Genomic DNA, 57,399 nt, shown 5'->3' on the forward strand with positions numbered 1-57,399 from the left:
GGACAAAACCGCAGCCAAAAGAAAAAGCAGGTCCGCCTCCTACACCACGGCGGCCTGCCCCGGATCACCCTTGGCGTAAGGGCTTCCGAATACCAAACACCGGAAGTAATTATACGCCAGACCGCACGAAAACGGAAGTACTGGGTTAAAAAGGAGTATTTATCAACCCTTCAACCTTAACATTGACTTTCGATGGCCGCGGTCAAGGACGCCTAACAGGCGAGCGTAGCTTTTATCCTTGACCGCGGCCAGAAGAAAGTCTAAAATCCAGACCTGGGTTGATTACAAAATACAACAAGTGTGACATTTTCATAGACCAATTTAGGTGACATTTTCACAGACTCTTGACACGGTTTTCTTATCCTTCCTGCGGCCATACTCATATCATCATCCGAGATGCCTATCCACCTTAAAGTACTCTCATCTACACGTATTCTTCATAAAAAACTGCGCTGTTTGGATCCGATACGGCTTAAGTGCTGGTAGTTCTCTCCGTAAAAGGTATAACGGCAAAGTGTTTTACAGCAAATAAGTCAATAAACCAAACAAGTCAAGCCTGACCCCCTGCCCTGCCTATATTGCCACCTCTATAGGAGTAGCGGCAATTGCCGATGGCTGGCGCGTCCGGTTTATCCCAGTAATAACGTTTCCGCGACGGAGCTTCTTCAGCCTATTAACTCAATAGCTTGCCGGACAAAAAACAAGGCCTCAACCCCTGCATTACGCAAAGGTTGAGGCCATTTTTCGCCCTTACCAGTGATACGGTTCGCCCCGGCTAATCTTAAACGCCCGATAAAGCTGCTCGACTAAAAGCAGCCGGATCATCTGATGGGTAAACGTCATCCGGGAAAAGCTCAGCCGTTCATTCGCCGCCGCCAAAACAGCCGGCGACAAACCGAACGCGCCGCCGATGACAAAGGTAACATCGCTCTGGCCCGTCAGGGCCAGAGCGTCGATTTTTTCCGCCAGTTCTTCCGAGGAAAGGGCCTTACCCCGGACGTCGAGGACGATTAAGTAGCTGCCGCCACGGACGTGCTTAAGCAGCCGTTCACCCTCACGGGCCAACACCTTTTCCTTCGCCGCGGCCGAAGGGTCGGCCGGCATGCGTTCCTCGTCCACTTCGATGATTTCCAGGCGGCAGTAAGGGCCAAGCCGTTTGGTATATTCGGCGATGCCGGCGGTAAGGTATTTCTCTTTAATCTTGCCTACGGCAACAATCGTGATTTTCATAGTTATTAACTATCAGCCGGCATTTCCTCGAGCAGTACGCTAATGGTGCGGGTCTGGTCGCCGCGGAGGATAACCACATCGACGCGGGAGCCGACTGCCTGGTTATCCAGTACGGCGCGCAAGTCTGCCACACTGTTAACTTCGGCGCCGGCAACTTTCAGAATGACATCACCTTCACGGATACCGGCCTTGCCTGCTGGGCCGGAGCGTTCAACCCGGGCTACATAGACGCCTTTGTCGATGGTAAGTTCATAGCCATAACGGGCCGCCGAGTTTTTGTCCAGTACCCCTACGCCAAGGTAAGCACGGATAACGCGGCCCTTGTCAATGATCGACTGGAGAATGGGGCGGGCGGTGTTGATGGGAATGGCAAAACCGATGCCTTCGACCCCGGGGACGGAAATCTTGGCGCTGTTGATGCCGATGACCATGCCGTCGGCATTGACCAGCGCCCCGCCGGAATTGCCGGGATTGATGGCTGCATCGGTCTGAATAAGCTTAAATTTGCGTTCCCCGATTTCAATGGAGCGATTAAGCGCGCTGATGACGCCGGCCGTCACGCTGCCCTTGAATTCCAGCCCCAGCGGATTACCGATGGCAATGGCCGGTTCGCCTACCATGAGGGCATCAGAGTCGCCGAGTACGGCCGCCGGTAGGCCGGTCGCGTCCACCTTGACCACGGCCAGGTCGGTAGCCGGATCAACGCCCAGCACCCGGCCGCTAAAGGTGCGACCATCGGCCAGCGAAACGACGATTTCCTGAGCATTCTGCACTACATGGTAGTTGGTGGCAATATAGCCGTTACTATCAAAGATAACCCCCGAACCGGTCCCCTGCTCGATCAAGACCCGGCGGTTGAAAAAGTCGCGGGCATAAGCTTTGTTGGTAATGCCGACAACCGCCGGACCAACGGCCTGGGCGGCGCGAACGATAGGCGTGTTGCGCGCGTCGGAAAGCTGCGCCTGGGCAGCAGGCGGCTGCAGACTGGGCAAGGGCACCTGGGGCGTGGGTTTGGCCAAAAATTTACCGCCGTAGCTTAATACCAGACCGCCGCCAATCAGAATACCAATCAGCGCGACGATAAGAAATGGCACGAGTCGTTTCGTCATAACCATTCCTCCCTTACAGTTCTTCGACCAGACTAGCCGCGCGGTCAGGATAGGTCAGCCGCAGGGTGATTTCACTGTCAAGGCAGCAGCCCTGGTCGGCCAAAATAGTGCTGACCGTCGTCTTGGCCAGGTCTGGGCGGTTGTTTTCCTGGCTTAGGTGCGCCAGGAAAACTTCCGTCTTGTTTTTCCTGGGCAGGCGGGCTAGCGCCCAGCCTGCGTCGGTATTGGAAAGATGGCCCCGGTTGCTCATAATCCGCCGCTTGAGCGGCCAAGGATAAGAGCCATTTTTCAGCATGTCCACGTCATGGTTGGACTCCAGGACAAGCACGTCTGAGCAAGCAATGGCTTTTTTAACACTGTCAGTGACAAAGCCCAGGTCGGTGGCGACACTATACTTGCGGTTGCGATAAAAGAAATTGAACCCTACCGGGTCGGCGGCATCGTGGGAAATGCTGAAAGCCTCAATTTTGACGCTGCCGATCTCGAGACTGTCCCCGAGATCGTAGCGACACGCGCTTGGAATTAGTTCCCGGCAGTACATGTTTTCCCATGTCCCCGGGCGGGTATATACCGGCAAACCATAGCGCCGCGTCAGTGTCGGCAGGCCGCTCACATGGTCGCGATGTTCATGGGTCACCAGGACGGCATCCACTTTCTCAAGCGACGTACCAATCGCGCGGAGGGCCTGCTGGATGCGCCGGGCGCTGATGCCGGCATCGACAAGAATTTTGGTAGTATCGAAATCAAAGAACAAAGCGTTGCCAGTGCTCCCGCTGGCCAGAACGTGGACTTGCATGAACAGGCTCCTTTGGTAAAATTAACGGATAATACTTCGACCTGGAGCCTGTAAATCCCTTTCTATATTTCTGCCATTTTGTCCCTGACCGCGGCGCGTAAATAGTCCGGGAGCGCGTCAAGCAGCAGGGTGATAATTTCCCGCAGCCTCTCCGGGGTTTTGGCCTCAAACCGCAGGGTAAAGAGCGGTTCGGTAACCGAGGCGCGAATCATGCCCCAGCCGTCGGAAAACTCGATGCGCACGCCGTCAATAAGATTAGGCCGGTATGCGGCAAGACGCGCGGCAACACCGGCGAGGATTGCTTCTTTGTCCTGTCCGGGATAGGGTACGCGGATGTCAGGGGTCAGTATGTAATTGGGAATTGTGTTGACGAGTGTCCCGAGCGGACCAGACTCGGCAACTATTTCACACATCTTTAACCCGGCATACATGCCGTCGTCATAGCCAAGTTCCCGGAAAAAGAAGTGGCCACTGATCTCACCGGCAAACAGCGCTTTTTCGCGGAGGAAGGCGGCCTTACTGAAGGTGTGGCCCGCCCGCGCCATAACGGCCCGACCGCCGGCTTTGGCAATTTCCTCTGGCACGACCATTGAGCATTTGGCATCGTAGATGACGGTGCCTTTTTCCCGGCGGAGATAATGGCGGGCCAGCAGGACGAGAATGTCGTCATTGTCGACGGCCTGCCCGGTTTCATCGACAAAGCCTACCCGGTCACCGTCGCCGTCGAAAGCAATGCCCAGGTCGGCGCCCGTCTCCCTTACCCGTGCCCCTAAAGCCGCCAGGTTTTCCGCCAGCGCCGGATTAGGGGGGCGGTGCGGAAAGGCGCCGTCGGGCCGGCAATACATTTCAATGACGTCATAACCAAGAGCGCGGAACAAGCGGGGGGCAATGGGCGCCGTGGCGCCATTGCCGGCGTCGATAACGACGCGCAAATGGCCCGGCTTAGCCAGGCCGGCGGTATACTGCACATATTCGTCCACCACCGGCCGGGCAACAATGGCGCCATCACCGGCAGTACGCTCATCAGCGGCGACCATTGCCGCGATTTCCGCAATATCCGCCTCAGTCACCGGCGCATGTCCGAATACCAGTTTAAAGCCATTGTAGGGAGCAGGGTTATGGGAAGCGGTAATCATCACCCCGCCGGCAGCGCCGGTAACTTTTAGCGCGTAATAGAAGACCGGCGTCGCGACAGTGCCAATATCAAGAACACGGCACCCCGATTCGGCCAGTGCATCCAGTACGATGCGCTGCAATGCCGGCGTCGACAGGCGGATATCGCCGCCAACCACCACCGTTTGGCCGGTTAGTTTTACTCCCACCGCCAGGGCAATGCGGCGGGCCATATAATCGGTCAGGTCTTTTCCGACAATGCCGCGAATGTCGCAGGCGTGAAAAATCGACATACCTTTCTCCTTTCGCAATAGCTACATTAGGGATATTGTAGCACGACCGCAGGAAATCATTCAATTGCGTACCGGCACTTTCCATAAATGAACGCAATGCTTCCATCGTATTGGCTCCTAAAACCAAAAGCCGTCTACACCTGCTCGCGTGTAAACGGCTTTTTATTTTTCGTCATAATTTTTCATATTGGTGACAGCCCACCGCTGCCAGGCTTGCTCAAACGCCTGGTAATCCATGCCCAGGGCGCCGGTGATGGCGGCCTCGGTACTGCGCCCCTTTTGCAGGTCGGCAATAATCGCCATCAGTTTGTCCTCGCCATGCACTTCGGCAATATAACGGACCGCGGCCAGCGCTTCGCGGTAAGCGAGCGATTGTTCGGGCAGGTTGTCGAAGTTCTCGTCCAGTTCGGCCATCGTATAAAGCTTACCGGTCAGCTTGTTGCGCGGTGTAAGCCACTCATAACCGTTTGCGCGATATTCCATATACTGGGCTAGCCCTTCGGTAAACCAGCGGGTATAGTTACCGCTCGTCATATGGTCAAAGACCAAGTGCGTGAATTCATGGACCATCGGCCCCTTATGGATGAACTCCTTAGTGGACTCGCCGGCTTTCAGCCATACATGGGGCGATAAAATCCGGATAACGCCTCCCCAATATACTCCCATGGCGCTTTGGTCGCCGGACCAGCCAAACGCCTGGTTAAGCTGCTGGCGGTCAGGATAAACCAGCAGCAGGGTTTTTTCGGCCGGCTCATACCTGAGGGCCTGGGTGACAGGTCCGTAAGCGGCTTCGGCGGCGGTAGCAAGCATCGCTACCGTATCGGCGTCAGCCGCAGTATATTTGATAATAAAGTGCGGCGTCTCATAAACGGCCATGTCGCGCGTCTGGTAAGCGATTTTGGCCGCAGCTAACTGGCGCGCCAGCGGATATAGCCACATGCGGGGGAGCTGCGCCGGAACGAGGGCCAGCAGCGCTACCACCAGGCCGAGAGCGATGAGGGCTGTCACCTTATCGTGAAATAAAATGGTACGCATGGGTACCCCTCCTCTCCCGGTCCTCATGGAGTCCCATTATACCATAACCACAGGCCCCTCGCCTATTGGTATTTTATGTAAACTACTTGACTAAGTTAACGCCGGCGCTGGTGCCGATGCGGGTTGCACCGGCCGCAATCAACGGGAGCGCCTGCTCGCGCGTCCGGATGCCGCCCGCGGCCTTGATGCCAAGCTTACCGCCTGCTACCCTGGCCAGCAACCGGACATCCGCTTCGGTCGCCCCGCCTGGTCCAAAACCGGTGGACGTCTTGACAAATTGCGCGCCCGCTTCCAGGATGGCCAGACAGGCTCGCTCCTTCTCCTCATCGGTGAGTAGAGCCGCCTCAATAATGACCTTCACAACCCGTCCTTCGGCGGCACGGACGACCGTCCGGATATCGTCGGCCACCGCCGTCCATTGACCGGCTTTAGCCGCGCCAATATTCATAACCATGTCAATTTCATCGGCTTTATGCTCCACCGCCGCCTGGGTTTCAACAGCTTTGACCGCCGTAAGCGTCGCCCCGAGCGGAAAGCCGACCACAGTCGCCACTTTTACGCCGCTACCGGCCAAGCGGTGCGCCGCCAGGCTCACATAACAAGGGTTGACGCAGACCGCCGCAAAATTATGCTCGGCCGCTTCAGCACACAGGCGGAGGATGTCGTCTACCGTCGCTTCCGGCTTGAGCAGGGTGTGATCAATGTAGGACGCTAAGTTAATGCAAGACCCTCCTTTCGGCAAGCCTGGCGGGTCAGGCTTGACTTGTTTTAAAAATTGACTTATTTCAGTGAACAGCCGAAAACCATATGGTTTCAATTACCGTCCCCGGAAATTGAATTCGCCAAGGCCGGGCAAAAATCCTGGTGAAACCGGCAAAAAACGAAAACCCCGGCCTGCACGCTCGCAAACCGGGGCTATGTATTATTCCTGTTTTTCAAACTTGTCTTTCGGAGCGCCGCACTCGGGACATTTGCCGGGACGGCAACGGCCTTCCTTGGTAGCACCGCACACCGTGCATTTCCAGACTGCCATTAAAGTCCACCTCCTATTCTTTAGCCGCGCACTCAGGGCACACGCCATAAAAATAAAACTGTTGGCCTGTAATCCGGTAGGGCGTGGTCTTTACTACCTTCTCAACAAATTCAGTGCTGTCGACGCCGTGCAGGTCATCCACCCGGCCGCACCGCCGGCAGCAGATGTGCGGATGGTTGGAAGTGTCGGCATCGTAGCGGAAGCTGTCTTCACCGGCGTTTAACACCTGGATTAGCCCAAGCTCCTTGAGGATTTCAATGGTCTTATACACTGTCGCCAAACTCATTGTTGGATAAATAGGCTGCAACTGGTGGAAAATCATCTCGGCACTAGGATGCGCCTTGCTTGCGGCCAAAACATTGTAAATCGCCAGCCGCTGCGGCGTCACTTTAAAGCCCTTTTCCCGCAGCAAAGTTGTTACACAAACGCCCATAAACACACCCATTTCAAAAAAAATAATCAAACTAAAATAACAATGATTATCCTATAATGTTATTTTTATTTTACCTTGTTCTGTGAAAAATTGTCAAGGTAAAGTTGTGCAAATTAAAGTCTCGTGGAACTGCCACGAGACTTTAGGCGGTTACATCATTTGCTGATTTTGGCCGGAAAACTTGTTTTTAGCTTGTGCAATGTCCTGAGGACTGGCGTTTTTGACATTATAGAATCCTTTTTGTTGCATGTAATTAAACAGTTGCTGCTCCTGGCTGTACAATTCGCCGAGAATCGTCATGTAATCGCGGCGCAGTTGCTCGTTTACTGCTTCGGAAATATACGTGTTGGTCGACGACGCCAGATGCTTCGTCTCGTTCAGGCAGACCTGCAGCAGGTCTTTGTCGGAGATTTGCATGCCCTGGCCGGACATGGCGCCTTGACCTTGTCCCATTTGTGCCACTGTTATCACCTCTTACTGTAATGTTTGGCCCGCGTTCAGGTGTTTGCTGAGCATTTGCACATGCTGCTGGTGTTTTTGCGCCATTTGCTGGAGCATTTGCCTGGCTTGGCTGTCCTGTAGCTCATTGGCGAAATGATTAAGCGTCTTAACACAGGTTTGATGCATGGCAAGCGAGTCTTCGAGCTGCAACAGTTCTTTTTGCGTCAACATCAAGATCCCCCCTTTCCTGCCAAAAATAGCATGTACGGCAATACCGGGTAATATGCCGGGCCGGAGCAACGCTTTTCCTGCCAATTATAGGAAAACCGCCTGGAGCAAACCAGGCGGCTTTCAACTTATTTGCCGACACTTTCGGTCGCGGAAACAGCCGCGCGCTCGCCGGCGGCAATGCGCAGCCAAGTGCGCACTGCATCACCAATGACAAAGATAACCAGTATAATCATAACGGCGCTAGCGCCGGCCAGAAGGTAGTTGTTCTTCGGCAGATAGTTGGTCGTAATGTTGAGGTAACCGGCAGCCACGGTGGTTGCGCCCAGGAACGACATGGGAATAATCGTTGTCCAAGCGTAGCGGCCCTTACCCATCCTAAACAGTACCGTAGTACCGATAGCCAGGGACATTGTGGCGAGCAGCTGGTTTGCCACACCAAATAGCGGCCAAATGGTGGAGATGGAACCGCCGTACAAGAGATAACCCCAAGCGAACGAGATAGCGGCGCTGCTAAAAATAATACCGGGAACCCAGTTGACGTTTTTCAGCGGCTTATAGACCATGCCGCCAAGTTCCTGGATGAGATAGCGGCCGACGCGTGTGCCGGCGTCAATGGTCGTCAGAATGAAGAGCGCTTCAAACATAATGGCAAAATGGTACCAGAAGGATAGGAGGCTGTTCATGCCGGGAATTTGCGCAAAAATGTGCGCCATGCCCACTGCCAGGGATACGGCGCCGCCCGGACGGCCGGCGACATTTTCGCCTACCAGTTCGGACAACATCGGCAGTTCGTTCACCTGCATGCCCAGTTTGGCAAACACGGCCGGGGCGGTATTAATGGCGAAGTAGTCGGCGGGATAGAGGCTGGTAGCCGCAATCAGCGCCATGAGCGCGACAAAGGATTCGACCAGCATGCCGCCAAAACCGACGGCGCGGATTTCCGCTTCATTGGCCAGCATTTTCGGGGTGGTGCCGGTGCTGATCAGCGAGTGGAAGCCCGAGATGGCGCCGCAGGCAATGGTGATAAACATAAAGGGCCATACGGGGCCGGGGATAATCGGTCCGCCGCCGTTAATGAACGGAGTCAGGGCCGGCATATGAATTTCGGGACGGACAATGATAATGCCAACGGCTAACGCCAGGATGGTGCCAATTTTCATATAGGTGCTGAGGTAGTCGCGCGGCGCCAGCAGCAGCCATACCGGCAAAGCGGCGGCGACAAAACCGTAAACCGCCATCATGACCGACAGCTGGCCGCGGCTGAAGGTAAAGTACGACGCCAGCGCCGATTGCTGGACCCACGGTCCGACAAACACGGCAATGAGGACCAGCGTAACGCCAATCAGCGGGCCTTCGCCAATATGGCCGGGGCGGATGTAGCGGAGGTAGAGGCCGACAAAAATGGCGATGGGAATGGTGGCGGCCACCGTGAAGGTGCCCCAGGAGCTGTCGTAAAGGGCGTTCACCACGGCGATGCCCAGGCCGGCCATAGTTATAATCAAAATAAACAGTACGGCAATACTGGTGGCCAGGCCGGAGGCCTTACTGATTTCCTTCTTGGCGATCTCGGCCACCGACAATCCGTCGTGGCGGATGGAAGCAAAGAGAATGACCATATCGTGGACCGCGCCGGCGACAACGGCGCCGATCAGCAGCCACAGCGTACCCGGCAGATAGCCGAACTGGGCGGCCAGCACCGGGCCGACCAGGGGACCGGCCCCGGCAATTGCCGCAAAGTGATGGCCAAACGTTACCCATTTGTTGGTCGGCACATAATCGCGGCCGTCGTTATGACGAACAGCCGGCGTAGCTCGACCTGGGTCAAGGGCCAGCACTTTAGCCGCCATGAAGGCGCCATAAAAGCGGTACGCCAAAGTTAGAATGAGAGCGGCAATAATGACAAGCGCAATACCGTTCATGTTTCTCCTCCTTTGTATGGTGTAACAAATTTCGACAATTAGCATAATACCAAAAGTTACGGCCACTACGACAGCTAAATCACGTGAACGGAAGAAATTCGGGTTTGACCGGAAATATCTTTCGCCAAACAGAAACGCGGCCAGGATGACGCATAAAAAAACCGGGGCTATTTCAGCCCCAGTATTTCCTTAATCTCTTTTATTTGGCCTTTGCTGACAGGAATTTCCGCGCCGTCCGGACCACCCACCCGCAGCCAGTAGGTGCCTTTAAACCAGGGAATAACCTCCACTACCTTGTCCAGGTTAACAATATAACTCTTGTGCACCCGCACCAAACTGGTCGCTTGCAGCCGTTCCTGCAAGTCCGAAAGCGTCCCTGGGTAGACGGCCTTTCCTTCGCCGGTGACCACCGTGACTGCCCCCGCCTGCATGAAGGCATACAAAATATCGCGGTAATCGATCATAACGATTTTGCCGTTTCGCTCCACCGCCAGCTTTTGGATGTGGGCACGTATAGCCGCCAGTGCTTGGTCAACCCGCTGCGTCGCTGCCGCCCACTCATCAGCACGGTATTTCTGCAGGCGTTCTACCGCGGCCGCTACCCGTTCCTCTTCAAACGGCTTGAGGAGGTAGTCGACGGCGCCAATCTCAAAGGCCTTTACCGCATAATCGTCATAGGCGGTGGCAAAAACGATCAGCGCGTCCGGCACTACCGCCCGCAGCGTGAGCGCCGTTTCCACGCCGCTCATGCCGCGCATTTCTACATCGAGAAAGACCACATCGGGCTGGTGCTCGGCGGCCAGCACCAGGGCGGCCGGCCCGCTGTCGGCTTCGGCAGTAACAACAATCCCCGCCTGGCGGGAGAGTAAAAACTTAAGTTCATCGCGGGCCGGCAATTCATCGTCCACAATTAGCGCTTCAAGCACAGTCATTCACCTCCTCGAGCCCCCTGGGCACCCGCATGGTGACAACGGTGCCGCCCCCCGGCCTGCTTTCCAGGGTCAGGCCGTAAGACGGACCAAACTGTCCCCGCAGCCGTTCGTGAACGTTGATCAGCCCAATGGCTTCATTACCCGGCTGCCGCAGCGGATGGCGACAGGTTAGGTCCATCCCGACACCGTCGTCGGCAATAACGATTTCTAACGCCGCCTCGGGTCCCTCCCGCACGGTAAGCCAGACGCAGCCGCCTTCCGCCTTCGGCCCCAGGCCGTGTTTAATGGCGTTTTCAACCAAAGGCTGAATGGTAAGGGAAGGAATGAGGCAGTTTACCAGATGGGGCGCAATGTCCTCCACGACCTTAAGTTTATGCCCGTGGCGGGCCTGCTCAATGGCCAGGTACGCCCGAACTTGGGTTAATTCCTCGGCGATTGTGATATTGCGTCCTGTTTTGTGGAGGGTATGGCGGAAAATGGTACTCAGCTTCAGCAGTAGTTCCCGGGCAAGGTCAGGATTGGTGCGGATCAAAGAGGTAATAGTGTTGAGGGTATTAAACAGAAAATGGGGATTTATCTGCGCATGCAGCGCTTTTAGTTTGGCTCTGGCCGCCAGCTTGGCCTGTTGGTCGATTTCGGCCAGTTCCAGCTGCGTCGAAAAGAGATGGGCTATTCCCTCGGCGAAAACAATATCGGCGTCCCCGACCGCATTGGCCCGGGTATAATAGAGCTTTAGCGTTCCCACGACCAAGCCGGCCCGCACCAGCGGCACCACGACGGCACTGGCCAGCCGGCAGTCGCCGCAGCGGCAGCCAATTTCCTGGCGGTTGCGGGCAACCCAAATGCGGCCGGTGGCCAATACATGGCGGGTGGCCCGTGTCAGTCCCGCTCCGGGCACAGCATGATGGGCAGCCTCGACGCCCACGAAAGCCAGTACCCGTTCGGTATCGGTGATTGCCACCGCATCATAGCCGGCGGCGGCAAAAATAATCCGGGCCGTTGCCTCAGCCGAATCGGCAGTAAGCCCGCGCCGCAAAAACGGCAAGGTTTTCGTCGCAATTTCCAGCGCTTTGTGCGACTGCTCGGCTCCCACCTTCCGCTGGGCGTCCCTCGCCATTTTCATTATCTGCATGAAGATAGCCAACCCAATGGAGTTTACGACAATCATCGGCAGGGCAATTTCCTGCACCAGCGCCAGCGCGGCGGAAAAGGGCCGGGCCACGAGCAAAATAATCATCATTTGCAGCGTTTCCCCGACCATGCCGGCTGCCAGCGCCAACCACCAGGGAACAGGCCGGGTTAGCCAGCGCCGGTGAATATAGCCGGCAAGGATCCCTTCGCAGATATTAGCCAAGGCACAGGCGCCGGCCGTAAACCCGCCGAGCAAATAGCGATGACCGCCGGCGATCAGGCCGACAGCTACTCCCATCTTCGGCCCGCCAATGAGGCCGGCGGCCATGACGCCGACCACTCGGGAATTGGCCAGCGCATCATTGACCGGAATGCCGGCGTAAGTACCGAGAATACCAATTAACCCAAAGAACAGGGTCAATAATAGCCGGTCCCGACCGGTTACCCGCCGCTGCACCAGACGACGAAAAGTCGCGGTCTGGGCCAAAATGAGGGCCATTGTCACGGCAACGCCCATGCGTTCTATCATTTCCACCAAAAGGATCTCTGTCATGCTTGCACCTCCCCTTCAGAGCATACACCGTATCGGTTACCCGCGGCAAGCATCAAGCTCTGGAAAATCGGAAGTAAATCCCTAACCCGGCAGGATGAGTCCGCCACCAAACCGAATTAAGCACGTAAAATTCGTCCCTCGCAGCTATGCTACTCATGGGGCTTGTCCACTCCGCCCTGGCCCTCGGCCTCTATTTTACCGGCCTGAAAAGCGTCAAAGTACAACATGCCAGCATTCTGTCTTACATTGACCCAGTCAGTGCTTTGTTATACGCCTTGCTGATTTTCGGCGAAAGACCTACAATCACCACCATGCCGGGCGCACATCACAAAGCACCTCCTGCCGGAGGTGCTTTGTTTCAGGAGAAATGCTCGCGCCGCGCCGCGTCGTAGACCAGTTTTTTTGCCGCCACCAGCACGCCCACCAGCAGCCAGAACGACCAGTACATCAGAATAAGCGAATAGCTTAAGGCAAACGGAGCGCCGTAAAGGGCAAAGAGCGGTTTCAGCACTAAAAACCAGGCCGTCATGCCGGAGCCAAGGGCAAAGGTGAAAATGCAGAACGCGGCCAGACAGGGGCTGCTGCGTCTGAGAGCCGATTTACTACCCCGGTCGCCGATGCCCACCAACAAGGCGATGAGGACAACCGCCGCCAAAAACGGTTTGGCAACCAAAAATACGCCGGTAACCTTGGCCAACAATGCTTCCACTCGCGTCACCCCCGCAAAAATATACTACTGTTATATATTGCTAACGCCGCCAATATATGCACAGAAAATTGCATTTATTGCCATTTCGTGCTGGTAAACCGCCGCCACAGGATAAGGCTGCGCACTAAAAAGTCGAGGGCTGTTATCACCCAGGCAGCGGTCACATCATACTGCCATAAGACGATGAACAGATAAATCAGCGGCAGGCGTACCAACCACACGCCGGTAGTTGTCACATACATCGGCCAGCGGGTATCGCCGGCGCCGCGCATCGCCCCGCCCAGGGTATAGGTGATGGCGATGGTGGGCTGCTCAAAGGCGGCGATCATCACACACTGTGCGCCCCAATAAATTACCTCCGGGTCGTTCACAAAGAGGGCCGTAAGCGGCCGGGCAAAAAAGAAAAACATTACGCCCATCATGGTCATACTCAGCGCCGCGATGCGGTTGGTCAGCGCGGCATACTGGACCGCCCGGTGCGGCAAACCGCGTCCGAGGTGCTGGCCCACCAAGGCCATGGCAGCAACCGAAAAGCCAAACCCTGGCATAAACGAAATGGACTCCACCTGTAGGGCGATCTGGTGGGCGGCAAATTGGGTTGCTCCCACGCCGGCAAGCATAAACGTAAAGGCAATCCGGCCGCCCTGCATGGCCAGCTGCTCCAGTCCGGCCGGCAGGCTGATGGCCACGATCCGGGCTATATAGTCGCGCCTGATGATGAACACATGGCGCCACCGCAGGCCGATTTGCCGCACGGCCGCGAGCGCCCCTATCGCCAAAAGGCCGCCTGACGCCTGGGTGAGGCAGGCTGTCCACGCCGCGCCATACGCGCCCAACGGCTGGCCGGCTACACCGAAAATCAGTCCATAGCCGAGGAGGATTGCCAGCACATTATTTATCGCCGTCAGATAAAAAGTCAGCCGCGTCAGGCCAATGGCCCGCAAGACGTTATTGGCCACGGCCATGGCCAAAAACAGCGGCGTGGTAACAAAGGTGATGCGCAATAGTTCCCCGGCCAAGTGCGCAACAGACGCGTCGGCGCTCGTCACCAGAAAAAGATACGGCGCCGCTACAAAACCGATAACTCCCAGAGCCGTACCCAAGACCAGGCCGAGGAGTACCCCCTGGCCGGCCACGCTCCGTACCGCTTCCCAGTTGCCGGCCCCTGCCTCACGGGCGACGATGGCCGCTGCGCCAGTACCGGCTGCGGCGAAAATGATGGACGAAGCCGCCTGAACCATCGTCGACAACCCCACGGCAGACAGGCTAACGGCGCCGAACTGTCCGACCATGGCCGTTGTGACGACACCGACCAGCATGACGCCAAACCCTTCCATGACCACCGGCCAAACAAGCTTTAGGATCCTCTGGCGCATATAATCCGCTGATAATGACATTGCCAATCCCCCGCTTTCACCCCCGTGAAACACCCCGCCCCGAAAAGCGGCAACCGTAAAGATTTTCATGTCAATAAATTAACGCCACGAACAATGGAAATCAACATTATTCCATAACTTTCCACTTACCTCATACCTCATACCTCATACCTCATACTTCATACCGCATACCACTATCCGGAATAGTCCAATTTACTGGCATTAATATCTTTGTGGTATAATAGGGGCGTGTAAAAAACAAAAAAGTTGGTGAAACAATGCAACTTGCCGAAATTCCCGCTTTCATCGCCCGTGAACTGGGCGTGAGACCGCAGCAAGTAGAAGCCGCCATAAAATTATTAGACGATGGCAATACCGTTCCCTTTATCGCCCGCTACCGCAAAGAAGCAACCGGCGAACTTAACGAAGAACAAATTCGGACGGTTATGGACCGGATGCAGTACCTGCGCAACCTGGTAAAGCGTCAGGAAGAGGTGATGGCCAGCATTGCCGAGCAGGGCAAACTGACCCCTGAGCTGGCCGCTGCCATCACCGCCGCCACCAAGCTGCAGGAAGTGGAAGACCTGTACCTCCCCTTCCGCCCGAAAAAACGCACCCGCGCCCAGATTGCGCGCGAGCGCGGCCTCGAACCGCTCGCGGAAATTATGTTGGCCCAGGAAATGACGGACGGTGATCCGCTCGCCGTAGCCGCTAATTATGTCGACCCGGCCAAGGACGTACCGGACGCCGACGCCGCGCTGGCCGGCGCCATGGACATCATCGCCGAATGGATAAGCGAACGGGCCGACTTCCGGGCCTTCTTGCGCAAAGAGCTATGGGACAAGGCGGAAATCGTCACCTCCCTGGCGGTTGATGAAGCAGCCGGTAAGGAGTTCCTGAACTATAAGGAATACCGCGAACCGGTCAAACGCATGCCGTCCCACCGTATTTTAGCCGTAAACCGCGGCGAAGCAAAGGATATTTTGAAAGTCGACCTGGTTGCCCCCCATGAGGCAAACATCGCGCGCATTACCAATGAAGTGGTCACCAGGCCGTCGCTCTTCGCCGACCACCTCCGCGCCGCCATTACCGACGGTTACAAGCGACTCTTGTTTCCCGCCCTGGAACGGGAAATCCGCGCGCTGCTAACCGAAAACGCCGAAAAACAGGCCATTCGCGTCTTTGCCCTCAACCTCCGCCAACTCCTGCTACAACCGCCCCTGGCCGGCCACACCGTCATGGGGCTTGACCCGGGCTACCGCACCGGTTGCAAAATGGCGGTGGTCAGCCCCACCGGCACGGTGCTCGCCACCGGCACCTTATATCTAACGCACAGCGACGCTCAGCGGGAACGGGCAGCGAAAGAGGCGCTGGCTACAATCGCCAACTACGGCGTCACCCTCATTGCCATCGGCAACGGTACCGCGTCCTATGAAACCGAGGAATTCGTCGCCCGTCTCATCAACGACCACCAATTGAATCTTCATTACCTCATTGTCAACGAAGCCGGCGCCTCGGTGTATTCGGCGTCAAAACTGGCCAAGGACGAATTGCCTGATCTTGATGTTTCATTGCGCGGCGCCGTATCTATCGCCCGCCGCGTGCAAGATCCGCTGGCCGAACTGGTCAAGATCGATCCCAAATCAATCGGCGTCGGCCAGTACCAGCATGATGTCAACCAAAAAGAACTGGCCAGCGCCCTCACCGCCGTTGTCGAGTCTTGTGTCAACCATGTGGGCGTCGAGCTTAACACTGCTTCGCCCGCCCTGCTGCAGTATGTTGCCGGCATCAATGCGAGCGTGGCCAAAAACATTGTTGCTTTTCGCGACGCCAACGGACCCTTCCGCAGCCGGGATCAGCTCCGGAAAGTCCCCCGTCTCGGACCGGCGGCCTTCACCCAATGCGCCGGCTTTTTGCGAATCAAGGGCGGCGTCAACCCCTTGGACAATACGCCGGTACATCCCGAGTCTTATCCTATCGCCGAAGCGGTCTTGGCGAAATTGGGCTTTTCTGTGGCCGACCTGACCGACCGCCAGCGGCTGCGCGCCTTGCAGAGCCAGCTGGCCAAAGCCGATGCCGGCCGGTTAGCCGCCGACCTTGGCGCCGGCGAACCAACCGTGCGGGACATCCTTGCCGCCCTGGCCAAGCCGGGCCGCGACCCGCGCGAGGAACTGCCACCGCCGCTGACGCGCAAAAATATTGTCAAACTCTCGGACATTGCCCCCGGTACCCTGGTTAAAGGTACGGTACATAATGTCACCGACTTCGGTGTTTTTGTCGACATCGGCCTCAAGACCAACGGTCTCATTCACCGCTCCGAACTTAGTCATAAGCCCTTTCGCCATCCCCTTGACATCGTCGCCGTCGGCGACATCGTCGAATGCATAGTCCTCAGCGTCGATGAGGCGCGCGGCCGCATTGCCCTCAGCCTCAAGCAAGCCCCAAAATAGCCAGGCGTACCAAAGCCGGGACATAGGCCCCGGCTTTTCGTTATATTCCCGGATGGTAACGCAGCCACCGATCCGTCAGTTTGGCCGCATCGTACCGCGTCTCCATGTCCACCGGCAGCTCGCCCCATACGGCGTCCCGCTCTTCTAATAGCTGTTGCAGGGCAGTCAGCAGTTCGTCCGGCTGGGTGAAGTCGATGTCCTGCGCCAACAGGGCCGTCAAAAACTCACTTACACCGTCCATCCCGAAGGACGGCACTTCCATGGCGACGACCGTCCAGTAATCTTCGTCTTCGTCCAGCACAAAGACAATATCAGGATAACTGCGGTTGGTCGGGTCGGGTAGAATGAGTTCGCCGTCGTCGCAGTCGGCCTCGAAGGACGGCACACTGCGCAGGTACACCTCGACTACCGGCACATCGCCATCGTATTCGACGCGGTAACAGCCGTTCAAGCCGACATATTTGTGAAAACCGGGATACCGTTTGGCCATTCTTCACAACTCCTTTCATACCGCTTCAAGTTTAGTGTCTGCCAAACGGCAGATTATCATGCCCTACAAAAATTAACACCGGCTGCCCTTTCCGCAACCGGTGTTAATTTTATTTTTCCTCAATATTCATTCCATCCGCATAACGGCAAAGGGGTCCGCACCGTACACTTCGTCCGCAACCGCGTTATACAGCTCGTCCGCCGCGGTGCGCAAAATATGAATTTGGCCTTTTAGGGCCGCGACTACCGTGTGGTCCCGCAAGGCCGGTAAATTAATGGCCGTATTTAGGAGCGCAGCCATCACTGCGTTATAACTTAAGAGCACGCCAATCATAAGGTCGCTGACCACATGGGCGTTGATTTTCCCCAGCAGTGCCCTGCCAATTTCCAGGCTTTCCAGTGCAGCCCGGGCCACTTCCACAGGCACCTCCGCCGCCTGCCGCATCGCTTGCTGGATTTGGGCCGCCCGCGCCTCTTTCTCCTCCGCTGTCGCCTTCGGCAGCCCATAGGCCGCCATTACCGCCGAAAAAGCGTCAGCGTCACGGTCAATGAGCTCTTCCAGTTTTTTATGTAATCCTGCCAAGACTTTTTGCCGATCGGCAAGCATGTCGGCGTACGCCGCTAAATCCGGACGCCCCAGCGAAAGATTCACCGCCATTTCGAGCAAGCTTACGCCTAAGAGGCCGGACACCGCGGCAGCGCTGCCACCGCCCGGCGCCGGCTGACGCGACGCCAGCCGCGCGGCAAATTCATGGATTGATAGTTCTGCAAGCAATTACATCCCCTCTTTCAAGATTTAGCTACATCTCTTCCTCTCGTTAAAAGTCCATAGGGACCGCCTATTCAATTATTTTATCAGACTTTGCCAAACAAATATACCGCCAGCGTGTCAAGACTTCAATATATGGACGCTTTCGGGCCTTATCAGGAGAGCCGCCCGGTCGCCGGCCTGAAAGACGGCCTTTTGGACCGGATCATAATCTATGACGGTCAGGCTTTGGCCGCCGGCAGTAATTTTATAATCCTGATAAGCCCCCATGAACACCGAGGCCGTAACTTGCACGGCAAGCGGCCCTTCCGCGGCCAGCCGGAGCGTTTCCGGCCGCAGGACCACGCTCACCGGTTCGCCTGGACTGAGCACGAGGTCGGTCGCGACCGCGAAAGCCTGGCCGAGGAAGCGGACGGTGGCCGTCCCGTCGCCGACGGCGACGACCTCGCCGGCCAGGATGTTGGCCATGCCGATGAAATCGGCGACAAACTTGGTCCGCGGCCGTGTGTAAATTTCAAAGGGCGAGCCGATCTGTTCGATATTCCCTTGGTTCATAATGACAATCCGGTCAGACATGCTCATGGCCTCAGACTGGTCATGGGTCACATAAATACTGGTAATGCCGATATCGCGTTGAATCCGCCGGATTTCACCACGCATGTGCACCCTGAGCTTGGCGTCCAGGTTAGACAGCGGTTCATCGAACAGCAGGACGGACGGTTCCATCACCAGCGACCGGGCCAAGGCCACCCGCTGCTGTTGGCCGCCGGAAAGCTGGTTGGGATAGCGCCCTTCCAGGCCGGTAAGGCCTACTAATTCAAGAATGTGGCTGACTTTGGCGCGGATGTCGCTGTCTTTCATTTTTTTGATGCGCAGACCGTAGGCGATATTTTCAAAGATGGTGAGATGAGGAAACAGCGCGTAGCTCTGGAACACCATCGCCGTGTCGCGTTTATCCGGGGTAAGGCGGGTTACTTCCTCGCCGCCAATGTAAATATTGCCGCTCGTCGGTGTTTCGAAGCCGGCGATCATGCGCAGAATAGTCGTTTTGCCGCAGCCGGACGGCCCCAGCAGGGTAACAAACTCACCCGCCGCGACGTCAAGCGTTACATCGTTAACGGCCAGGACGCCGCGCCCGGCAGCGCCGTTATACCGTTTCACCAGATTTTGCAGGCGAACGCTTTTCGAATTTTTCAATTTGGTTTCCCCCTCAAAACTTTACACACCCTCGACATTTATTCCCATGCGATTGAACACGAACTTAAGCATGCCCGTTACTGCCAGGACAATGACAATGAGAACGGTGGAATAGGCCGCCGCTACCCCCAACCGCCCGACATCGACCTGGGACATGATGGCTACCGTCAGCAGGTTGTAGCTGGCCGAAACCAGGAAAATAACGGCGCTGACTGCCGTCATGCTGCGGACGAAACTGTAAACCAAGCCGCTGAAAAAGGCCGACTTAATCAGGGGAATAGTAATCGAAGTAAACACTTTGAACGAGTTGGCGCCAAGGTCTTGGGCCGCTTCCTCGATGGACGGGTCAATCTGCTGCAGGGATGCTACGCCGGCGCGGATACCGACCGGCATGTTACGGAAAATAAAGGCAATAAGAATGATGGTTGCCGTACCGGTAAGAACCAGTGGCGGTTCGTTATAGGCCAGCACGTAGCCCATGCCAATGACGGTGCCGGGGACGGCCATCGACAGCATCGAAATAAACTCGATTGCCTTACGGCCGAAAAAGCGCTTGCGCACGATGAGAAAGGCGATAATCATGCTCAGGATGCCGGTCATGGGCATGGACAACAGCGAAAGATACGTGGTGTCAAGAATGGGTTTTAACCCCAAAGAAAAGATATATTCATAATGCTTCAGTGTCGGCGTATAGTCGATACCCCACAGGTTGGTAAACGAACCGTAAGGAATAAGAATGTAGAGCACCAGGACGAACAGGCTGACCAAAAAGCAGGGCAGACCAATCAGCCAGTTCAGGGTACGGTCGGCGACCAGTTCGCGCTGGCGGGACGGCTTGCCGGTAACGGTAACATATGACCTTTCCCCAACCCAGTATTTCTGAACAATAAACATGAGGACCGAAAGGCTGAGCAGCACCGTCGCCAGCGCCGTACCGCCCTTGATATCGTAGTTTCCCATGGCCTGGAGATAAATCTTCGCGGCCAGGGTGGTGAAATTGCCGCCAATAACCATGGCATTGCCAAAATCGGCCACCGTTTGAATAAACACCAGTAAAAAGGCATTGGCGATACCGGGCGTAAGCAGCGGCAGGATAATGGTCCGAAAAATATGCCAGCGGGAAGCGCCCATGTTGCGGGCCGCCTCCTCATAAGACGGGTCGATTTGTCGCATCAAGCCGGCCAGCACGAGATAGGCAATAGGAAAAAAAGTGAGAACCTGCACAACCACCAGGCCGGTAAAGCCGTACACGTTGGCATCCTTGATGCCCAGCAGGCTGTAAGTAATAAAGCCCCGCTGACCGAACAACATGATGAAGGACATAGCCAGGGCAAAGGGCGGCGAAATGATGGGCAGAAAGGCCAAAATGTTGAACAGGCGTTTAAAAGGAATATTAAGAAACGCATCGGCGTAAGCGAACAAAAAGCCCACCACCGTGGCGAAAAAGCCGACGACCACTCCTGCCGTCACGGTGTTAACAAGTACGCGGACGTTTTCGTCCTGCCGGAAAACATCACGGTAATATTGAAGCGTCAGGCCGCCTTCCGCCGTCACAATCCCCTCTTTGAGCACCGCGTACAGCGGCCAGACGATAAACAAGACCAATGAACAGCTAACGAGAATAATGGTTGCCAATAAAACAGGGTCGTGAATGATTTTGCGCATTGCTCCACCTCACAAGAAGCGGGCGCCTTACCGGGGCGCCCGCTTGGCTGAAAAGACGCGCTAAGTATCCTGCTATTTAAAATTATTTAATGGCATTATTCCATTTTTCGACAAGCTTGCTGCGGTTGGCGCCCGCCCAGTTCAAATCGTAGTTGATCAATTTGGTGTCCTTGATTGCTGCCGCCTGGGACGGTGCTATCGCTTCCGGATTGGTCAGAAACTGATATGACCCGGCTTTTTGGCCGATTTCCTGAGCCTCTTTGGTCAGGCACCAGTCGATGAATTTCTTGGCCGCTGCCTGATCGGGACCGCCTTTGATGATGGCGACGGCGCCAATCTCATAGCCCGTGCCTTCCACCGGCGCAGAAATAACAATATCTTTCATGCCTTCTTCCTTGTATTTGATGGCATCATGCAGGAAGGTCACGCCGACGGTGGCTTCACCCTGGCCGACCATCCGCCCCGGGGCCGTACCGGATTTGGGATAGGTCTTAATCTGGCCATTCAGCTCTTTCATGTATTTCAGGCCTTTTTCCTCGCCCATGAGCTGGACAATGGTGGCCAGCATGGTGTAAGCCGTCCCGGATGAGCCCGGGTTAGCAATGACTACCTGGCCCTTCAGCGCCGGATTAAGCAGATCCTGCCAGCTCTGCGGCACCGGCAAGCCCTTTTCGGCCAGCAGCTTCTGGTTCGAGACAAACCCTAGATAGCCTACGTAGATACCCGTCCAGTATCCCTCGGGATCTTTGTATTTGGCCGGGATCTTGGCGGCATTGGGCGAAACGTATTTTTCCAAAAGCCCGTCTTCTTTAGCCTGAATAAAGCCGTCAGCCGGTCCACCGAACCAGATGCTGGCCTTGGGATTGTTTTTTTCCGCCTTGATGCGGCCCAGGATCTCGCCCGAACTCATGCGCACCGCTTCCACTTTAATGCCGGTCTCTTTCTCAAACTGTTGGACAGCCTTTACCATGTGGTCTTCCATGAGCCCGCAGTAAATGGTCAGTTTCTGCGGCTGAGCGCTTTGCGGCTTGCTGCCGCACCCCGCGGCCAGCGCCACCATCAGGACAATAACCAGTATTGCCGTCACTTTTTTCCACGTCTTGGACACGTCGTGCTCCTCCTTACTGCTTTTCCCTGCCGCGGAAAAGCTAATTATTTCCAGTATTTTTCTAATTCTTTGGCTTTTGGGAAAATCCTGCCGCCCTGCCAAAATAGCAAGACCCGCATTAAGCAAATATCAATCAAAAAAAAATAGCCGGGATTACCCGGCAGTTTGCTCGCAATACTCTTCCTTGACAATCTCGGTGTCCGCGCCATGGACGCCGCACTCGGGGCATACCCAGGTCTGCACCCGCAGCAGCACCTCCCGGCCGTCAAAATTATATTTTTGCAGAGTGTACTTGGACGCCTTGTCAAGATGCTCACACCAAAACTGTTGTTTCACCACTGACTCCTCCCTGCTATATATTAGCGAATCCAAGACCTGATAATATTACCTGCTACTAATATAGTTTTATTATAAATTATTTTATCTAAATTTTCAATATTATCGGCTGGTAATATTATCTATTAATAACTATGCCCCCATTTCCACTATATGCCGTACTCCTCTCCTTCATACCCCGCCGGTGAAAAAGGAAAAGAATGGCGGAAACGAGAAGTAAATTAGTAAATTGCATATAACAGGAGTTATGCGTTATGGATAAGAAGCTGCTCTTCGCCTTGGACATCGGTACGCGCAGTGTCGTCGGCCTGCTTGGGGAACAGGGTGATAATAAAATTAATCTCCTGGCAGTCGAACGCCAGGAGCACTATACCCGCGCCATGCTGGACGGGCAAATCCATGATGTCACCGAGGTGGCTGGCGTTTTGGCCGAAGTAAAAAGCCGTCTGGAGCGGATCGTCAGCCCCTTGCCCAAAGTGGCCGTAGCCGCCGCTGGCCGGGCTCTCAGCACCCTCCGCGTTACCGCCGACCTGGACGTGAGCGGGCGCGGGGCGCTGACGGCAAGTGACGAGCGGGCACTGGAGCTTGCCGGCCTGCAGACGGCACAGCGCAGTTTAGCCACCGCCGACGCTGCGTTCGATCCCACTGCCTACTACTGTGTCGGTTACAGCGTGGTTACCTTTAGCCTGGACGGCAATCCCCTTAAAAGTCTGGTTGGTCAACGGGGAAAACGGGCGGAAATTGAACTCATTGCCACTTTCCTCCCCCGCCAGGTCATCGATTCGTTGCAGTCGGCCGTCCAGGCGGTCGGCCTGGAAATTGCCACCCTTACCTTGGAGCCAATCGCCGCGATCAATGTACTTATCCCGCCCACCATGCGGCACCTCAATCTGGCCCTGGTCGATGTGGGAGCCGGCACTTCTGACGTGGCTATCACCCGGGACGGATCAGTCATCGGTTACGGCATGGTGCCCTGTGCCGGCGACGAGATCACGGAAGCCTTGTCGCAGCAATATCTGCTGGATTTCAATGTTGCCGAACAGGTCAAACGCCAACTTGGTGCTAAAAATAAAAAAGTGACTTTCACCGATGTCCTGGGAATAGAACATAAGGTACCGGCCAAAGAACTGACGGCCAGCCTTGCCCCGGCGGTAGCCGACCTCGCCCAGCTCATCGCCCGCCAGATCCTGGACCTTAACGGCCAGCCGCCGCAGGCCGTGCTCCTCGTTGGCGGCGGGGCCCTCACACCGCTCTTGCCGGCGGCGCTGGCCCAAGCGCTCGATATCCCGGCCGCCCGCGTCGGCATCCGCCGGCCGGACGCCCTTGACGGCTTTACCGCTATTCCGCCGACGCTACAGGCGCCCGACGGTGTGACCCCGCTCGGTATCCTTAAGCTGGCCGGCAGCGGCACGCTGCATTTCGCCAACATTTCCCTAAACGGCCAGCCGCTCCGCCTTTTCAACTTCGGCAAACTGACCGTCACCGATGCCCTCCTCGCCGCCGGTATCGATGCCCGCAGCCTCCACGGCCGGCCGGGCCTGGGGATTACCGTGCGGATAAATGGCGAAACCAAATTTTTCCCCGGCAGTCACGGCCAGCCGGGAAGCGTCGTCATCAACGGCCAGCCGGCCGGCTTCGACCACCCCCTGCAGGATGGCGATGTCATTACCGTCATAAAAGGCAGGGATGGCGCCACGCCCCGACCGCGCGTGGCTGATGTCGCCCCCTTGCCCCAGCCGTTTACCGTTATCGTCGATGGCGAACCGGTTACCGTCGCGCCGCTTGTCACCGTTAACGGCAACCCGGCTGATGCCGCTACCTTACTTGCCGACCGCAGCGAGGTAACCTGCCGCTTACCGGATACGCTGGGTGAAGTGCTTGCGCAGCTTGGTCGGACCGCAGGCCCTGTTCATTTTACCTATACCGTCAATGGCCATGAGCGCACCTACCGTCAGTGGCCGCGCTACCTCATCAATGGGCGGGAGGCCGGTCCCGATTGGCCGGTAAAGCCCGGCGACGTCATCACCGCGCCACCGCCCGTACCGCCTACCCTGGCCCAGTTACTTGGCCTGGCCGGCCTTACCGACGAATTCATCACCGTTACCTTTAACGGTGAGCCCTGCCAGGTGCCGCTCAGGCGCCTGACGCTTACCCTCAATGGCCGCCCGGCCGACCCTGGGGAAACCGCACCTACCGGCAGCGAAATTGAGTTTAGCTTAAGCGAACAGCCGCCGACGGTCAGCGATGTCCTCCTGGCCGCCGCTTTCAATCCCCGGGCCCTGCGCAACGTTATTCGCATCGACCTTTTGCTCAACGGCCAGGCGGCCGAATACACTACCCCGGTAAAAAAGGGGGACTGGATCGATGTCATCGCCATCACCGATACAAAGTAGCAAAACCGCCGGCAAATGGCTGGCAGTAATCCTGCTGCCACTACTAATATTTTTGCTGTCGGCCGGCGTCGGGTTGGCCGCGCCTTTTCGGGCATACGTCGCCCTAACCGTATGGGCCATTCTCTCCTGGGCCCTGTCACTCATGCCGGAAGCCTTCGTTGGCAGCCTGCTGCCGGTACTGTATATTGTTGCCGGTGTGGCCAAACCCGCGGCCGCCTTCGCCCCCTGGCTTACCAACGTACCCTGGACCAGCATGGGCGGCCTGATCCTGGGCGCCGTGCTTCTCGCGAGCGGTCTGGCCAAACGCATCGCCTACTGGTCTATCTTACGGACCGGCGCATCTTATTACCGTACCCTGGCCGGTTTGATGTTGGCCGGCATCATCCTTGGTCCCCTTATTCCGTCCGCCTTGGGCAAGATGTCGATTTTTTGCCCGCTGGCCATCGGCATCTGCCAGGCGCTAAATCTGCCGCCTAAGTCGCGGGCGGCCACGGCCGTCATGGCCACCGCCTTTTTTGCCGTCGCCGGTCCGACCGTGACCTATCTGACCGGCGGCATTCATATCATCATGGCGATGAGCCTGGTATCCGGCGTCCTGCAAACACCGGTCAGCTGGTCCCAGTACGCCGTTTATAACTTCATTCCCGGCGTGATTTATTCCGGCCTTACTCTTAGCCTGGTAGCCCTGCTGCTGCGGCCGGAGCGTTCCATTGACACCGCGGAAGTTATCCGCCTGCAATACAAAAACCTTGGGCCGCCGACGGCCACCGAAAAAAAGGCAGCCGTCGTCCTAGCCGTCACCCTGGTTCTCTTGTCCACCGATACGCTCCACCATATTGACCCTGGCTGGCTGCTGCTCCTGGTCGCCGCCGTGCTTTTTCTCCCCGGCGTTAAGCTAATGGACAAGGAAAAATTCAGCAAAATTGACTTTTCGGTTATCCTCTTTATTGCCGGCGCCATGTCCATTGGCTCGGTTGCCGGCGCCCTTGGCGCCGGGCGCTGGTTTTCCGGCCTTATCATGCCACTGCTCGGCGCCGCGTCGGCGCCGGCTATGTTGCTTTCCGTTTATGCCGTCGGCGCCACTCTCACCCTGTTTCTCACTCCTATCGCCGGCCTTGCTACCTTTACCGGGCCGCTTACGGAAACAGCCCTGGCGCTTGGCCTAAACCCTTTTCCCGTTATCTACAGCCTGATTTACGGCATGGACCAGTATATTTTCCCCTATCAATACGGGGTGCTGATGTTGGCGTTCAGCTACGGCTATATGTCTTGGCCGCTGATGGCCCGCGTTTTTGCCGCCAAAATGGCACTGACGCCTCTGTTTTTGCTCTTTATCGCCCAGGCCTACTGGCGCTGGCTGGGCCTGTTGCCGTAAAACAGCCGTTTATATCCGCAAAAACATTAAAGCAGCGTAAGCCTTGATGGCGTCACGCTGCTTTTTCTCTGCCGGCGCTATTCGCGCAGAAGATTATATACTTTGGCGGCGATATTGGCAATATAATCGCTCTTAGAATCGGCGCTGGCCGGCGACGAGGTATAAACACTGATAAGAATCCGGTTTTTGCCGTCGTCGACAATCCCCACGTCGCACAGCACATCATCCAGTTCGCCCACTTTGTGCATCACCGGGGTGAGCATGTAGCGGGGAATTTCCTCGGTAAAAATGGTACGGCCTAGCGCATCCAAAAGCTGCTCCGAAGTCCGTTTGCCCAAATATTTTTTGCGGTAAATCGTCTCCATTACCGTCGCCATCTCTTTTGGGGTAGTTACGCTGTGGTAATTATACCGCTGAAACGCCCGGTCATCATGGATCATTGTTTTCTTCAGACGCAGGTCTTTGAGTGTGCGGGCCAGCGCCGCCGGCATTTTTTCTTCAAATTCATTGAGCAAGTTATAAAACGCTTCATTGTCGCTGACGGTGATCATTTTTTCAATATCATCGTCATAAACGGTGCGCGCGTCGGCGTCGGCAGCCGGATATAGGTACTTATAAGCGGCCACCGCAACAACCAGTTTGCTGGTTGAAGCCGTAGGGAAGACAACGTCGGGGCGGTAGGCATAAGTCTTCCCGGTTTTGAGATTTTTGGCGTAAATACCGATACTGCCTTCAAAAGTATTGGCATAGGCCGTAACTTCTTTGGCGGTCGGTCTTGGCGCGCCAAAAACGGTCGCATTGGCAAGCACCATCGTGATGCCCAGGATGATTGCAATTAGCCATTTTTTCATGGTTTCACCTGTTTGGATTATTGTATCAGTCTGGCCAGCTTCTCGGGCTGCAACAAGATGAGGATATCGCCGTCAAAGTCAATCAGGCGGTCTTTCTTCAGGGCGCTGAGGGTACGGGTGACCGTCTCCCGCGTCGTTCCTACCAGGCTGGCCAAATCTTGCCGCGACAGGCCAAGGTCGACTTCAATGCCCCGCGCCGTCCTCCGGCCGTGCTGCTTGCCCAGCCTGAGCAGCGTTTCGGCCGTACGGGCCGTCACATCATTAAGCGCCAGGTTTTTAATCTTCTGCTGGGCGTAAAGCAGGCGCTGGCTAAGGGCTTTAATCAGCTGCAGTGCCAGGCGGTTGTTATTCAGTACCAAGCGCTCCAGTTCGGTGTTCTTGATTATGCCGACCCGCGCGTCCTCGGCAGCGATGGCCGTAGCCGGGTAAGGCCGGTTGTTGAAAAGCAGCACCTCGGCGAACAGGTCGCCGGGCCCCAGAATATGAATGATATGTTCCCGGCCATCGTCCGTCATCTTAACGATTTTGACTTTGCCGCTTTTGACAAAGTGAAAACCTTCGCCCGGTTCGCCCTCCATAAAGATGACCATGCCCTTGCGATAGAGCCGCTCGGTGGTGAGGTTGTGGATCTCGGCCAGCTGCCGGTCGGACAGGTCAGCAAAAATCGGCAGTTTTTTCAAGTGTTCAATCGAGTCCATAACCCGCCTCCTTATGCGCTGTAGGCAGCCACTTTTTACTTTCTACTTTTTTCCGTTCTTATAATATTCCTCCACCTTGGCAAAGGCGCGGGCGCTGGCGGCGATGGTGGCCGCGATGTCATCGTCCGAGTGCGCTGCCGACATGAAGGCGGCCTCGAACTGGGACGGCGCAAGATACACGCCTTGCTCCAGCATGGCGTGGAAGAAGGTGTTGAAGGCGCCCACATCGGACTGTTTGGCGCTGTCATAGTCATAGACCGGCTTGTCGCTGAAGAACAGGCAGAACATGGAGCCGATTTGGTGGAACTGGAGGTTAAAACCGAACTTCTCCGCCTGGGCCTTGAGGCCGGCGCACAGCGTTTGCGTCTTTTCGGTCAGCTTTTGATACATGTCCGGCGTTTCGGCCAAAATTTTGAGCGTTGTCAGACCGGCGGTCATGGCCAGCGGGTTACCGCTGAGGGTACCGGCCTGGTACACCGGGCCCGCCGGGGCGATGAGTTCCATGATATCTCGCCGGCCGCCGTAAGCGCCGACCGGCAGGCCGCCACCGATGACCTTGCCGAGAGTGGTCAAGTCAGGCGTAATCTTGTAGTACGCCTGGGCGCCGCCGTAAGCGACGCGGAAGCCGGACATGACTTCGTCAAAAATGAGGAGGGCGCCGTACTCTTGGGTAATGCGGCGCACCGCGGCCAGATACCCTTCGCGCGGAAGAATGAGGCCCATGTTGCCGGGTACCGGCTCGATGATAACCGCGGCGATATCCTCGCCCGTTTGCCGGAAGACTTGTTCCAGCCCTTCGACATCATTATACGCCACCGTGATCGTATTGCCGGCGATGCTTTCCGGCACACCGGGGCTGTCCGGGACGCCAAGTGTCGTGGCCCCCGATCCGGCCTTAACCAGCAGACTGTCATGGTGGCCATGGTAGCACCCGGCAAACTTGACGATTTTATTGCGCTTGGTATAGGCCCGCGCCAGCCGGAGAGCGCTCATAGTCGCCTCGGTACCGGAGTTGACCATGCGGACAAGTTCCATGGACGGCACCGCCTGCCGGATCATCTTGGCCAGTTCGGTCTCCAGCAAGGTTGGCGCGCCGTAGCTGGTGCCCCGCATCAGGGCGTCGCGCAGCGCCTCGGTCACCGCCGGATGGGCGTGCCCGAGAATCATTGGGCCCCATGAACCGACATAGTCAATATATTCATTGCCGTCAATGTCGTACAGGCGGCTGCCGGCGGCGCCGGCGATAAAAGGCGGCGTCCCGCCGACCCCCCGAAACGATCGCACCGGGCTGTTCACCCCGCCGGGAATATACTCTTTGGCCTCGGCAAACGCCCGGGCTGATTTTTCCAAACTGAAAGCCACGGCCCTTTCCCTCCTTACTCGCCTTTTAGCCAGCGCACGGCGTCCAAGGCGTGGTAAGTAATAATGATATCCGCGCCGGCCCGCTTCATGCCCAGCAGCAGTTCCAGGACGACGCGCCGTTCGTCAATCCAGCCCTTGGCAGCCGCGGCCTTGACCATGGCGTATTCGCCGCTCACATTATAGCAGGCCACCGGCAGGTCGAAACTATCCGTGACCTGGCGAATGATATCGAGATAAGCCAAAGCCGGTTTAACCATGACAATATCGGCGCCCTCATCAACGTCCAGCGCTACTTCCCGGAGCGCTTCCCGGGCGTTGGCCGGATCCATCTGATAGGTACGGCGGTCGCCGAACTGGGGCGCCGAATTGGCGGCGTCGCGGAAGGGACCGTAGAACGCCGACGCGTATTTCGCCGCATAAGACATGACCGACACCTCACTGAAGCCGGCGCCGTCAAGCGCATCGCGAATCGCCCGCACCCGGCCGTCCATCATATCCGAGGGCGCCACCATGTCGGCGCCGGCCTCGGCGTGGCTGAGAGCCACCCGGGCCAGAAGCTCCAACGTAGAATCATTGTCGATGCGCCCGTCCCGCACCAGGCCGCAGTGGCCATGGTCGGTATACTGGCAGAGACAGACGTCGCTGATCACCACCAGGTCGGGCAGCGCCTGTTTGATGCGGCGGATGGCCTGCTGGACAGGGCTCGTGGCATCCCAGGCGCTGGACCCTTGCCCATCTTTGTATTCCGGCAGCCCAAAAACCAGTACGGCCGGAATGCCCAGGGTATAAGCTTCGCGTGCCGCCGCCACGACCATATCGGGCGAAAGATGATAATTGCCCGGCAGGGACGGTATTTCGCGTTTCACATTGTCGCCAGGCACCACAAACAGCGGGTACACAAAGTCGCCGGCGTTTAGTTCGGTCTCGCGCACCAGGCGGCGGATGCCTTCAGATACGCGCAGACGGCGCGGCCGGATGAACGGGTTAGTCATGGTACTCCCCCCTGTAATACTGGAGAATGCTTTCGATCAGCCCGGAAATCGTATACTCTTTGGCAATGATGGCGGGCGTCAGGCCTTGCTCGACGCAGGTAGCGGCAGTAATGGGGCCGATGCAGGCAATTTTGGCCTTGCCGGCCAGCGCCGCTCCCTCCCGGCCCAAGAGGCTGAGCAGATTAGTGACCGTAGACGAACTGGTAAACGTAATAAGGTCGATTTCCCCGGCTGCCAGCTGCTCCGCCAGGGCCGCGCCGTCCGTATCACCGGTGACGGTACGGTAGGCGGGCACGACCTCGACCTGGGCCCCCATCTCGGTCAGTTTTTCCGGCAGTACGTCGCGGGCGACCAGGGCCCGTGGGATAAGGACGCGCATGCCGGGGGCAATTTCGCCGGCCAGAGCGCTGACCACTCCCTCGGCCACAAACTGGACCGGCACGATATCGGCCCGGATGCCGTGAGCCTGCAAGCGGTCGGCCGTTACAGCGCCGATGGCGGCTATTTTCACCCCGGCCAGGACGCGGCTGTCCAGACCGGCGGCATCCAGGCGGGCAAAGAAGGCGTCCACCCCATTGACACTCGTAAAAATCAGCCAGTGATATGTAGCCAGCTCGGCAATGGCCCTGTCCAGCGGCTCATAACTCTCCGGCGGCACGATCTTAATGGCGGGCGCCTCAACCACCCGGGCGCCAAGTTCTTCCAGCCGGGACGTCAGCTGGCTGGCCTGTTCCCGGGCTCGGGTGACGAGCACTTTCTTCCCGAAGAGCGGTTTATTGTCAAACCAGGCGAGTTTGTCCCGCAGCGTGGCCACATGCCCCACCAGGAAAATAGCCGGTGGCGTTAGCCCAGCGGCAGCCACGTCGGCGGCCGCCTGGCCCAGCGTGGTGGTTAGCACACGCTGCTCCGGCTTGGTACCCCAGCGGATGACGGCGGCCGGGGTATCGGCCGGCCGGCCGTTTTCGATCAATTTCGCCGTGATCTGGGGCAGGTTTTCTACCCCCATAAGAAAGACAAGCGTATCAGCGCCGGTGGCCAATTTATCCCAGCGAATGGTAGACTCCGGTTTGGTCGGGTCTTCGTGGCCGGTAACAACGGCAAAAGAGGTGGCGATCCCGCGGTGGGTCACCGGGATGCCGGCATAAGCCGGCACGGCGATGGCCGAGGTAATGCCAGGCACTACTTCAAAGGGCACACCGCTTGCTACCAGCGCCAGCGCTTCTTCGCCGCCGCGGCCGAACACAAAGGGGTCGCCGCCCTTAAGGCGTACTACGGTTTTCCCTTCCTTCGCTTTGTCAACCAACAGCCGGTTAATGTCTTCCTGGCGCATGGTGTGATCGCTTGACGCCTTGCCCACATAAATCAGTTCCGCGTCCGTCCGGGCAGCGCTCAGCAGCCGGTCGTCAGCCAGCCGGTCATAGACAATGGTGTCGGCCTTCCCAATACACTCCAGGGCCTTCACGGTAATCAGTTTATAATCGCCCGGACCGGCGCCTACTAAATATACAAAACCTTGCATTAGCGGTTATTGCCTCCCCCTGCTGTTGGTCGCGCAAATAAGCCGGCCAGAATCTGCCGTCCGCCGGTTACATACATGTGTTGGGCCAGTTTGCGCCCCAAATCCTCCGCTGCCGCCGGCGCGCCGCAGATGCGGTCCTTCAGCGCCGCCGCGCCGTCAACCGACAAGATGACGGCGTCCAGAACCAGCTCACCGTTTTCCACCCGGCCATAAACGCCGATGGGAACCTGACAGCCCCCTTCCAGTTCATTAAGGAAGGCCCGCTCGGCCGTTACGGCGGCCGCGGTATCTTCGTCGTGCAGAAAGGCGACAAGGGCCAGCACTTCCGCATCATCGCTGCGGGCTTCAACGGCGAGGGCGCCCTGGCCCACGGCCGGCAGGCAGATGTCAGGCGGTAGCTGCTGGGTAATACGGTCGTCCCAGCCCAACCGTTTAAGACCGGCTTGGGCCAGCACAATGGCGTCCAGTTCCTCTGTTTCCAGCTTACGGAGCCGCGTATCGAGGTTGCCGCGCAGGTCGCATACCGTCAAGTCAGGGCGGTAATTTAACAATTGCGCCCGGCGCCGCAGGGAAGAAGTCCCCACTTTCGCGCCATGCGGCAGTCTGTCCAGCGTGCCGTACTTCGGGCTGATCAGCGCGTCAAAGGGTTCTTCCCGTTCGGTAATCGCCGCCAGCGTAAGCCCTTGCGGCAGCTCGGTCGGCATATCTTTAAGGCTGTGGACGGCAAGGTCGACTTCGCCGCGCAGCATGGCAACCTCGATTTCTTTCGTAAACAGCCCTTTGCCGCCGATCTTGGCCAACGGCACATCCAGAATTTTATCGCCGGTAGTGACAATATGCTTGAGGGTCACTTCCAGCCCGGGGTGGTACTGGCACAGGCGGTGGGCGATGTAATTGGCCTGCCACAAGGCCAGCTTACTGCCCCGCGTACCGATGACAAGTTTGTTTTTCACAGGCAGCTTCCTCTCCTATGTCATCAACTTTAAACAATTTGCGTACCGCGTCCAGGTAATACGGCTCTTTATCCGTGCCCGCCGCCTCATTGATGCGGGTAATGGGGTCGCGCAGCAGTTTGCGCACCAGCATCCTGGACATATTCTCCAGCACTTTGCGCTCCTCGGGGGTAATGTTTGGCAGCTTGGCCAGCGCGCGCTTTACCTCGCGCCGCCGGATGCACTCCGCCTTGTCGGTCAGGCGGGCCAGGACGGGTCGGTAGGACAGATAGCGGAACCGGTTAACCAGTTCCCCTAGTTCTTCTTCGATGATCGTTTCGGCCGCCTGCGCTTCCAGCTCCCGGCTGCGAATATTCGACTCCACGACGGCTTCCAGGTCGTCAATATTATACAGGCTGACGCCGGCGATGGCCCCTGCTTCGGGTTCCACGTCGCGGGGCACGGCAATATCGATAAAAATAATCGGCCGGCCATGCCGCTTAGGCATTAAATGGGCTACATCCCAGGCGGTGATAATATAATGCGGGGCGCCGGTGGAAGTGATAACAATGTCCGCGTCCACCGCGCTTTTCATAAAGTCTTCAAAGGGAACAGCCACACCGTGAAACCGCTGGGCTAAGCTGACCGCCCGGTCGTAATTGCGGTTAGAAACAAAAACTGTCCTGACCCCGTTGTCAACCAGGTGGCGGGCCGTCAGTTCACTCATTTCGCCGGCGCCGAGAATGAGGACATTGGAGCGGCTGAGGTCGCCGAAGACCTTTTTCGCCAGTTCCACCGCCGCGTAGCTTACCGATACGGCGTTGTAGGCGATGCGGGTCTCGGCGCGCACCCGCTTGCCTACGGCAATAGCGCGGTTAAACAGCGTATTCAGGACAGTGCTCGTCGTGCCGGCGGCGCGGGCAATAGAATAAGCCTTCTTAACCTGGCTGAGAATTTGCCCCTCGCCAATGACGAGCGAATCAAGGCTGGCAGCGACACGGAAGAGGTGGCGGATGCACTCCTCCTCCCGCAGGTAAAAAAGATAATCGTCGCTCTCAATGGCGGCAGCGGCCATATGCTCGAAAAAGTCCCTGAGCACCGGCAGCGCCTCGTCGGCGTCGTCGACCACGGCGTAGAGCTCGGTCCGGTTGCAGGTAGAAAGAATGGCGCACTCATGCACGCCTTCATACTCGTGGATATGGGCCAGCCCCGTCCGGATTTTGTCCTCCGGGAAAGAAAAACATTCGCGCACCGCTACCGGCGCCGTTTTATGGTTCAGCCCTAATACCGCCAATTGCATCTCTGATCTTCTCCTCCGCCTCGTGTAGCTTTCCTGCCTTTACGAGCGCCAGCGCCTCATCATCCAGCGCGCGGCGCCAAAAACATTCCCGCGCCCGCGGCGTAGCCAGCCGCTCCTTCATTTCGTCGCGCAACCGGCCGACCATGGCCAAATACAGGCCGTATTCCGGCCCATACCTCGCTTCCAGTTCCTGTCTGAGCCGCCGGGCCAGCGCCGGGCTTTTGCCGCCGGTGGATACGGTAATTACGAGATCGCCGCGGACAATTTGCGACGGCACGGTAAAATCGCATAATTCAGGCGCGTCCGCGACATTGACCAGGGCGCCTTTGGCCCGCCCTTCCTCGGCCGCCTGCCGGTTAACGTCCGGGTCATCAGTGGCGCAAATGACGATAAAAAAATTTTCGATGGCTCCCGGCCAATATGGACGCTCTATATGGGTAATCTGCCCGGCCGCAGCCAGCGCGGCGAGCTCAGCCGTTACGGCCGGGCTAACCACAGTCACGGCGGCGCCGGCGGCAAGCAGTGCCAGCACTTTGCGCGCGGCTACGGCCCCGCCGCCGATGACGGCGCACCGCCGACCCGCCAGGTTTAGATTTACGGGATAATAGGGCAAAGCCACCACGTCCTGCGTAAATTGTTAATTATTAAAACATTCGACTATCGCCGCATTTTTCCTTTTTTGCCCTTAGTCGGTTTTACCTTGGGGCGGAACCGGCGGCTGCCGGGACGGAATGCCAAAATAGGCTTCCAACACCCGCCGCACCAGCGGCGCGGCGGCCACCGACCCTTCGCCGCCTTCTTCCACGAGAGCGGCTACGGCGATGGCCGGATTGTCCGCCGGGGCATAACAGGCAAACCACGAATGGGTCGTTTTCCGTCCCGTCTCGGACGACCCGGTTTTACCCGCGACCGGGTAGGGAAAGCCCTGAAACGGCGCGGCCGCCGTTCCCCGGGCGGTAACGGCCGCCAAACCCTGTCTGATAATATTCCACACTTCGGGACGGAGATAAACGGTGTGCAATACCTCGGGCGTAAAAACTTGAACCGGCGTACCGTCCGGAGCCAGAACTTTGTCCACCAGCCGCGGTTTATAGATCACGCCGCCATTGGCCACCGCCATCAGCACCAGAGCCTGCTGCAGCGGCGTGGCGAGATAATACCCCTGGCCGATGGCGGCAATAAGCGTCTCGCCCGGGTACCAGGGCTCGCCGAAATTGGCCTGTTTCCATTCTGCGGTCGGCACAACCCCTTTCGCCTCGCCAGGCAGACCGATCTCCGCCCGCTGCCCGTAGCCGAAAGTAACGGCATAGGCAGCCAGCGTATCCGCCCCCAGCCGGCGGCCAAGCTCATAGAAGACCGGGTCGCTGGACCACGCCAGGGCGTCGACAATGGTCAGCCTGCCCAGCCCCTTAGTATTCCAGCCATAGAACTGCCAGCCATCCAGAACATAAACGCCTTTATCCTCAAAGACTTCCTGCCCGGTGGTCAGACCAGTTTCCAGCGCGGCGGCGGCCGTAACAATTTTAAAGACCGAACCGGGCGGATAAGCGTTTTGAATGGTCCGGTTGGTCAGCGGATTATCCGGATTGTGGATCAGGGCGTTCCAATCGTGGGCACTGATACCGGCGGCAAAGGCATTGGGGTCAAAGGACGGACTGCTGGCCAGCGCCAGCGCCGCGCCGGTCTTGACGTCAAGGACAACTACGGCGCCCCCCTTGGCTGGTTCCCCCAGTTTGCGGCTGGCAGCAATTTGCACTTCCAGCGCTTCCTCGGCCGTCTTTTGCAGATTGGCGTCAAGCGTCAACACCAGGCCGTGTCCCGGGGTAGGCGGCTTAGTGCCCAGTACGGCCACTTCCTCGCCGGCGGCATTGACTTCCACCTGGCGGCCGCCGTCCTCGCCGCGCAGTGTTTCTTCCCAGACCAGTTCGAGTCCGTCCTTCCCGATGAGGTCGGTCATGCTGTAGCCCTTATTCCGCCGGGCTTCATATTCTTCGGCGCTGATCCGCCCCACATACCCGAGCAGATGGGCGGCCAACCTGTTATAAACGTAATGTCGGACCGGGATGGCCTCAATAAAGACCCCCGGCAGATAATATTTACGTTCTTTGATTTTGGCAACAGTGGCTTCATCCACGTCCCGTTTAATCCGCACCGGCGAGTAGGGAGTGTCCTGACTGTCGGCCAGCAGCTTCGCGATTTCGCTTGCGCTTACGCCGGTCAGCTCGGCCAAGAGCGGCGTGGCAACCTGCTCATTGGTATACTCGGCCGGGATGATGGAAACGGCAAAGCTGGGCCGGTTAGCGACCAAGACGGCGCCATTGCGGTCATAGATCGTGCCGCGCGGCGCCTGGGCCGTGATTTGACGGATGCGGTTTTGATCAGCGATTTTTTTATACTGTGCGCCCTGCACAAGCTGCAGCCAGGCCAGGCGCAGCACCAGGCCGCCAATAACGGCGATAATGATGAAAGTTAAGACCCGCATACGGCGCGACAGCTCGATATCATACATTTGGCGATATCTCCTCGGACAAAAAGTTGGCGACGCGTGGGTAGTCACAGGTTATTATGGCATAAAGCGACAAAAAAAATAGCCCTTGCGGGCTGTTAAATGAGGGGTGTATTTAACGTGTGTGAAAATTATAACATGATTTTTCGCCTGAACGCAAGCAGTTTTTGCGAAAAAAATCACTTTTTGCCATAAAAAAAGCGCTGGCGCACCTCGTTTTCAGGATAGGACGCAAAGGGTATACCGGGCGCGACGCATGTCGCGCCAAAAAACGTCCTTTGCGCAACTTTCGCGCTCTTTGTGCACTTCGCGGTTAAAAACTTATACTTTCTAATATAAAAAAATTCGGCCCATTGAGTAAAACCTTGGGCCGGCTACCGCTTATTTTTCAACATAATCCTTGCCTACCAGCACGGTGACCTGGTCGGCCTTGGCGTCGTTTTTGGTGACATGCAGCACATATTTGAAGGGTAAGCTGGTCAACTTGCCCACCACCGCGTTGTCGGTCGTGTAGGAAGTAACGACGGTGTTGGGGGCCGTTTGGCCCGCCGTGGCAATTCCCAACACATCAAATCCCTGACTGCGCAGCACGGCGGCCACCTTGGTGCCCGCGTCCGGCGCGCCGCTGGCATTGACAATCTGGACCTTTAGTTTGGCCGGTGCCGGCGGTTTGGTCGGCTGACCGGACGGCGCGCTCTTTTCCGGCTGTTTTTCCGGCGTCTGCGCCGGCGACACCGCCGCCTGTCTGGGGGGCTGCACCGTTTTTGGCACTTCTACCACTTTCATTTCCCGCGGGATGGACGCTTCATATTCGGCCGCCAGCCGTTTCGCCGCCGCCAGATATTTGTCATCCATGACTATGCCTTGCACCTGGGCGACGTGTTCGCGCAAGGCCACGATATCGGGAAGCCAATAGCTGATGTCATCAATATAGGCCGGCTTGCCGGGCACAATGTCGGTCTTGAGCCCGTGCTTGGCGGCGTCATTGAGGAGCTTAGCCAAGTTAAGCATTTCCGCAGTCGTCATGTCGGTCTTAATGACGGAGTTAACTTCCCGAATAATTGACGGCACGCGGGTAATAACCAAAGGTGACGTAACTTCGTTCAACATGGCCTTGATAAACTTCTGCTGCCGTTCAATACGGCCTAAGTCCCCCTCCGCGTCGCGGTACCGCACGTATTGGATGGCCGTTTTACCATCCATTCGCTGCACGCCCGGTTTCAGGTCAATGACCAGATTATCATAGGGATCTTCGTAGTACATGCGTTTTTCGACATCAATGGTCACGCCGCCTACGGCGTCGACGATTTTATAGAAACCGGCAAAATTGATAAGCACATAGTAATCGATCGGGATGCCTAAGAGTTCCTCCAGCGTCCGCAGCGTAAGCTGGTGACCGCCCTCGGCGTAGGCGTGATTTATTTTATCCCAGCCGTGCCCCGGAGTCTTAACCCGGGTATCCCGGGGAATAGACAGCAGCGCTACATCCTTGCTGTCCGGATCGACGGAAACCACAAACAGCGTGTCCGAGCGGCCGACATCATCGCTGCGTTCATCGACGCCCAGCACGGCTATGTTGATTTTATGGCTGGCCGCAAGCCCTACCGCCCGCTTGGCCTTATTAAACTTACCGCTAAAATATAGATACGAACCGGTCCCGACAGCCAGCGCGAGAAAGAGCGCCAGCAGTACGAATAAAATCCGCTTCGTCTGCTGTTTGCGCTGGGTGGCGAGCCGTCGTTCCAGACGTGAAGTCATAACCGTTTTCTCCCTTCTGCGGCATTTAATAAACAAGCCCCCGTACAGGGGGCTTAGATTAAGTATAGCAGAATATGGACTTGCCAGTCAAGCCAAGCGGGGATGCTATGTTTCCGGACCGCGAATTGGCATGCCGGGTAGCGGAGTATACGAAAGCACCCTGTTAAATGACCGCGGCAGTCAAGCCCCCGACACGACAGAAAATTTCATCATTCGAATATCCTGCAGCCTTCAGCGGCGTAACCACATCGGCTATCAGGTCAGGCACATATGCTTTCAGGGCTTTAAACCGCCCGGCCAAACAGTAGCTTCCCAGCGCTGCCGGTATCATCACTGTCTCTACTGCGCAAACCGGAACCGTTTGCCTACCGTCGTAACGGATCTCGCCATCTCCTTCAATAACTGTAAAAACGTAAAACCGGCTGCCGTCAGCGGTTTCTTCAACCGCTCCGTCAACGTCATACAATTCAACCGCAAAATGCTGCTGAGCAACCAGGTAGGTTTTGGCAGATCCATCGCCGCAGGCAACAACAAGTCCCTCGACCTTGCCCGTTCCATCATGATGACCAAAGTTGGCAACCATAGCGGCTTTATCAATATTAAGCGGCCGTTTGGCGCCGCTCTCGTCGGTTCGGTCATAATCGTAAATTCTGTATGTCATAGTAGAATTTTGCTGAATTTCAGCCACAATAATTCCTTCACCTAAACCATGGATTGTACCGGCCGGTATATAAATGGCGTCTCCGGCAGATACGTCAACATAATTTAACCAGGTTTCTATTTCTTTTGTCTCCACCAGCCGGTAAAGATCGCGCCCGTTAACTCCTGCCTTCAGGTTGTAGACTATTCTGGCTCCCGGCTTCGCCGACAGCACATACCACATTTCACTTTTGCCATAGTCTTCGTTTTCGACCATCCGGGCATACTGATCATTAGGGTGCACCTGAACGGAAAGTCGGTCATTGGCGTCGATCAACTTAACCAGCAGCGGGAATTTTGCTGTCGTTTTCCCTAGCGCTTTATCCCCAAGCGACGCCAAAAATTGAGATAACGGCAAACCTTTGTACTCTCCGTTCGCAATTATGCTTATCCCCTGCGGATGGCACGCTACCTCCCAACTTTCGGCAATTTTCCCGTCCGGCAGCGCTCTTCCCAGCTTTTCTAAGTTACGGCCGCCCCATAAGTAGCTCTTATACATCGGCTCGAACTTGAGCGGATAGAGCATATAATCCCCCCGTCGCCAAACGGCTTGGCATCTTTTGGGTCTTTCAGGCTGCTAATTATTCTCCAGGGCTAGCCGGGCAATCCAATAAGTTATTGTGCTTTCGGCTCCCTGATTTAAATTCAGCCCGCTTTCCGTGATCCCGTCATAACAGCCACCAGATTCACCGTCAATCAGGCTTAACTTCTGCGAGTTCACCCCGTGATACCAGGCAAAGGCCTTTCGTGCCTGCTTAAGATAATCGGGATTTTGCGTAACGGCATGGGCGGCAAGATACGTCAGTACGGTTTCACCCGCTTCAAGCGGCTGCTCATCAAACTCCGCCGCTTGCCGGCCTTTGACCAGCCAGCCTTTACAACCGACCGGCTTAAAATATTCTTCGCGAAAAGTGACTGTTTCCAAAAATGCCAGGCTCTCCTCGGCAATTTCCAGATAGCGAGGCTTTTGCAGGCGCCGGTAAGCGACGAACATGGCCCATGGCAATACGGCATTGCTATAAGTAAGGCTTTCTTCAAACCAGCGCCATTCATTCTCCCGGCATCGTTCGTACTGGTCAGCAAGGCTCTCGGCCAGGCTCTCCGTCAGCCCCTTAGTTTCTTCGGCAATATACCCCAGACCGATTAGCGCGTACGCTTTTGCCCGCGGCCATTTTAGGCTTTGTATGTTTGGCAGGGCCTTGGTCAGCATATAGCGGCAAGCCTTTTTTATGTTGTGCGGCAGATTGTCGCTAACTAGTGCGCGGCCCAAAGCCCAGATACACCGGCCGAAACAGTCTTCCGATCCTTCTTCTTCGATAAACTGACGGGTGTACAGCATAAAGTTTTTAAATTTGCCTTTTTCAGTTTGGGCATTCAGCATAAACGCCGCATACCGGTACGCTAAATCAAGATATTGTCGCTCGCCGTGCCGTTCAAACAGCATTACGGCCATAATCAGCGCCCGCGCATTGTCATCGGTAGTATAACCCTTGGTCGGGTCGGGTACGCCGTATTTTGCGTGCTGCATTATCCCCGTGTCATCGGTAAGGCGGAATATGTGCTTGTCCATCAACCCACCTCAGCCTTCGTTCTTCCTTGCTGCATGATATTTATAAATAACTTCACATACTGCGTAGCAACATTGCCCCATGTCATTGTGCGTCCCAAGAATAAGGTCCGCTTTTCCATCTCCTGTTTTTTGTCGGGGTTAGCGATCACATATTTAATGCATCTCGCCAGGGAGTTGGCATCACGGAATTCGGCGAGCAGGCCCCTCCCCCCGCCGAGCATTTCCTTGGCATAGCTGTACGGCGTAGATACCACTACCCGGCCATAGCCAACAGCATAGGCGAGTGTACCGCTTACCGCCTGGTCCTTACCCAGGTATGGCGTCAGGTATATGTCAGACAACTGCAAATAGTAAATTATTTCCTCTTTGGTAAGATATTTATCCACAAACTTGACATGTTCCTCAATACCTAGGCGTTTAACCATTTCCATCAGCTGCTGGCGGTATTGTTCACCCGATTGCTGTTTGACACAGGGATGAGTTTTGCCCAGTATGAGGTAAATTACATTTTTATAGTCCTGAACAACTTTGGCAACCGCTTCAATGCCATATTCCAGTCCCTTGCCCGGACTAATCAACCCGAATGTGCTGATGACATGGTGATCTTTATAGCCATGTTTTTCTTTAAGTTTTTCGCGCGGTTCCATATTGCGGAAAGGAACGCCATGGTGGATAACCTCGACTTTGCTGCGGTCGATGCCGTAGGTATTCTCTAGTATCTCCAGCGTGTTCCTTGCCATAGTAACTAGTCGCGTGCTCTTGTGACCGAGAACGCGTAAAATGGTAAGCTGCTTTTCTGAAGGGTTAGGCAGTACGGTGTGTAAGGTGGTAACGACCGGCACTTGCAGGTTCTCAACCAGGTCCAGGATATATTCGCCGCACTCGCCGCCAAAAATGCCGTATTCATGCTCAATAACCACCAGCTCAATATCTGAGTGGTTAATCTTGCGGGCAGTTTCCAAATAACTGTTACGGTCGTGCTGCCTAATTTCCATAATAACCTTGTCATCGTAATAATAATCTGAGTTATTTATAGCAATTACCACTGGTTTGATGAGAGGCACAACCGTAGCCATAGCATTCACAAGGTCCTGCGTAAAGGTTGCCAGCCCGCACTCCCGTGGCGGATAAGTACTTAAAAAAGCAATTTTTCTCATTCTGTTCAGTGCAGTCATCTTCATCCACCTCCAAACAAACTCATTTTGCAGTAAATTATTTTTTTATTTACCTTTTATTTACCAGCGAAAAAAAATCTCTGCCGCCATCCTAAAGCAACACCGCAAAAAAGGGCATTGTAGGCGATAAGCGGCAGAGAAGCTGGTTCACGGCTAGCCTCATCGGCACTGCATACGACAATACGTGCCATGCGTTTCTATATCAGGTTGTCTTCCGCTTTCGGTTCAGGGCATCTTTTTATGTATTCAAGTAGATCGCTTAGCGAAGCAGTTGCCAAAGCAATGCACGTATCGGCAGCACCATAGTACATCTTTATTTGGCCCGTTTTTTCGTCCAATATCCAGCCGCATGGAAACACGACGTCGTCGACGTCCCCTTCCCGCTCATAGGGTTCTAACGGGCCAAATACCCATTCATCGCTCCTGCGGAGTACTCGTAAAGGATTTTCCAGATCAAGCAGTGCAAGTCCCAGCCGGTAAATTGCTCCTGCCGCTGTCTGTCTCACACCATGATAAAGTATGAGCCACCCTTCCGGTGTCTCGAGTGGTTGCGGGGAAAGGCCGATTTTATTGCTATCCCACCATCCGCCTCTGCGGGCGTTAATCAGCATCTGGTGGTCGCCCCAATATTTAAGATCATCCGAACACGATACCCAGATATGCGCGCCCGGACCATAGTTGGCCGAAACAGGCCGGTGAATGAGCAGCCATTTACCGTTGAACCGGCGCGGAAAAAGCGCAGCATCTTTGTCATCAGGCGGCATAATGGGTCCAAATCTCTCAAAATTAACAAAATCTTTAGTTAACGCCAAGGATACCAACGGGCCGCCACGGGAATAAGCCGTATACGTGACTGCCCACTTGCCTAACTCTTCAATCCAGGTTATCCTGGGATCTTCAATTCCCCAGACTTCTTCCGGATAACGTTCCGGATCGGGTTCAAGGGTAGGCACGGGGTCGATCTGCCAGTTTGTTACCCCGTCTTCACTGATTGCTTTCGTTAAATGGGAAAACCCCCGCCGATCTTCAACCCGCGCCAGCAACAGCACTTTGCCGTTAAACACGGTTGCCGCCGGATTAAATACCGTATTTGCTGCATAGGGCCAGTCTTGGGCTGTCAATATGGGGTTATCAGGATGGCGTTTAAACAGTTCTCGGTAGGTATTGTCATGATTTCTGAGTTTACTCTGAAAAGACATAATAAAACCTCCTAACTAATTCATAATGTCGCTTGCTATGCCACATTAAAAATCAGCTGGAGTGTTTAAAAAAATAAGTAGCACAGTTGTGTTAGCACTCGTCAATAATGAGTGCTAACACATTTTTATTTTATAATTTTTATCGTCATTCGTCAAGATTTTACCAGGCAGCAGTTATTTCACGGTATAACCCGCGTCTTCCACCGCTTTTTTGATGTCGGCCAAGCCGGATTTTGCGGCGTCAAAATCGACGGTGAGCGTTTTTGCCGCCAAATCAACCTCGGCGGCCATTACCCCCGGCAGACCGCGGACGGCCTTTTCCACCGCCGCTTGGCAATGGCCGCAGCTCATGCCTTCCACGGTAAGCGTAACTTTTTCCAGCTTGCCGCCATGGCAGCCGCAATGTTTGCACATAGTCATTCCCCCTATAGTTTTTCTTGCACGGCTTTGATTTTCCCCGCCATCGTCAGTTCCTTGTCACGGCGGTCATCAATGCGGATAAGGGTCGACACTCTTTGCGCTCCGGCCTCAAAAGGCACTTCGTGCATTTGCCGGATGACCTCCATAATCCGGTCCAGGTCACCTTCAATTACGGTCGCCATTGGCGTCAGCTGGTATTTCAGGTCTTTGGCCTGTTCCAGCACCTTATGACAGGCGGCCACATACCGGCTGATACTTGTGCCCACGCCAAGGGGCGCAATGGTCACTTCCACAATTGCCATAAGCTCTCCCCCCCTTTTTTAATTCGGCAATAATTTTAGGATTTCTTTGCAAAAAGCCGGCAAATCGGCCGGCAGCCGCGACGTAATCAGCTTGCCGTCGATGATGACCTCCAGGTCATGGAAAATGGCGCCGGCATTGAGCACGTCCGTCAGAATGGACTTGTAACAGGTAACGTTGCGTCCCCGGATAATGTCAGCCTCAATGAGCATTTGCGGCCCATGACAAATGGCCGCTACCACCAGGCCGGCCTTATCGGCCTGTTTGACCAGATCCACCAGGCCGTCGTGTATGCGCATCCGGTCTGGCGCCTGGCCACCGGGGATAATGAGACCGGCATAATCGGCCACGGTTACTTCGGCGGGCGTCAAGGTCGCCGTAAGCGGATAGCCATATTTGCCTTTATAAATGCCTTTGGCCGGAGCGACCACATCCACGGTGTGACCCGCTTCTTTCATTCGGTAATAAGGATACAGGGCTTCCATTTCTTCAAAACCGTTCTCGATAAGCAGCATTACCTTAGCCATAGCCTGTCACACCTTTCCCGACTGTTATTACTAGTGTATTCGCTGTATGGCAAAAAAAACCTGCCGGCTATACCCGGCAGCGAATTTTAATGTTGCCCTTTAGGGAATTTCTTATCGATTAGCGGCCAGATTTCCGGCTGTTCCTGTCCTAACCGCCAGATCGCAATGCCGGCCGGGTTGTACTTGGCCACTACGTCCAGTTTTGCGGCAGTACTCCGGTCGTTTTCAAACCAGACCTCGTGATCTTTGTACTTGAAGTGGGGCGCCTGCACCGCCTCGTCATATAAAATCTTAGCGCCATATTTCTCCGCCAGCACGATGGCATCGACATATTTGATCGTCTCGGCCGCTTTGCCTTTCTCCGCCGGCCAGTCGTACCCGTAGGCGCTTACGCCGGCGATAACTTTATGGGGCCCACCAGCCTGTTCAATCGCGTATTTCAAATTCTTTTCATACCAGTCAATCGGCGCAATAGCGCCCGGTTCGGAGGTCGCCCAATGGCGGTCATACAGCATTACCTGGATAAAGTCGGCGTTTTTCGCCAGCGCGCCGTAATCATACGCGCCGTGCACGCTCTCGTGAACATCGATCTTGGGAAACACCGAAACAATAACGGTCTTATTGAGCGCCTTCAGTTTCGGATAAAGCTCGGCCATAAAGGCAATCAGATTATCCTTCTGCTCCGGCTTTAACTGTTCAAAGTCGATATTGACGCCGTCATAGGGCTTTTCCCTCGCGACCTTGACAATATTGTTAATGGTTTTGGTCCGAAGGGCCGGGTCGCTGAGGATGGTATCAATGGCGCCGGTCTTATAAGTAATGAGCGGAAAAATTTTCAACCCTGCTTGTCTGGCCGTATCGTAGACGAGCTGGCTTTCCCGCGTTTCCAGCGTACCGTCGGCGGCGGCCTTATACCAGAAGGGAGCAACATGGCTCATGTGTTTGGCAAAGGCTTTCATGCTGGGGAAAGACCCGGTCTGGTCCGGTGTGCCTGGCCAGGGATTTTCATAGTAGCCGATCACCATACGGGATGGCATAGGCGTCGCCTGTTGGCCCGGACTGTCAGGAAGCGGTTTTGGCGCCGGTTTGGTGCTGCAACCGCCTGCCGGCACCACGGCAAAAGCGAAAACAAAAAGCAAAAAAATAGCTACCGGTTTCCAGTGTCGCAAAAGTGTCACCCTTTCCATACATATGTCTGGTTTTAGTATGGGCGGGCGGGCTGGAAATCATGCGAACAAAATAAAGCCCTTACAAAGCGAAATATTCTAGCTTTGCAAGGGTTTAATTTATCCTCAAATGAAGATTAGAAAATAATTATAAATTTATTACCCTCTATTACCCTCTTGCTACTAAGGCCTCTTCTTCCTCTTCTTCAGCAGGACACCCGTGACTAGGACCAATGGCGGAAATTCGAGCGACATTAATTCTTACTCTATCACCCTCCCTATAAAGGCTGGGCGAAATTTCTTTTAACTCAGCGTTATCTCTTATTATTAAAGCTTCGCAAGTTAATTCTAACGTAATGAACTCATTCTCATTTTCCACTTCAACGTTAACCTGTGGTTTATAATACTCAGTTTTACGGTCTTCCTCACGGTCTTTTATAATCTGGCCTTGCAATACAACTCGGTCATCCAACACTATATTGACTGATCCTACACAGTCAACAACGTCATTTTTCTTAAAACCCATATTCTTCTCTCCTTTCAAAATTTATTTGGCTTTTGCCTAATATATAATATTAAACTTTTTATGTAAAAGTGCTAATGTGCATCTAAATAAAACAAAAAGAGTAAAATTCCTAGTTTAGCGAATTTTACTCTTTAGGCAAAAGCCAACGGCCTTCCTGTCTGGCAATAATGATACCAAACAGGAGGATGCAAATAATGAATAAAACAAGCGGGGAATATACCCCGCTTATCTTCGGCCGGTAACCCGTACATATTTTTCTCTTAATCGTCATAGCTGCGGCTGTAGGCCACTTGCAGCACGTCGTCGGGCAGTTCTTTTTCCCAGCGGGCCACGACAACGGCGGCAACGCAGTTGCCGATCAGGTTGCAAACCGTACGGCCCATGTCGAGGATCCGATCAACGCCCAGAATAATGGCCACGCCTTCTACCGGCAGGCCGAAAGCGGCAACAGTACCGGCAATAACGATAAGGGACGCGCCCGGCACGGCCGCAATACCTTTGGTAGACATCATCAGCGTCAGCACCATAAGGAGCTGCTGGGGCAGTTCGAACGGTATGCCATAGACCTGGGCAATGAATACAACGGCCAACGCGCTATACAGGGTGGAGCCATCCAGGTTGAAGGTATAACCGGTTGGCAGCACAAACGTGATGATATGCTTGGGAACGCCGAATTTTTCCAGCTTTTCCATCGCCAGCGGCAACGCAGCTTCACTGGACGCAGTGGAGAAAGCAATCAGGATGGGTTCCTTGAGCGCCCGCATCAGATGGAAGAAGTTAACGCGCAGGACTACGGAAGCCCCCATCAGGACAACCAGGACGAAAAGTATGAGCGCAAGGTACAGCGACAGGATCAGCTTGGCCAGTGGGATCAGCATGCCCAGACCGAACTTGCCGACGGTAAAGGCAATGAGGGCAAAGACACCGATCGGCGCCAGCTTCATAACATACCAGGTAAACTTGAACATGATTTCCGCCACACTGTGGGCCAATTTGACCACCGGTTCACCCGTGGGGCCCATTGCTGCGGCGGCAACGCCAAAAAAGGTGGAGAAGAAGACGATTTGCAGCATGTCGCCGCGGGCCATGGCATCCACGATATTGGTCGGGACGATGTTAACGACCATCTGCATCATGTCAATAGACTTTTTCGCAGCGGCCGCAGCGGCGCCGGCGTCCACGCCGGTGACAGCTACGCCCACACCGGGTTTGAGGATATTGACAACCGCCAGGCCAACAAACAGCGCCGCCGTCGTAGCCACTTCAAACCAGATGATGGCTTTGGCGCCCAAGCGGCCCAACTTTTTGAAGTCGCCGGTGCCGGCGATGCCCATGATCAAGGAGCTGAAAATCAGCGGCACGACGATCATCTTAATCATCCGGATGAACATGTCGCCGACCGGTTTAAGTTGCTGACCGTACTGCGGGAATACATAACCGAAAATAATTCCGAGGGAAAGGCCAATAAAGATTTGCGTGGTGAGTCCTATGCCTTTGCCATTTTTAACTTGTGCCATGAATTGTACCTCCTTTGCTGAAATAATTGCGGAGACCGGCCATGCCCACATTATAGCCGAAACTACATAAAAAGTCTATACGGAAAATACTGAACATTGTGTATACAAAATACATCATCTATACAAGACTGGTTGCTCTTAAAAATTCGCTCCGGCCAACAAGTCGGGCGCTAAAGCCCAAGCTATTAATAGCAGCGTCAAAAAAATCAAAAACAAACTTAACGACCAGGCGAGCAAATTTTGGAACGGACTGTTGGTAAACGGCCCCATAATGCGCCTATTATTCGTCAACAGCAGCATAAAGACCAGTACCGGCGGCAGCAGTACCCCATTAACCACCTGGGCCAGCAGCATGATGCGATACAGCAAAACCCCCGGCCATAAGGCAATGGCGGCCCCGAGACAAACAAGCAACGTATACAGTCCGAAAAAAACGGGCGCTTCTTTCGTTGTTTTGCTGATGCCGCTTTCAAAGCCAAAGGCCTCGCATACGGCATAGGCAGTACTGAGGGGCAGAATGAACGCGGCCAATACCGAGGCCCCTAATAGGCCAATGGCAAAAAGGGCAGCCGCGTATTGTCCGGCAAGGGGTTCAAGGGCCAACGCGGCGTCTTGGGCGGTCTCGATACGAATTGGCCCGCCATGGAGAGTGGTCGCCGTCACAATAATAATGAAAAAAGCCACCAGGCCGGTGAAAAAAGTACCAAATACGACGTCCAGCCTGGTCAGGGGATAATCTTTGGCCGTAATCCCTTTGTCAACCACCGAGGCCTGGATGTAATATTGGCCCCACGGCGTAATGGTAGTGCCGATCATGCCAATGACCATCAGGAGATAACCCGTATCGCCCGCAAAGACCGGAGTTATCGCCGCAGCCACAACCTCCCGCCAGGGGGGCTGCACAATAAAGCCTGAGATAACATAACTAAAAAATGTAAAGCACAGGACGAGCGCAATTTTTTCCACCTGCCCGTAACTGCCCCGCACGACCAGCCACCAGATAAAACCGGCCATGAGGGGCAGCGATAGGTATTTGCTGACGCCAAAAACCTCCAGACTGATAGCAATACCGGAGAACTCCGAAGCGGTAGTAGCCACATTGGCAATGACGAGTACAAGGGTGGCAAAAAAAGCCCAGCGCACGCCAAACTGCTCCCGGATAAGATCAGACAACCCCTTGCCGGTCACCGCTCCCATGCGCGCCGACATTTCTTGCAAAACCAGCAAGTTTATCAAACTGGCGAGCAGTACGGGCAGCATACTATAGCCGTAGTGGGCGCCTGCCACCGCGTAAGTAGCGATGCCGCCGGCGTCATTGTCCGCGCAGGCCGTTATAATTCCTGGCCCCATAATGGATAAAAAGAGAACTGCGCGGCGCCGCCACCGCAACCCAAATTTGAGCATAGCAACCCCCTCCTGCCTGCCGGCATTGCCGTTACGCGCCACGCTACGGCGTTACGCCCACCAGCTCCCATATTCTATGAAGGGCCAAGGCTGTTAGCCACTGACCTGTTTCCGCGCCTACCCGCAAACTTTAAGCCCTCCGCTAAACGGAGGGCTGGTCCATTTCCCGGCATAAGTCAAGAAACCCTTTCAGTACCCGCGCCGTCAGGCCACAAATAACACGTGATCCATACTGATAAAACCAGACAGGATATGTGATACGCGGCTTCCAGTCCGGTGAGTATTCAGGCAGGAGCTGGATGGGAAAGTCGGATAGCGGCCGGGTGGCCATTTCCATATGTCCGACCTGCGGCTGGGCAGCCAAAAGCCAGGCCAGCGGCACGGTAAAAACCTCGGCCACTTCCTCCCTGTTCGGTTTGAGGGCCGCCACATCGGCCGCCAGATAGCCGACAAAAGGATATAATAATACCCCAATCTGGCCGATTACCAAATCCAGCGGCCCCAGCGGGCGGATCTGCGCCGGGGCGAGACCAAGTTCTTCAACCGTTTCCCTTACCGCCGCCGCCAGTGCGCTCTGGTCGCTTACTTCGATCCTGCCGCCGGGGAAACAGATTTCACCGGGCTGCCAGGCCAAATTGCCGGAGCGCACTTCAAACAGCACTGCCAGACCATCGGCGGTATCCACTAAGGGCAGTAAAACAGCAGAGCGGAAAAAGTCGCTTTTATTGCCAATATCACCACGTCGGGCGGCCAGCCGCTTTTGCAGCCGGTCGCAAAAATCCCTGCCCTGCATGAACATTCCTCCGCTATTTTCCAGTAATTTCGATTTTGCCGGCGAGGCCCGGCGTCGTTACTACCCGGCCGTCCTGGGTAACAAATACCGCCTCGACGCCGGGGAATTTTTGCAAAAGCTGCATTCCCCGCTCAACGCCCAGAACAAAGAGGGCGGTGCTTAAAACATCGCCGTCGGTCGAATTGTTTAGGGCAACGGTAACGCTGGCTACCTCCTGGGGCTGGCGGCCTGTCCGCGGATCAAGGATATGGGCGTAGCGGACTCCGTCCTTCTCAATGAAACGCTGATAGTCGCCCGATGTTTCCAGTGTGTCCCAGTCGGTCAAGGCCAGCTTGGCGATGATGCCCTCACTCCGCCGCGGATGCTGGATGCCAATCCGCCACGGACTGCCGTCCGGTTTAACGCCGATGACCCGTACATTGCCGCCGGCGTTGACCAGAGCCGACTTAACCCCCATGGCTTTTAGCTTTTCCACCGCCTTATCGGTGGCATACCCTTTGGCGATGCCGCCGAGGTCCAGGCGCATCCCCACTTTAGGCAAATATACTGTATTATGCACCTCATCAACCTCTACCATCCGGTAGTTCACCAGCGGCAAAAGGGCGTTTATTTCCGCTTGGGCGGGGACAAAATCACCCTTGCGGCCAATGCCCCATAGCTCGGTTAACGGCCCGATACTAAAATCAAAGGCCCCGTCCACCTTGGCGGAAAGCGCTTTAGCCCGGTTTAACAAGTAGACAAGCTCCGGGTCTACCCTCACTTTGCTTTTGCCGGCCTGGGCATTAATTTTGGCCAGCTGGCTATTGGGATCAAACTGGTTAGTAAGGTCATGAATGCGCTTAAATTCGCCGAACGCCGCTTTGACAGCCTGCTCGCTCCCCGGCCCGTAGGCGGTAATTTCAATGATCGTGTCCATTAAAAACTGCGTTTCTTGGTACGGCTTAGGCGAAACATAGGTGGATAAGCCGCAACCGGCCGTTATCAGGACAAGCGGCAAGGCCAACAGCAACGTGGCAAACCGACGATAATTGGGCATAATGCGACTCCTTTTATCAGGATATGTAGATATTCGGCCTTCACCCGGCAAAAACCTGCATAAGCAATAGGAAAAGGGCAACCGCTGCCGGCTGCCCCGTTACTACTCTTTACGCTTAAATCCAACCGCGCAGTTTCATCGCCTCGGACAGGCGTTCGAGAGCGACGATATAGGCGGCCACGCGCATGTTCACTTGGTATTTCTGCGAAGCGTTATAAACTTCATTGAAGGCTTTCACCATCAGTTCTTCTTCACGGGCGTGGACTTCCCGTTCGCTCCAGTAGTACCGATACAGGTTCTGCACCCATTCGAAATAGCTGACCGTTACCCCGCCGGCATTGGCGAGAATGTCGGGAATGACCATGACGCCCTTAGCGCTCAGGATTTCATCGGCTTCCGGCGTTGTCGGACCATTAGCCCCTTCGGCAATTATTTTGGCCTTAATGCGGTCGGCATTTTCGCCGGTAATCTGGCCTTCGAGCGCCGCCGGCACCAGCACGGTCACAGGCAGTTCAAGCAATTCCTTGTTGCCGATAGCCTTGGCGCCAGGATAGCCGACCACCGAGCCCGTCTCCTTGACATATTTCTCCACATCATACGGATTGAGGCCTTCTTCATTATAGATGCCGCCATTGACGTCGCTGACGGCCACAACCTTGGCTCCCAGGTCATGAATGAGCTTGGCCGAAAAACCGCCGACATTGCCAAAGCCCTGTACGGCTACGGTAGCCTGGGCCTTGTCGATGCCTAGCGCTTTAAAAGCTTCCCGCACGCAGAACATCACGCCCCGGCCGGTAGCCGAGCCACGGCCCGCCGAACCGCCGATGGTTTTGGGCTTGCCGGTAATAACCCCGGGAACGTTCTGGCCGCGCAAACGGCTGTATTCGTCTACCATCCAGCCCATAATGCGCGAATCGGTATTTACATCCGGTGCTGGAATATCGTCATATTCGCCAATGATCGGAGCAATCCGCTCAATATAACCCCGGGACAGCCGCTCCAGTTCGCTGCGGGACAGCTTGCGCGGGTCAACGACAACCCCGCCCTTGCCGCCGCCATAAGGTAGTCCAATAACGGCGCATTTAAAAGTCATCCAGAAAGCAAGCGTCTTGACCTCGTCCATGGTCACATCCTGGTGAAAACGGATGCCGCCTTTAGCCGGTCCGAGCGCGGTGTTGTGCTGCGAGCGGTAGCCGGTAAATACCTCAATCCGCCCATCGTCCATCTTCACGGGTATGCTTACCTCCAGCGTCCGCTCTGGTTGCTCAAGAATCTTGGCCGCCTTGGGATCGAGCTGCATGACCTTCGCCGCTTTTTCGAGGTTCTTCTTGGCCATCTCAAAAATATTTTGCATTTTTAAGAACACCTCCTAAATTCATTGTATCTTCCTGAAATTTATATGTCTAGCGAATTTTGTATACATAATACAAACGCCATAAGTTAATTTTTTCACAAAGTACAAGAGTCTTATTCTCATTAACTATATTGTTTCATATACATATAGGAATTATTAGTCTCCCTGAAAAGTGTAATTTGGTTGCTATGTAATTATATTTATGAAAAAAATACCCCGGCGTTTTGCCAGGGTATCATGGAGCGTAGTATTAGGCTGGCGCAGCTTCCGCAAGCGCACAGATGAAATCCGGCCGGACACGGAACCGTAAATCCATTCCTTCTGTGACGTCTTGCTGAGGGGGGATGCGTACTTTGAGCGTTTGTTCGCTGCCATTTTCAGCGCAAGCCTGTATTGTCCCTTCAATGGCTGTTCCCGTATAGCTTGCGGAGATTAGTTTCCCACCGATGGAACCGTGGGGGTCAAGTTCAAAACTGTCAGGGCGAATGGCAAGATAGATTGTCCTGCCTGGCGGCAGCCCCTTGGTATCGCGGCAAGGAACAGGGCCAAGAAAAGTTTTTACCAAACAATCCGGCACCGCGACAGTTCCGGTAACTATGTTGGCCTTGCCTACAAATTCCGCGACAAACCTGTTGGCCGGGCATTCATATACTTCCCTTGGCGCACCGTCCTGCTGGAGAATTCCGTCGCGCATGACGATAATCCGGTCGGACAGGGCAAGGGCGTCGCCTTGATCGTGGCTGACAAAAATCGCTGTCGTGCCAGTCATCTTGATGATCCGCCTGATTTCCTGGCGCATTTGGACGCGCAGGCCGGCGTCCAGGTTGCTGAACGGCTCATCAAGCAGGATTAATCCGGGACTCGGACTTAAGGCCCGGGCTAGAGCAACCCGCTGCTGCTGACCGCCGGAAAGCTGATGGGGAAACCGCTCCTGAAATCCGGCTAAACCGACCAACGCCAGCATATTGTGCACCCGCTCCGGGATATTGGGAACTTTAAGCTTTTTTAGCGGAAAGGCAATGTTTTCCGCCACTGTCATATGGGGAAATAGGGCATAGTCCTGAAAGACCATGCCGATGCCCCGCTTTTCCGGCGGAAGGCAGGTTGTTTCGTCGGCGACGGTAGTACTGTTAATTATGATCCGGCCGCTGTCAGGCCGTTCAAAACCGGCGATAAGCCGTAAAGTCGTCGTTTTGCCGCAGCCGCTCGGTCCCAGCAGGGTTGCTATTTCCCCGCTCTGTAAGCTAAAAGAAAGGTTGGCGACTGCATTGCGGGTCTGGTCATATGATTTGGTCAGATTTATCACATCCAGCCGGGACATTTAACCTCTCCTTTCGTGCTTTATCACCGCCAAATACCGGAGGGGAATGAGCGAAACGGCCACCAGCAAAAGCGCCGCCGGAGCAGCCAGGGTATAGAAGCCTTCGCTGGCCTCTATCCAAATTCGCACGGACAAAGTATCAAATCCGGCGGGACGCAGCAGCAAGGTGGCGGGGAGTTCCTTCATGGAGTTAAGAAAAATGAGAATCCAGCCGGCAATCAGTCCCGGCCTAATGAGGGGGAAAGTGATACGCCACAAGGCTTCCCAGCGTGAGTAGCCGCAGGTTTGCGCCGCTTCCTCAAGGTTAGGCGAGATTAAGGCGAGGGCAGACTCCTGCGCTTGCAGTCCCTGAGGCATAAAACGAACGACATAGGCTGCGGTCAGCAGCACGGGAGTGCCGTACAACATGGGCAGGAACTGACTGGCAACAAAAACAATCCCTAAGGCGATAACAACCCCCGGCAGCGCGTAACCCGCATAGGAAATCCTTGCAAATAACTTGCCAGGGAAACTGTCGTGCCGGGCACTCAGGTAAGCCACGGGCAAAGCCAGCAAGCTGGCAAGGGTGGCCCCGGCTGCCGCGGTAGTAAAACTGTTGAGGGTGTAGCGCCAAAATTCCTGGCCAATGGCGCCCTGAACTAACCCTTGGTATGTCATGGCAATGAGAAAGAGCAGCGGGAATATCACCGAAGCGCTCAAAACAAGCCAAACCCATGCCAGGGCAAGATAGCGCCAGCTGCCAAGGGGAACAACGGGCGCCGTCCCGTGGCTGCCACGGTTTTGGTAATATCTCGCTTTGGCCCGGCTGCGCCATTCGAGCCAGACTGCCGCCAGCGTAATTGCGACAAGAATCAGGCCGAGCACAGCAGCCGCCGACCGGTCATAACGGCCGACCAATTGCGTATAAATGGCGCTCGTAAACGTATCGTATCGCAGCATGGCCACAACGCCAAAGTCGGACAAAACATACAGCGCCACCAGTAAACTGCCGGCGCCGATAGCGGGTCGAAGCATCGGCAGGGTAGCGGACCAGAAAACCGACCAGGAAGAATAACCGCAGGCGCGGGCGGCTTCTTCGCAACTGGCGCTCATCGTTTCCAGCGCTGCCGCCACCAGCAGGAATGTGTACGGAAAAGTAAACAACGAAAGGACCAGTGTCGTACCCCATAGCGAATAGATATCCGGCAGGGCAAGCGCTCCTCCCGCAAGGGAAGCGACCACCGTTTTGAGCACACCGTCAAAACCAAACAAAAAGATATAGGCAAGGGCGCCGATATACGGGGGGATAGCCATCGGCAGGGCCAACAGCCACTTATAAGTTTTGCGGCCTGGCAAGTCGCTTCTGGTGACCAGCCATGCCAGGGGCACCGCCAGGATAACGGTGGCGCACGTTGTAGTGGTCGTCAGTACAAGTGTATTTGTTAGTAAATAGGGTATCCTGGTATTCCAAAGGCGGACCCAGACGTCCGTATCGCTCAGGGCTGCCCGGTAAAGAATGTATATGACCGGTACACTCATCAAAAGCCCGACCAAAAGGGCGGCGAAAAGTATAGTCTTACCCGGCGGCTTGCCACGCCACGCATTAAGCCACCACATATGGGAAAGCCGGAAGAAGCTTATAGGCTTCTCCCGGTAAATATGTAGGTTAATACTGCGCAAAATTATTCTCCTATCGCTTAGGGCATGCCTACTTTTTCCAGCAGGTTCATGCTGTTTTTCAGCTCTTTACCCAAGACTTCGAGCTTGACATCAGCCCGTTTGAAATCATTAAGACTTTTTTCCGCTTTAGCCGGAACGCCCGGAATAACGGGGTATTCGTAGTTAACCTCGGCAAAAATCTTCTGGATTGAGGGCTGGAGCAGGAACGCTATAAACTTTTTCGCCGCTTCGGTATTTTTTGCCCCTTTTATGATACCAACTCCGGCCACATTAACGGCTACGCCCATGTCGCTTGGGCCCTGATCAGGATAGATTGCGGCTACCGGCGAACCGGCCGCCTTTTCAAGTTCATAGTAGTAATGGTTTACCCAACCGAGCTTGAATTCGCCCTTGCCAACAGCCTGACGGACTTCGGTATGGCCTTTCAGAACTTTGACGTCATTGGCCTTGAGCGCCGTGAGGAAATCTTCAGCCGCTTTATCGCCTTTTACCTGACGGATTACGGTGACATTGCCGACAACCGATTCATTTGAGCTTATGGCCATGGCTACCTGGCCTTTCCATTTGGGGTCGGCCAGATCAAACAGCGACTTGGGCAATTCGCTTTCCTTAACCAGCTTGGTGTTGTACATAATTACCCGGCTTCGAGCAGATACGCCGACCCAGGAGCCATCATCGGCCCGTAAATCGGCGGGCACTTTTTTTACGGCGTCCGAATTATTGGGCTGAAACAGCCCCTGGGACCTTAAGACCTCTAGCGTCCCGGCGTCATTGGCGATAAAAACGTCAGCCTGGGGATTGTTTTTTTCTTCCATAACGGCGTTAGCCAACTCGGATGCCCCGCCGGCACGAAGCACTACCTTGATGCCTGTTTCTTTTTCGAACTGCTCGATAACCGGTTTTATCAGCTTCTCGTTCCTTCCGGAATACACCACGAGCTGGGTCGGTTTGGCCTGTTCGGTTTTTGCCGTTTCCGACGAGCCGCAGCCGGCAATGGCGAAGGCAAGCAGGATAGATAACGCCAAAAGCGCAAGAACCTTTTTCTTAAATACCATAGATATCCTCCTTTAATGATAATCATTTTCATTCAAGCACGCATTTAGTTTACGCTAATTGATAATTATTTTCAAACTCCAGCCTGGCTTATTTCACCAGATATCAAGCATTATTTTTCAATTTCCGCCGTTTTTCGCATATTTACTGAAATTTATGTGCCAAGTTGGAAATTTAGCCTGCACTTGACATTGTAAAAGAGAAAAAGTTACAATGAAAATGATTATCAAATACATAAAGGTGATAACAATGTCGGTTATCGTCGTCGGTGGAGATCACTTGGGCTCAATTGAAAAGAAACTGTATGAATTAGGCGCCAAAGAACTCATTCATGTTTCAGGGCGAAAGAAGTTAGACCGGAAAAAACTGCCCATAAGCCAGCGAACGTCTTTTGTCCTAGTTTTGACGGATTACGTCAACCATGACATTGCCGCCAGGGTAAAAGAAAGGGCTAAAACTTTACACGTGCCTTTAATCTTCGCAAAAAGGTCCTGGAGTTCAGTAGAACAGAAAATTAAGGCGGGTGGATTTGTTAAAGCCGAGCTATGTTAACGTTTTGAGTTATAAAATTACCCTTTTGGGGCAAGATATGGCTATGAAATGCAGAAAGGAGCGTGCAGGGCTTGGATTTAAAAAATATGAACGTTGCCGCCCTCTCAGATGACCAGGTTGATGCCGTGAAAAAATACGAGCAAGACTTCAAAGCCAAGTACGGCAGCGACGTTATTCTCATTGCATTTAGGAAATGAGCAACCAAAAGACCAGGCGTCCACAATCCGGCGTGGGCGCCTGGTCTTTTACAATTCGTCTTTTACATTTCAAAGGTAGCCAATGCGCGGTATACTCTCTTTTTCTCTTCAACAGCACTCGATATTAAAGAAAAACTTGTTACAGCAAAGCCGCTGCCGCCGGCGGTTAGCCGCAGCGCCTGCCGGTATGCTTCGCCATCGGTAAAACAGACATCCCGGGCAAGAGTAATATGCGGCTTATAAGGCCGGTTTTCCGGAATAAAACCCAGCTCCTTCATCCCCAGGACAATAGCACGCTGCAGCCGGCTCAGCGCGGTCAAGTCACCGCCTAACCCTAACCAAACTACGCGATAGGGATTATTTTGCCCAAAACAGCCTAACGCCCCAAGGTTAAGCCGCAAAGGACTGTGCCCTTTGGCTACTTGCTGCAGACGACGGCATATATCCCCCACTTTATCTTCCGGTACTTCACCTAAGAACTGAAGCGTAAGGTGCATATTGTATTTAGCAGTAAACCGTCCGCTGCTGACATACCGACGCAAATAATCCTGCGTTTGTCCTAATTTATCAAGTATCGCTTCCGGAAACTCGATGCCGATAAACAATCGCATAAACAACACCTCTTGCCCAAATTTAAAAATAGTGTCTGCCTTATTTTGCTTCGGTAGCCCATGCTTCACTATCCAATTTTAAGCTTAACATCATAGTATATATATTTGGCCGGTCGCTGGCCTTTAACCTCTATACCGATAGCGGAGCATATCAATACAAAAAGAGCACCTAGTGTTAGGTGCTCTTTTGTGTAACCGGCGTCTACCTATCCTCCCAGGCCGTCTCCAGCCAAGTACTTTCGGCGTTTACGGGCTTAACTGCTGTGTTCGGTATGGGAACAGGTGG

Annotated in this window: 55 protein-coding genes and 1 rRNA gene; 6 read left to right on the top strand and 50 right to left on the bottom strand. The window is 55.2% G+C overall.

Annotation, left to right across the window (positions count from 1 at the left end):
- Positions 1-750: 750 nt before the first annotated feature.
- The 13 genes from rlmH to BLQ99_RS11255 form a co-directional block, all read right to left on the bottom strand.
- Positions 751-1,230: a 23S rRNA (pseudouridine(1915)-N(3))-methyltransferase RlmH gene (rlmH, locus tag BLQ99_RS11200; protein ID WP_093691021.1), complete on the bottom strand. Its 480-nt coding sequence runs from the start codon at positions 1,228-1,230 to the stop codon at positions 751-753.
- Between the two features lie 5 nt (positions 1,231-1,235).
- Positions 1,236-2,339: a S1C family serine protease gene (locus BLQ99_RS11205; RefSeq protein ID WP_093691023.1), complete on the bottom strand. Its 1,104-nt coding sequence runs from the start codon at positions 2,337-2,339 to the stop codon at positions 1,236-1,238.
- A gap of 13 nt (positions 2,340-2,352) precedes the next feature.
- A complete protein-coding gene (locus tag BLQ99_RS11210) occupies positions 2,353-3,135 on the bottom strand; it encodes an MBL fold metallo-hydrolase (protein WP_093691025.1) in 783 nt (260 codons plus the stop codon).
- Positions 3,136-3,197: 62 nt separating this feature from the next.
- Positions 3,198-4,541, bottom strand: a complete 1,344-nt coding sequence (locus BLQ99_RS11215) for a phosphomannomutase/phosphoglucomutase (protein WP_093691027.1) — start codon at positions 4,539-4,541, stop codon at positions 3,198-3,200.
- A gap of 162 nt (positions 4,542-4,703) precedes the next feature.
- The gene (locus tag BLQ99_RS11220; protein ID WP_093691029.1) at positions 4,704-5,576 is read right to left on the bottom strand and encodes a peptidase MA family metallohydrolase; all 873 of its coding nucleotides are present in this window, start codon (positions 5,574-5,576) and stop codon (positions 4,704-4,706) included.
- A gap of 82 nt (positions 5,577-5,658) precedes the next feature.
- Positions 5,659-6,297 (bottom strand): deoxyribose-phosphate aldolase, encoded by a 639-nt coding sequence (gene deoC, locus BLQ99_RS11225; RefSeq protein WP_216093665.1) that lies wholly within the window; start codon positions 6,295-6,297, stop codon positions 5,659-5,661.
- A gap of 201 nt (positions 6,298-6,498) precedes the next feature.
- Positions 6,499-6,609 (bottom strand): RCKP-type rubredoxin-like domain-containing protein, encoded by a 111-nt coding sequence (locus tag BLQ99_RS15375; RefSeq protein WP_342721907.1) that lies wholly within the window; start codon positions 6,607-6,609, stop codon positions 6,499-6,501.
- Positions 6,610-6,622: 13 nt separating this feature from the next.
- On the bottom strand, positions 6,623-7,042 hold the full coding sequence (gene perR / locus BLQ99_RS11230) for a transcriptional regulator PerR (protein ID WP_093691116.1): 420 nt from the start codon (positions 7,040-7,042) through the stop codon (positions 6,623-6,625).
- Between the two features lie 150 nt (positions 7,043-7,192).
- Positions 7,193-7,495 carry a spore coat protein gene (locus BLQ99_RS11235; protein WP_245690455.1) on the bottom strand — a complete coding sequence of 101 codons (303 nt, stop codon included), beginning with the start codon at positions 7,493-7,495 and terminating at the stop codon, positions 7,193-7,195.
- Positions 7,496-7,516: 21 nt separating this feature from the next.
- Positions 7,517-7,714, bottom strand: coding sequence for a DUF1657 domain-containing protein (locus BLQ99_RS11240; RefSeq protein WP_093691031.1), 198 nt, complete (start codon positions 7,712-7,714; stop codon positions 7,517-7,519).
- A 125-nt stretch (positions 7,715-7,839) separates the two neighbouring features.
- Positions 7,840-9,633: a carbon starvation CstA family protein gene (locus BLQ99_RS11245; RefSeq protein WP_093691033.1), complete on the bottom strand. Its 1,794-nt coding sequence runs from the start codon at positions 9,631-9,633 to the stop codon at positions 7,840-7,842.
- A 167-nt stretch (positions 9,634-9,800) separates the two neighbouring features.
- On the bottom strand, positions 9,801-10,565 hold the full coding sequence (locus BLQ99_RS11250; protein WP_093691035.1) for a LytR/AlgR family response regulator transcription factor: 765 nt from the start codon (positions 10,563-10,565) through the stop codon (positions 9,801-9,803).
- Positions 10,552-12,249 (bottom strand): sensor histidine kinase, encoded by a 1,698-nt coding sequence (locus BLQ99_RS11255; RefSeq protein ID WP_093691037.1) that lies wholly within the window; start codon positions 12,247-12,249, stop codon positions 10,552-10,554. Before BLQ99_RS11255 ends, BLQ99_RS11250 begins: the two co-directional genes overlap by 14 nt.
- A gap of 146 nt (positions 12,250-12,395) precedes the next feature.
- Between BLQ99_RS11255 and BLQ99_RS15440 the strand changes: the two genes are divergently transcribed.
- Complete coding sequence (locus tag BLQ99_RS15440; RefSeq protein ID WP_093691039.1) at positions 12,396-12,641, top strand: DMT family transporter; 246 nt, start codon at positions 12,396-12,398, stop codon at positions 12,639-12,641.
- On the opposite strand, the gene BLQ99_RS11265 is transcribed toward BLQ99_RS15440, so the two are convergent.
- Together BLQ99_RS11265 and BLQ99_RS11270 are read right to left on the bottom strand one after the other, a co-directional pair.
- On the bottom strand, positions 12,608-12,958 hold the full coding sequence (locus tag BLQ99_RS11265; RefSeq protein ID WP_093691041.1) for a hypothetical protein: 351 nt from the start codon (positions 12,956-12,958) through the stop codon (positions 12,608-12,610). The two genes, BLQ99_RS15440 and BLQ99_RS11265, sit on opposite strands and share 34 nt — an antisense overlap.
- Positions 12,959-13,032: 74 nt before the next feature.
- A complete protein-coding gene (locus BLQ99_RS11270) occupies positions 13,033-14,355 on the bottom strand; it encodes an MATE family efflux transporter (protein ID WP_093691119.1) in 1,323 nt (440 codons plus the stop codon).
- Positions 14,356-14,612: 257 nt separating this feature from the next.
- Here BLQ99_RS11270 and BLQ99_RS11275 point away from each other — a divergent pair, with 257 nt between their 5' ends.
- Positions 14,613-16,784, top strand: a complete 2,172-nt coding sequence (locus BLQ99_RS11275; RefSeq protein WP_093691043.1) for a Tex family protein — start codon at positions 14,613-14,615, stop codon at positions 16,782-16,784.
- A gap of 40 nt (positions 16,785-16,824) precedes the next feature.
- Here the strand turns inward: BLQ99_RS11275 and BLQ99_RS11280 are convergent, their stop codons facing one another.
- From BLQ99_RS11280 to BLQ99_RS11305, 6 genes are all read right to left on the bottom strand, one after another.
- Positions 16,825-17,274, bottom strand: coding sequence for a hypothetical protein (locus BLQ99_RS11280; protein WP_093691045.1), 450 nt, complete (start codon positions 17,272-17,274; stop codon positions 16,825-16,827).
- 126 nt (positions 17,275-17,400) lie between these two features.
- On the bottom strand, positions 17,401-18,048 hold the full coding sequence (locus tag BLQ99_RS11285) for a cyclodeaminase/cyclohydrolase family protein (protein WP_093691047.1): 648 nt from the start codon (positions 18,046-18,048) through the stop codon (positions 17,401-17,403).
- Between the two features lie 114 nt (positions 18,049-18,162).
- Entirely contained in the window at positions 18,163-19,239 is a 1,077-nt protein-coding gene (locus BLQ99_RS11290) for an ABC transporter ATP-binding protein (protein WP_093691049.1), read from the bottom strand.
- A 21-nt stretch (positions 19,240-19,260) separates the two neighbouring features.
- Positions 19,261-20,904 carry an ABC transporter permease gene (locus BLQ99_RS11295; RefSeq protein WP_093691051.1) on the bottom strand — a complete coding sequence of 548 codons (1,644 nt, stop codon included), beginning with the start codon at positions 20,902-20,904 and terminating at the stop codon, positions 19,261-19,263.
- An 82-nt stretch (positions 20,905-20,986) separates the two neighbouring features.
- Entirely contained in the window at positions 20,987-22,012 is a 1,026-nt protein-coding gene (locus BLQ99_RS11300) for an ABC transporter substrate-binding protein (protein ID WP_093691053.1), read from the bottom strand.
- A 153-nt stretch (positions 22,013-22,165) separates the two neighbouring features.
- Positions 22,166-22,348, bottom strand: a complete 183-nt coding sequence (locus BLQ99_RS11305) for a hypothetical protein (RefSeq protein ID WP_093691055.1) — start codon at positions 22,346-22,348, stop codon at positions 22,166-22,168.
- Between the two features lie 254 nt (positions 22,349-22,602).
- On the opposite strand from BLQ99_RS11305, the gene BLQ99_RS11310 reads away from it, so the two are divergent.
- Both BLQ99_RS11310 and BLQ99_RS11315 read left to right on the top strand, forming a co-directional pair.
- Positions 22,603-24,741, top strand: coding sequence for a cell division FtsA domain-containing protein (locus tag BLQ99_RS11310; protein WP_093691057.1), 2,139 nt, complete (start codon positions 22,603-22,605; stop codon positions 24,739-24,741).
- Positions 24,713-26,116, top strand: a complete 1,404-nt coding sequence (locus BLQ99_RS11315) for an SLC13 family permease (RefSeq protein ID WP_093691059.1) — start codon at positions 24,713-24,715, stop codon at positions 26,114-26,116. Before BLQ99_RS11310 ends, BLQ99_RS11315 begins: the two co-directional genes overlap by 29 nt.
- Positions 26,117-26,193: 77 nt before the next feature.
- On the opposite strand, the gene BLQ99_RS11320 is transcribed toward BLQ99_RS11315, so the two are convergent.
- The 27 genes from BLQ99_RS11320 to BLQ99_RS11450 form a co-directional block, all read right to left on the bottom strand.
- Positions 26,194-26,967, bottom strand: a complete 774-nt coding sequence (locus tag BLQ99_RS11320; RefSeq protein ID WP_093691061.1) for a serine hydrolase — start codon at positions 26,965-26,967, stop codon at positions 26,194-26,196.
- 17 nt (positions 26,968-26,984) lie between these two features.
- Positions 26,985-27,665, bottom strand: a complete 681-nt coding sequence (locus tag BLQ99_RS11325; protein WP_093691063.1) for a Crp/Fnr family transcriptional regulator — start codon at positions 27,663-27,665, stop codon at positions 26,985-26,987.
- A gap of 42 nt (positions 27,666-27,707) precedes the next feature.
- Positions 27,708-29,027, bottom strand: a complete 1,320-nt coding sequence (gene hemL, locus BLQ99_RS11330) for a glutamate-1-semialdehyde 2,1-aminomutase (protein WP_093691065.1) — start codon at positions 29,025-29,027, stop codon at positions 27,708-27,710.
- A 14-nt stretch (positions 29,028-29,041) separates the two neighbouring features.
- Positions 29,042-30,019, bottom strand: coding sequence for a porphobilinogen synthase (gene hemB / locus BLQ99_RS11335; RefSeq protein ID WP_093691067.1), 978 nt, complete (start codon positions 30,017-30,019; stop codon positions 29,042-29,044).
- The gene (cobA, locus tag BLQ99_RS11340; RefSeq protein ID WP_093691069.1) at positions 30,012-31,538 is read right to left on the bottom strand and encodes a uroporphyrinogen-III C-methyltransferase; all 1,527 of its coding nucleotides are present in this window, start codon (positions 31,536-31,538) and stop codon (positions 30,012-30,014) included. Before cobA ends, hemB begins: the two co-directional genes overlap by 8 nt.
- Positions 31,538-32,491, bottom strand: a complete 954-nt coding sequence (gene hemC, locus BLQ99_RS11345) for a hydroxymethylbilane synthase (protein WP_093691071.1) — start codon at positions 32,489-32,491, stop codon at positions 31,538-31,540. Before hemC ends, cobA begins: the two co-directional genes overlap by 1 nt.
- Positions 32,454-33,770, bottom strand: a complete 1,317-nt coding sequence (gene hemA, locus BLQ99_RS11350) for a glutamyl-tRNA reductase (protein ID WP_093691073.1) — start codon at positions 33,768-33,770, stop codon at positions 32,454-32,456. The genes hemC and hemA overlap by 38 nt, the downstream gene beginning before the upstream one ends.
- Positions 33,739-34,389, bottom strand: a complete 651-nt coding sequence (locus BLQ99_RS11355; protein WP_245690451.1) for a precorrin-2 dehydrogenase/sirohydrochlorin ferrochelatase family protein — start codon at positions 34,387-34,389, stop codon at positions 33,739-33,741. Before BLQ99_RS11355 ends, hemA begins: the two co-directional genes overlap by 32 nt.
- A gap of 66 nt (positions 34,390-34,455) precedes the next feature.
- Positions 34,456-36,279 carry a penicillin-binding protein 2 gene (gene mrdA / locus BLQ99_RS11360; RefSeq protein ID WP_093691077.1) on the bottom strand — a complete coding sequence of 608 codons (1,824 nt, stop codon included), beginning with the start codon at positions 36,277-36,279 and terminating at the stop codon, positions 34,456-34,458.
- 378 nt (positions 36,280-36,657) lie between these two features.
- The gene (locus tag BLQ99_RS11365) at positions 36,658-38,034 is read right to left on the bottom strand and encodes an LCP family protein (RefSeq protein WP_093691079.1); all 1,377 of its coding nucleotides are present in this window, start codon (positions 38,032-38,034) and stop codon (positions 36,658-36,660) included.
- Between the two features lie 163 nt (positions 38,035-38,197).
- On the bottom strand, positions 38,198-39,259 hold the full coding sequence (locus tag BLQ99_RS11370) for a type I phosphomannose isomerase catalytic subunit (RefSeq protein WP_093691081.1): 1,062 nt from the start codon (positions 39,257-39,259) through the stop codon (positions 38,198-38,200).
- A gap of 51 nt (positions 39,260-39,310) precedes the next feature.
- Positions 39,311-40,303 (bottom strand): glycoside hydrolase family protein, encoded by a 993-nt coding sequence (locus BLQ99_RS11375; protein ID WP_093691083.1) that lies wholly within the window; start codon positions 40,301-40,303, stop codon positions 39,311-39,313.
- Positions 40,303-41,478 carry a glycosyltransferase family 4 protein gene (locus BLQ99_RS11380; protein ID WP_093691085.1) on the bottom strand — a complete coding sequence of 392 codons (1,176 nt, stop codon included), beginning with the start codon at positions 41,476-41,478 and terminating at the stop codon, positions 40,303-40,305. Before BLQ99_RS11380 ends, BLQ99_RS11375 begins: the two co-directional genes overlap by 1 nt.
- 197 nt (positions 41,479-41,675) lie before the next feature.
- Positions 41,676-42,677 (bottom strand): glycoside hydrolase family 130 protein, encoded by a 1,002-nt coding sequence (locus BLQ99_RS11385; protein WP_093691087.1) that lies wholly within the window; start codon positions 42,675-42,677, stop codon positions 41,676-41,678.
- Positions 42,678-42,851: 174 nt separating this feature from the next.
- Positions 42,852-43,091 (bottom strand): copper ion binding protein, encoded by a 240-nt coding sequence (locus BLQ99_RS11390; RefSeq protein ID WP_093691089.1) that lies wholly within the window; start codon positions 43,089-43,091, stop codon positions 42,852-42,854.
- Positions 43,092-43,102: 11 nt separating this feature from the next.
- Complete coding sequence (locus BLQ99_RS11395) at positions 43,103-43,399, bottom strand: MTH1187 family thiamine-binding protein (RefSeq protein ID WP_093691091.1); 297 nt, start codon at positions 43,397-43,399, stop codon at positions 43,103-43,105.
- An 18-nt stretch (positions 43,400-43,417) separates the two neighbouring features.
- Positions 43,418-43,924 carry a type 1 glutamine amidotransferase domain-containing protein gene (locus BLQ99_RS11400; RefSeq protein ID WP_093691093.1) on the bottom strand — a complete coding sequence of 169 codons (507 nt, stop codon included), beginning with the start codon at positions 43,922-43,924 and terminating at the stop codon, positions 43,418-43,420.
- Between the two features lie 86 nt (positions 43,925-44,010).
- A complete protein-coding gene (locus BLQ99_RS11405) occupies positions 44,011-45,102 on the bottom strand; it encodes a glycosyl hydrolase family 18 protein (protein WP_093691121.1) in 1,092 nt (363 codons plus the stop codon).
- A 157-nt stretch (positions 45,103-45,259) separates the two neighbouring features.
- Entirely contained in the window at positions 45,260-45,616 is a 357-nt protein-coding gene (locus tag BLQ99_RS11410) for a hypothetical protein (RefSeq protein ID WP_093691095.1), read from the bottom strand.
- A 260-nt stretch (positions 45,617-45,876) separates the two neighbouring features.
- The gene (locus BLQ99_RS11415; RefSeq protein ID WP_093691097.1) at positions 45,877-47,133 is read right to left on the bottom strand and encodes a dicarboxylate/amino acid:cation symporter; all 1,257 of its coding nucleotides are present in this window, start codon (positions 47,131-47,133) and stop codon (positions 45,877-45,879) included.
- A gap of 138 nt (positions 47,134-47,271) precedes the next feature.
- Complete coding sequence (locus tag BLQ99_RS11420; RefSeq protein WP_093691098.1) at positions 47,272-48,537, bottom strand: Nramp family divalent metal transporter; 1,266 nt, start codon at positions 48,535-48,537, stop codon at positions 47,272-47,274.
- 142 nt (positions 48,538-48,679) lie between these two features.
- Positions 48,680-49,330, bottom strand: coding sequence for an NUDIX hydrolase (locus BLQ99_RS11425; RefSeq protein WP_245690453.1), 651 nt, complete (start codon positions 49,328-49,330; stop codon positions 48,680-48,682).
- 13 nt (positions 49,331-49,343) lie between these two features.
- Positions 49,344-50,366 carry an FAD:protein FMN transferase gene (locus BLQ99_RS11430; RefSeq protein ID WP_093691102.1) on the bottom strand — a complete coding sequence of 341 codons (1,023 nt, stop codon included), beginning with the start codon at positions 50,364-50,366 and terminating at the stop codon, positions 49,344-49,346.
- A gap of 115 nt (positions 50,367-50,481) precedes the next feature.
- Positions 50,482-51,720, bottom strand: a complete 1,239-nt coding sequence (locus BLQ99_RS11435) for a Glu/Leu/Phe/Val family dehydrogenase (protein WP_093691104.1) — start codon at positions 51,718-51,720, stop codon at positions 50,482-50,484.
- A gap of 250 nt (positions 51,721-51,970) precedes the next feature.
- Positions 51,971-53,041 (bottom strand): ABC transporter ATP-binding protein, encoded by a 1,071-nt coding sequence (locus BLQ99_RS11440; protein ID WP_093691106.1) that lies wholly within the window; start codon positions 53,039-53,041, stop codon positions 51,971-51,973.
- Positions 53,042-54,700, bottom strand: a complete 1,659-nt coding sequence (locus BLQ99_RS11445) for an ABC transporter permease (RefSeq protein WP_093691108.1) — start codon at positions 54,698-54,700, stop codon at positions 53,042-53,044. It abuts the gene before it with no gap.
- A 17-nt stretch (positions 54,701-54,717) separates the two neighbouring features.
- Positions 54,718-55,755 (bottom strand): extracellular solute-binding protein, encoded by a 1,038-nt coding sequence (locus tag BLQ99_RS11450; protein ID WP_093691110.1) that lies wholly within the window; start codon positions 55,753-55,755, stop codon positions 54,718-54,720.
- A gap of 247 nt (positions 55,756-56,002) precedes the next feature.
- Here BLQ99_RS11450 and BLQ99_RS11455 point away from each other — a divergent pair, with 247 nt between their 5' ends.
- Positions 56,003-56,305 carry a DUF2325 domain-containing protein gene (locus BLQ99_RS11455; RefSeq protein ID WP_093691123.1) on the top strand — a complete coding sequence of 101 codons (303 nt, stop codon included), beginning with the start codon at positions 56,003-56,005 and terminating at the stop codon, positions 56,303-56,305.
- Positions 56,306-56,376: 71 nt separating this feature from the next.
- Positions 56,377-56,502: a hypothetical protein gene (locus BLQ99_RS15315; protein WP_281240890.1), complete on the top strand. Its 126-nt coding sequence runs from the start codon at positions 56,377-56,379 to the stop codon at positions 56,500-56,502.
- 62 nt (positions 56,503-56,564) lie between these two features.
- Here the strand turns inward: BLQ99_RS15315 and thpR are convergent, their stop codons facing one another.
- Together thpR and rrf are read right to left on the bottom strand one after the other, a co-directional pair.
- On the bottom strand, positions 56,565-57,113 hold the full coding sequence (gene thpR, locus BLQ99_RS11460; protein ID WP_093691112.1) for an RNA 2',3'-cyclic phosphodiesterase: 549 nt from the start codon (positions 57,111-57,113) through the stop codon (positions 56,565-56,567).
- Between the two features lie 193 nt (positions 57,114-57,306).
- A 5S ribosomal RNA gene (gene rrf / locus BLQ99_RS11465) occupies positions 57,307-57,399 on the bottom strand; the annotation flags it as partial.

The organism is Sporolituus thermophilus DSM 23256 (assembly GCF_900102435.1).
GTDB classification, from domain to species: Bacteria; Bacillota; Negativicutes; order Sporomusales; family Thermosinaceae; genus Thermosinus; species Thermosinus thermophilus.

What these genes read in the sequence shown, in the direction of transcription:
- rlmH (WP_093691021.1), bottom strand. Translation starts at nt 1,230, where the DNA reads ATGAAAATCACGATTGTTGCCGTAGGCAAGATTAAAGAGAAATACCTT.
- BLQ99_RS11205 (WP_093691023.1), bottom strand. Translation starts at nt 2,339, where the DNA reads ATGACGAAACGACTCGTGCCATTTCTTATCGTCGCGCTGATTGGTATT.
- BLQ99_RS11210 (WP_093691025.1), bottom strand. Translation starts at nt 3,135, where the DNA reads ATGCAAGTCCACGTTCTGGCCAGCGGGAGCACTGGCAACGCTTTGTTC.
- BLQ99_RS11215 (WP_093691027.1), bottom strand. Translation starts at nt 4,541, where the DNA reads ATGTCGATTTTTCACGCCTGCGACATTCGCGGCATTGTCGGAAAAGAC.
- BLQ99_RS11220 (WP_093691029.1), bottom strand. Translation starts at nt 5,576, where the DNA reads ATGCGTACCATTTTATTTCACGATAAGGTGACAGCCCTCATCGCTCTC.
- BLQ99_RS15375 (WP_342721907.1), bottom strand. Translation starts at nt 6,609, where the DNA reads ATGGCAGTCTGGAAATGCACGGTGTGCGGTGCTACCAAGGAAGGCCGT.
- perR (WP_093691116.1), bottom strand. Translation starts at nt 7,042, where the DNA reads ATGGGCGTTTGTGTAACAACTTTGCTGCGGGAAAAGGGCTTTAAAGTG.
- BLQ99_RS11235 (WP_245690455.1), bottom strand. Translation starts at nt 7,495, where the DNA reads ATGGGACAAGGTCAAGGCGCCATGTCCGGCCAGGGCATGCAAATCTCC.
- BLQ99_RS11240 (WP_093691031.1), bottom strand. Translation starts at nt 7,714, where the DNA reads ATGTTGACGCAAAAAGAACTGTTGCAGCTCGAAGACTCGCTTGCCATG.
- BLQ99_RS11245 (WP_093691033.1), bottom strand. Translation starts at nt 9,633, where the DNA reads ATGAACGGTATTGCGCTTGTCATTATTGCCGCTCTCATTCTAACTTTG.
- BLQ99_RS11250 (WP_093691035.1), bottom strand. Translation starts at nt 10,565, where the DNA reads ATGACTGTGCTTGAAGCGCTAATTGTGGACGATGAATTGCCGGCCCGC.
- BLQ99_RS11255 (WP_093691037.1), bottom strand. Translation starts at nt 12,249, where the DNA reads ATGACAGAGATCCTTTTGGTGGAAATGATAGAACGCATGGGCGTTGCC.
- BLQ99_RS15440 (WP_093691039.1), top strand. Translation starts at nt 12,396, where the DNA reads ATGCTACTCATGGGGCTTGTCCACTCCGCCCTGGCCCTCGGCCTCTAT.
- BLQ99_RS11270 (WP_093691119.1), bottom strand. Translation starts at nt 14,355, where the DNA reads ATGTCATTATCAGCGGATTATATGCGCCAGAGGATCCTAAAGCTTGTT.
- BLQ99_RS11275 (WP_093691043.1), top strand. Translation starts at nt 14,613, where the DNA reads ATGCAACTTGCCGAAATTCCCGCTTTCATCGCCCGTGAACTGGGCGTG.
- BLQ99_RS11280 (WP_093691045.1), bottom strand. Translation starts at nt 17,274, where the DNA reads ATGGCCAAACGGTATCCCGGTTTTCACAAATATGTCGGCTTGAACGGC.
- BLQ99_RS11295 (WP_093691051.1), bottom strand. Translation starts at nt 20,904, where the DNA reads ATGCGCAAAATCATTCACGACCCTGTTTTATTGGCAACCATTATTCTC.
- BLQ99_RS11310 (WP_093691057.1), top strand. Translation starts at nt 22,603, where the DNA reads ATGGATAAGAAGCTGCTCTTCGCCTTGGACATCGGTACGCGCAGTGTC.
- BLQ99_RS11315 (WP_093691059.1), top strand. Translation starts at nt 24,713, where the DNA reads ATGTCATCGCCATCACCGATACAAAGTAGCAAAACCGCCGGCAAATGG.
- BLQ99_RS11320 (WP_093691061.1), bottom strand. Translation starts at nt 26,967, where the DNA reads ATGAAAAAATGGCTAATTGCAATCATCCTGGGCATCACGATGGTGCTT.
- BLQ99_RS11325 (WP_093691063.1), bottom strand. Translation starts at nt 27,665, where the DNA reads ATGGACTCGATTGAACACTTGAAAAAACTGCCGATTTTTGCTGACCTG.
- hemB (WP_093691067.1), bottom strand. Translation starts at nt 30,019, where the DNA reads ATGACTAACCCGTTCATCCGGCCGCGCCGTCTGCGCGTATCTGAAGGC.
- cobA (WP_093691069.1), bottom strand. Translation starts at nt 31,538, where the DNA reads ATGCAAGGTTTTGTATATTTAGTAGGCGCCGGTCCGGGCGATTATAAA.
- hemA (WP_093691073.1), bottom strand. Translation starts at nt 33,770, where the DNA reads ATGCAATTGGCGGTATTAGGGCTGAACCATAAAACGGCGCCGGTAGCG.
- mrdA (WP_093691077.1), bottom strand. Translation starts at nt 36,279, where the DNA reads ATGTATGATATCGAGCTGTCGCGCCGTATGCGGGTCTTAACTTTCATC.
- BLQ99_RS11365 (WP_093691079.1), bottom strand. Translation starts at nt 38,034, where the DNA reads ATGACTTCACGTCTGGAACGACGGCTCGCCACCCAGCGCAAACAGCAG.
- BLQ99_RS11370 (WP_093691081.1), bottom strand. Translation starts at nt 39,259, where the DNA reads ATGCTCTATCCGCTCAAGTTCGAGCCGATGTATAAGAGCTACTTATGG.
- BLQ99_RS11375 (WP_093691083.1), bottom strand. Translation starts at nt 40,303, where the DNA reads ATGGACAAGCACATATTCCGCCTTACCGATGACACGGGGATAATGCAG.
- BLQ99_RS11380 (WP_093691085.1), bottom strand. Translation starts at nt 41,478, where the DNA reads ATGACTGCACTGAACAGAATGAGAAAAATTGCTTTTTTAAGTACTTAT.
- BLQ99_RS11385 (WP_093691087.1), bottom strand. Translation starts at nt 42,677, where the DNA reads ATGTCTTTTCAGAGTAAACTCAGAAATCATGACAATACCTACCGAGAA.
- BLQ99_RS11390 (WP_093691089.1), bottom strand. Translation starts at nt 43,091, where the DNA reads ATGTGCAAACATTGCGGCTGCCATGGCGGCAAGCTGGAAAAAGTTACG.
- BLQ99_RS11395 (WP_093691091.1), bottom strand. Translation starts at nt 43,399, where the DNA reads ATGGCAATTGTGGAAGTGACCATTGCGCCCCTTGGCGTGGGCACAAGT.
- BLQ99_RS11400 (WP_093691093.1), bottom strand. Translation starts at nt 43,924, where the DNA reads ATGGCTAAGGTAATGCTGCTTATCGAGAACGGTTTTGAAGAAATGGAA.
- BLQ99_RS11410 (WP_093691095.1), bottom strand. Translation starts at nt 45,616, where the DNA reads ATGGGTTTTAAGAAAAATGACGTTGTTGACTGTGTAGGATCAGTCAAT.
- BLQ99_RS11415 (WP_093691097.1), bottom strand. Translation starts at nt 47,133, where the DNA reads ATGGCACAAGTTAAAAATGGCAAAGGCATAGGACTCACCACGCAAATC.
- BLQ99_RS11420 (WP_093691098.1), bottom strand. Translation starts at nt 48,537, where the DNA reads ATGCTCAAATTTGGGTTGCGGTGGCGGCGCCGCGCAGTTCTCTTTTTA.
- BLQ99_RS11425 (WP_245690453.1), bottom strand. Translation starts at nt 49,330, where the DNA reads ATGCAGGGCAGGGATTTTTGCGACCGGCTGCAAAAGCGGCTGGCCGCC.
- BLQ99_RS11430 (WP_093691102.1), bottom strand. Translation starts at nt 50,366, where the DNA reads ATGCCCAATTATCGTCGGTTTGCCACGTTGCTGTTGGCCTTGCCGCTT.
- BLQ99_RS11435 (WP_093691104.1), bottom strand. Translation starts at nt 51,720, where the DNA reads ATGCAAAATATTTTTGAGATGGCCAAGAAGAACCTCGAAAAAGCGGCG.
- BLQ99_RS11440 (WP_093691106.1), bottom strand. Translation starts at nt 53,041, where the DNA reads ATGTCCCGGCTGGATGTGATAAATCTGACCAAATCATATGACCAGACC.
- BLQ99_RS11450 (WP_093691110.1), bottom strand. Translation starts at nt 55,755, where the DNA reads ATGGTATTTAAGAAAAAGGTTCTTGCGCTTTTGGCGTTATCTATCCTG.
- BLQ99_RS11455 (WP_093691123.1), top strand. Translation starts at nt 56,003, where the DNA reads ATGTCGGTTATCGTCGTCGGTGGAGATCACTTGGGCTCAATTGAAAAG.
- thpR (WP_093691112.1), bottom strand. Translation starts at nt 57,113, where the DNA reads ATGCGATTGTTTATCGGCATCGAGTTTCCGGAAGCGATACTTGATAAA.